The following is a 57,671-nucleotide window of genomic DNA, read 5'->3' on the forward strand; positions in this document are numbered from 1 at the left end:
TCCAATACGGTAAGGGTGGTATCCCAACAGCGGCTCCATAGAGACTGGCGTCTCTACTTCTTTGCCTCCCACCTATCCTGTACATACAGCATCGAATCCCAGTATCAAGCTGGAGTAAAGCTCCATGGGGTCTTTCCGTCCTGGCGCAGGTAACCAGCATCTTCACTGGTACTTCAATTTCACCGGGTGCATTGTTGAGACAGCGCTCAAATCATTACGCCTTTCGTGCGGGTCGGAACTTACCCGACAAGGAATTTCGCTACCTTAGGACCGTTATAGTTACGGCCGCCGTTTACTGGGGCTCAAATTCAAGGCTTCACGTTAGTTGACCTTTCTTGTTAACCTTCCAGCACCGGTCAGGGGTGACACCATATACTTCACCTTCCGGTTTTGCATAGACCTGTGTTTTTGCTAAACAGTTGCTTGAGCCTATTCTCTGCGGCCCCATCTCTGGGGCACCCCTTCTCCCGAAGTTACGGGGTCATTTTGCCGAGTTCCTTAACAATGCTTCTCCCGCCGGCCTTAGGATTCTCTCCTCATCCACCTGTGTCGGTTTACGGTACGGGTACAGGACGAACAATAGCAGCTTTTCTTGGCACATGGCCCGCATGCTTCGCTACTTCATTTCGCTCCGCATCACGCCTTTGGATCGATAAGGGATTTGCCTCCTTATCTCCTACTTCGCTTGCACCGGCTTTTCCTTTTCCGGCCCATGCTTTCCACATGCGTCCCTACAGTTCTGTCATCCTGCAGTACAGGAATTTCCACCTGTTATCCATCGACTACGCATTTCTGCCTCGCCTTAGGCCCCGACTTACCCAGGGCAGATCAGCTTTACCCTGGAATCCTTGGATATTCGGCCAAGAGGATTCTCACCTCTTTCTCGCTACTCATTCCGGCATTCTCTCTTCCTGAAACTCCACGGCTCCTCACGGTACCGCTTCTTCGCTTCAGCAATGCTCCTCTACCAAGCATGCCTTACGCATGCTTCCTAAGCTTCGGTGGTGTGTTTCAGCCCCGGACATTTTCGGCGCAGGACCTCTCGACTAGTGAGCTATTACGCACTCTTTGAATGGATGGCTGCTTCTGAGCCAACATCCTAGTTGTCTTTGAAATCCCACATCCTTTTCCACTTAACACACACTTTGGGACCTTAGCTGTAGGTCTGGGCTCTTTCCCTTTTGACTGCCCAACTTATCTCGTGCAGTCTGACTCCCGTATAACATCTGTACGGCATTCGGAGTTTGATAACCTTCGGTAAGCTTTGACGCCCCCTAGGGTATTCAGTGCTCTACCTCCGCCAGATTCATACGAGGCTAGCCCTAAAGCTATTTCGAGGAGAACCAGCTATCTCCGGGTTCGATTGGAATTTCTCCCCTATCCACACCTCATCCCCACCCTTTTCAACGGATGTGGGTTCGGTCCTCCATTGCCTTTTACGGCAACTTCAACCTGGACATGGATAGATCACCCGGTTTCGGGTCTGCACATACTGACTATGGCGTCAACTAAGTTGACGTTTGGCGCCCTGTTAAGACTCGGTTTCCCTTCGGCTCCACACCTTAAGTGCTTAACCTTGCCAGTATCCGCAACTCGCCGGACCGTTCTACAAAAAGTACGCGGTCCCACCTTAACGTGGTCCCACAGCTTGTAAACACAGGGTTTCAGGTTCTCTTTCACTCCCCTCCCGGGGTCCTTTTCACCTTTCCTTCACAGTACTATACACTATCGGTCACTGAGGAGTATTTAGCCTTACGGGGTGGTCCCCGCTCATTCCCACAAGGTTTCTCGTGTCTCGTGGTACTCTGGATCCTGCGCTGTCGCTTCCGGGTTCGCTTACGGGGCTTTCACCCTCTCTGGCTGGTCTTTCCAGGACCATTCTGCTCCCTTCTTCGAATCAGACTATGCAGTCCGAACCCCGGAGTGCACGCACTCCGGTTTGGGCTCTTTCCGGTTCGCTCGCCGCTACTTCGGAAATCACGGTTGTTTTCTTCTCCTCCGGCTACTTAGATGTTTCAGTTCACCGGGTTCCCTTCCTTACGCTATGTATTTACGTAAGGATACATAAGGTCTTCTTATGTGGGTTTCCCCATTCAGATATCTGCGGATCGTAGGATATTTGCTCCTCCCCGCAGCTTTTCGCAGCTTATCACGTCTTTCTTCGGCTCTCAGTGCCAAGGCATCCTCCCTGTGCTCTTTCTTGCTTAACCTTAATGATAAGAGTGTTCTTTACTCTTTGAGAGTGTTCTTTACTCTTTGAGAGTGTTCTTTACTCTTTGAGAGTGTTCTTTACTCTTTTATCACCGGACATCTAGCGTGATGTCCTCGGCTGGTCCGCTGTCCTCATACACCGGTCCGTAGACCGATCTATCATTTCAGCTCTTCTGACGGAGAGTGTTCTTTACTCTTTCATCAGAAGGTAAATCTATTTGAGTTTAAAACTCATTTGTTCGGCCATCATGACTTGCATCACGATGGACCTCGGATGTCTTTGATACTTGATTGTTTTTTGGTATTCGGTTTTCAAGGTACGGTCTTGCAGGTCTTTGGCACTTCCTTTTATCTTTTCAGACAGACTTTAGTGCTGCGTCCTGTCCCGGAACTCCTATCATAAATAGTCCTTCCGGTAATGGAGACAGAGAGATTCGAACTCTCGACCCCCTGCTTGCAAGGCAGGTGCTCTCCCAACTGAGCTATGCCCCCGTTTCCGGTTCTTGGGTAATCCCCTATGAGTATCATGAGAAAGACTTTCCTATCATGCACTCATGATTTATCTTTATTTTTTCTTTTCTTCACTGGGCTTAAGTGGACTCGAACCACCGACCTCACGCTTATCAGGCGTGCGCTCTAACCGGCTGAGCTATAAGCCCTTTTTTTTAGATCTGGCAGCCACCTGCTCTCCCATGCCGTCTCCAGCATAGTACCATCGGCCGCTTAAGTCTTAACCTTCGTGTTCGGGATGAGAACGGGTGTCTCCCCTAAGCGCATCGCCACCAGATATGTTTCTGAGTATTCTCTACTCATTCGCTTCGATTCTTAGTGCTTTCCCACTCTTCCTCAACAGCTAAACAGTAATGCAACCCCTACTTCTTCTTCCTTAGAAAGGAGGTGATCCAGCCGCACCTTCCGATACGGCTACCTTGTTACGACTTCACCCCAGTTATCAGACCTGCCTTCGGCTGCTCCTCCCCTTACGGGTTAGGTCACAGACTTCGGGCATTTCCGACTCCCATGGTGTGACGGGCGGTGTGTACAAGACCCGGGAACGTATTCACCGCGACATTCTGATTCGCGATTACTAGCGATTCCAGCTTCATGTAGTCGAGTTGCAGACTACAATCCGAACTGAGACGTGTTTTTTGGGATTTGCTCCAGGTCACCCCTTCGCTTCCCTCTGTTCACGCCATTGTAGCACGTGTGTAGCCCAAATCATAAGGGGCATGATGATTTGACGTCATCCCCACCTTCCTCCGGGTTATCCCCGGCAGTCTCTCTAGAGTTCCCATCTTACTGCTGGCTACTAAAGATAAGGGTTGCGCTCGTTGCGGGACTTAACCCAACATCTCACGACACGAGCTGACGACAACCATGCACCACCTGTCTCCAATGCCCCGAAGGGAACATACATTACATATGCTGTCATTGGGATGTCAAGACTTGGTAAGGTTCTTCGCGTTGCTTCGAATTAAACCACATGCTCCACCGCTTGTGCGGGTCCCCGTCAATTCCTTTGAGTTTCATTCTTGCGAACGTACTCCCCAGGTGGATTACTTATTGCGTTTGCTGCGGCACCGAAGGCTTATAAGTTCCCGACACCTAGTAATCATCGTTTACGGCGTGGACTACCAGGGTATCTAATCCTGTTTGCTCCCCACGCTTTCGAGCCTCAACGTCAGTTACAGTCCAGTAAGACGCCTTCGCCACTGGTGTTCCTCCTAATATCTACGCATTTCACCGCTACACTAGGAATTCCTCTTACCTCTCCTGCACTCTAGCCAGGCAGTTTCCAAAGCAGTCCCGGGGTTGAGCCCCGGGCTTTCACTCCAGACTTGCCCTGCCGTCTACGCTCCCTTTACACCCAGTAAATCCGGATAACGCTTGCCCCCTACGTATTACCGCGGCTGCTGGCACGTAGTTAGCCGGGGCTTCTTAGTCAGGTACCGTCATTTTCTTCCCTGCTGATAGAGCTTTACGTACCGAAATACTTCTTCACTCACGCGGCGTCGCTGCATCAGTGTCTTGCCCATTGTGCAATATTCCCCACTGCTGCCTCCCGTAGGAGTTTGGGCCGTGTCTCAGTCCCAATGTGGCCGGTCACCCTCTCAGGCCGGCTACTGATCGTCGCCTTGGTGGGCCTCTACCCCACCAACTAGCTAATCAGACGCGGGTCCATCCTGTACCACCGGAGTTTTTCACACTGCTTCATGCGAAGCTGTGCGCTTATGCGGTATTAGCACCTATTTCTAAGTGTTATCCCCCGGTACAGGGCAGGTTGCCCACGCGTTACTCACCCGTCCGCCACTAAGTTATATATCTTCCATCCGAAAACTTCCGTTATATAACTCCGTTCGACTTGCATGTGTTAGGCACGCCGCCAGCGTTCATCCTGAGCCAGGATCAAACTCTCATGTTGAGATTCGTCGATGCATGCCATTTCTGGTAGGCCATGTCTGATGCTCGCATCAGCACTCGGTATGCCATGAAATGATTTGAGGAGTAAATTCAATGAAGTAAGCTTCGCTTACGAATTGGCATTTGCTCCCATGCATGTCACATGTTTGCCCGGTCCAAAATCAACTTTGGCTTTAAATCCTTGCTAATTTTTTCCCGTAATCTCACATCTGCTCCTTGCGGTGCTTTTGTGCGATTCTTTTACTGTTTTTTAGGTTGTTCTTCTGAATTTTCTCTTTGGGCCCTTTCTGCAAAAGCAGAGGCCCGTTTTAGAATTTTCAGGGTTGCATTACTGTTTACTTGTCAAGGTTCTGTGTTTCTTATGCAATTTGGAAAATTGCTTCCCGCTTACTGCGGTACGGAGAAGGAGGGATTTGAACCCTCGCGCCGCTATTAACGACCTGCACCCTTTCCAGGGGTGTCCCTTCAGCCAACTTGGGTACTTCTCCAAATCAAAACTGTTGTCCTTCATGATGTTATGCTGTTCATTACAACAGGTTCAGCGGAGAAGGTATCTCCAGCGGAGAGGGTGGGATTCGAACCCACGCGCCCTTGCGGACAAACGGTTTTCAAGACCGCCTCGTTATGACCACTTCGATACCTCTCCATGTTCGTGCGCCACTCAGCAGCGCAAAATTGATTCTAGCAAAAAAGTGGTAAGGTGTCAACATTTTTTTACAACTTTTTTTAATTTCTTTTCTAATCACTTTTTCTTTTAGACGCAAAGCCTGTAATTAGCGGGAATTATCGTCTTTTCCCAAAAAAGTTACTGCAATTTTCAAATCTTCCGGTGTTGTGATTTTTATATTTTCATAGCGCCCCTCTACTAGCTTCACCTTCTTATCCGTAAAGGTTTCTACCACCATCGCATCATCGGTAATCTTTATTCCCCTGCTCACTAACGCCTCTTCTTCCTCAATTAGAGACATATACGCTCTCTTGATTAAGGAAAATGAAAATACTTGAGGTGTCTGTATCATCCATACCAGATCTCTATCCGGTGTCAGAGATGCGAAGCCATCCTCATTCGCAAGCTTAACCGTATCCTTTGAAGGCATTCCCACCACGCATGCACCATGCTGTATAACACATTCATACGCCCGTTGTAAAATCTGCGCTGTTACAAAAGGTCTCGCCCCATCATGGATAAAGATATAATCACATTCTCCTGCCGCCATAATACCGGCAAAAACAGAATGATACCGCTCCTTCCCGCCTGCTACTATGCTATGTACTTTGTCAAACCCGTATTTTTCTACAATTTTGTTTCTACAGTATTCCACATCACTCTCTGACGTCACCAATACGATTTCATCTATAAAGCTATCCTGGAATACCTGCAAGGAATAATAAAGTACCGGCTTATCCTCCAGGAAAAGATATTGTTTCGGCACATCGCTGTTCATCCGTTTGCCCTTCCCTGCAGCGAGCACAATCGCCGTACATTTCATTTTCATTTCCGCACGCCTTTCTAAATCCGTTATGTAATAGTTCGGTTTCCTCACTATTACTAAAGCAAGGATTGCTTTGGGAAAATCCATTAAAATCACCTTCGGTGATGGGATTTTCACTTATCTTTCCACGTGTTTTTACGGTCAGCGCAGTAAATGCGCAGACCTGCTAAATAGTTACATCTTTACCATTCAGCAGCTCTAAATCCGTTCTCCCAACTTCAAATTCGGTACCGCATTCAAGTCAAAACCATGCCGTACACCTTTTTTATATTCATAATAGCCTGCTACACCTATCATTGCTGCATTGTCGGTACAGAATATGGGGGATGGAGAATAAAATGAAATCCCTCTTTTTTGACATTCCTCTTCCAAAACTCTACGCAAGGAACCATTGGAGGCCACCCCTCCGGCTATTGCGAATCGGTCGAAGCCATATTGTTTTACAGCATCGAGAGAATGATCTACCAACACATCTACTACTGCTTTCTGGAAGGAAGCTGCTACATCAGCCGTATTAACTTTTTCTCCTTTCATTTCGCAGGAATTTAAATAATTCAATACTGCAGACTTCAAACCGCTGAAGCTGAAGTCATATTCGGAACCTTCCACTTTAGCCCGCGGAAAGCGTATCGCATCCGGATTACCTTCTTTAGAAACTTTATCGATTTTGGGACCACCCGGATAACCCAGTCCAATAGCGCGCGCTACTTTATCGAAAGCTTCACCCGCCGCATCATCTCTCGTACGCCCGATAATTTCATATTCACCATAATCTTTCACCACAACCAGATGAGAATGTCCACCCGATACGACCAGACAGATAAATGGAGGCTCTAGCCCTTTATTTTCTATAAAGTTAGCACAAATATGCCCTTCAATATGATGCACCCCTATCAGAGGTATACCGGTAGCGAAGCTAATCGCTTTTGCCGCGGATACTCCTACAAGAAGTGCCCCAACCAAACCCGGGCCATAAGTAACAGCTATGGCATCGATATCATTTAACCGGACTCCCGCCTCACTAAGCGCCTGCTCAATTACTTGATTGATCTTCTCAATATGCTTTCTGGAAGCAATTTCAGGTACCACTCCGCCATATACGGTATGGAGTGATATCTGAGAGTAGATAACGTTAGATAGAACTTCTCTTCCGTTTTTGACAACGGAAGCCGCCGTCTCATCACAAGAACTTTCAATTGCAAGTACGAGTATATCCTCATTGCTTTTATTATAATTACCCATTATCAAACTGTCCTTTGTCTATTCGTTCACCAAGGTCCATCCATATATTTTCCAGTGGCCTTGCGCATCTTTTCTAAGCAAAAACTTTTCACTGCTGTTAAGCATAGTTGTCCCCTGTCTCATACTGTATACACAATATAGGCTCGCCCACTCATAATCGTCCTTCGTATAATACTCTACATCCGTACTTGCAGAAGTGGAATAACTGGAAATAACAAGTTGGCTTTCCTTCATATTGTAGATATCATCTTTTAAGTTATCCAGATAATTATCGCCCTGATTGGCAATTAGTTCTTCATCGTATAACTTCTGAATTTGATTAGCCAGCGCCTCAATATCCTCTTGTGAATTATCTTCATTATAAAAACATTGCGTAATCTCACTGTAATACTTAACTACTTCCTTAGGAGAAGGAGGATACTTCTGATCGAAATTATACTGCAGTATCTGCTGCGTCTTTGTAACCTTTCCTACCTCTTCTTCCTTTGCTTCTTTCCCTTTATTGGATACATAATAATAAAAGCCTACCAAAAGAGCAGCTAAAATCACTCCAATAATTACTAATTTAGCTGTACTTCCCGATTCTTTCCCTTTTCCTGCCTGTGCCATATACTGCCCCCCCTTATCTACGCTTCCTCATAACTGATCACCTTCGGCTAATCTATTACTCTTCCTCAAACATCAGCTCTATCGTCTTTCCATCTTTGCCCGCTACGGACCTGGGGAAAATCTTCCTTACCGCGTCCATATAATCCTCCGCACGTATAAGAGACGGACTAAAATGTGTCAGCCACATTTGACTTACTTTCGCCTTTTTCGCAAGCTCCGCCGCCTCATAAAAAGTCATATGCTTATATTCCTTCGCTTTTTGCTTTTTATCCGACTCTCCATACATCCCTTCACAGATGAAAAGATCTGCCTCTTGCGCATTCCGGACAATACTTTCCGTAGGTCTTGTATCTGTACAATAGGTGACTTTCAGCCCTTTTCTCTTCGAACCAAGCACCATTTCAGGAGTGTAGGTATTTCCCTCAATCTCCACAGTCTCCCCCTTTTGCAAACGCCCCCAATATTTCCTATCGATTGCAAGCGCCTGTGCCTTCTCGAGCTGAAATTTCCCTGCACGTTCCACCACTATGTTATATCCATAGCATACCACATTATGATTAACGCGAAAAGCTTCCAGTCGAAATCCGTCGAAATCGATACGTTCTTCCTGATCGGTAAGTTCCATGAACTCAATCTCAAAAGGCAGCTCCGGTGCAATCACCCTAAGTGCCGATACCACCCTTGTTAAACCTTTCGGTCCCACTAAAAGAAGCGGCTCTGTCCGTTCTGCATTTCCCATAGTGAGAAGCATGCCGGGCAGTCCGCTAATATGATCCGCATGGTAGTGGGTAAAGCAGATAACATCGATAGGCTTTGGGCTCCAACCCTTTTCCTTCATCGCTATCTGCGTTCCCTCTCCACAGTCAATTAATATACTCTTTCCATTGTACCGTACCATCAAAGAAGTTAGCCACCTGTACGGAAGCGGCATCATCCCCCCTGTTCCTAATAAACAAACATCTAACATGAATACTCCATTCCCGATGACCTTGTCCGAAAACGGAGCTCTTTGGCAGCCTTCTACAGATACTCGGTAAGTTCTGTATCTTCTACCGGTATTTCGAACTTGGCAATCATCTCATCATAGCATTTTTCACACAGATCAAAGCGGTGGCTTTGTCCGTCTTTATTACTGAAATATCCAAAAGAGGTATTTACTTCCAAGCAACCTTCTTTTAAAATTCCATTTTCAACCAATAATTCTTTTTTACAGCAATTACAATGAACGGATACAAGCTCCGCCTTCTTTTTATCCAGATATTTACGCATAGTCTCATCCTCCCAAAGATGTACTAAAGGTATCGTGTTATATCTGTCATTATACACAAATTTACTGAGCAAAAATAGTGGTAATTGTTTCGCATGCTTCCTATCTTTTCCACATAATTAAAGCATCTTCTGTTGGATTTTCATAAAAATTTTTTCGAAATCCATCTTTTTGAAATCCAAATGTCTCATATAAACGGATAGCAGCTTCGTTTCCTGCCCGAACCTCCAAAGTAAAAGCTTCGATTCCCTGCTTCTTTCCTTCTCTTAATACTTCTGCAAGGAGAAGCTTCGCTACTCCTCTGCGACGAAACGACCTATCTACTGCCACATTAGTAACTTCCCCTTCACCCGCAATATTTCTAAGCCCGCAGATACCTATGATTTTACCTTCCTCCTCCGCTATATAATAAAAAGCATAGGAAAGCTGTAAAGTCTCTTGGAAATCCTTCTTCGTCCATGGCATTGAAAAATTATCTTTTTCTATTTCAGCCGCTCTGTCAACATCAGCCTGCATCATTCGTCTTATGGTTATCATGCGCTTCCTTTTCCTTCTTTTCTCGCTCTGCCTGGGAAAGTCGAAGATAGATTGGCGCGTGTTCTTTCGCCTCCACGTAATTTCCTTCCTTATAATACCTGATACCGAGAGCTGCCAAAGATGCCGCTCGTTGTCTATTCATGTGTGCAGGCGCAAAATGATAAGGAACTTTCATCTCTTCTGCAAGTTTTCCTGCAAATACTGAAACTCCATCTCCTAAGAATAGGACTTCATTTCCCAAGTCATTCAGCTTCCTGGCAATTTCTTCAATATCTACTGCGCATTGCGGCTCCACTATATTTAACAGATAACCGTCATTTTCTAATTCTTCACTTCTTACAAATTCATAAATACCCGTATAGACTTGCCCCCTTCTGGCATCCATAATGGGGCAAACATACCCTTTCGCTCCATATGCATTGTAAGCCAATCCCTCTAAGGTAGGAATCTCAATAAGAGGTATATTAAGAGCAAGACCTAATCCCTTGGCCGTCGCCGAGCCTATTCGAAGCCCGGTGAAAGATCCCGGCCCCGCTGCCAAAGCAATTGCATCTACGGTGCTCATATCAAGATCCACCATCTTCCTTATTTCTTCCAACATGGGCAAAAGAGTCTGCGAATGCGTCTTTTTATATTGAATATCATATCCTGCAATCAGATTGTCATCCTCCACAATTGCTACGGAGGCTACAAGCCCTGAACTGTCTAACGCTATTATTTTCATACTTCTCTCTCTATCTCTTCTATTGTAATTCTTCGATAATCCATCCCCTTGCCTAAATCCTTCGCTATTGTTATCTCCCTATAGTGCACAGGCAAGATTTCCTCAATAAGGTTAGCCCATTCAATAAAGCATACCCCATTTCCATAGATACAATCTTCGTAGCCAATTTCCTCCATCTCCTCCACATCACCGATGCGATATACATCGAAGTGATAAAAAGGAAGCCTCCCCTCTTCATAAACCTGGAGAATCGTAAATGTCGGGCTATTGATTGGCTCTATGATTCCAAGTCCTTTTGCCACGCCCTGGGTAAAAACAGTCTTACCGACCCCCAAGTCCCCGATTAAGGTGTACACATCGCCGGGCTCAGCTTCTTTACCTATTTTTTCTCCCAGTTCAAATGTTTCCTTCGCACTAAAAGAATCTACTGTCATCACGTTTGTCCTCTCATCTAATAACGAATCTTCACCTTAGCCGGCGGCATATGAGTAGAAATCACCTCAATTACCTTAGGCAACATCTCTCCCAAGTCTTTTCTCGGAAAAATAGATGCATTCACCGGGGAAGTATATACAATAATGCTTCTGCTTGTGGAAACTGCCTTATGCATATGCTCCCAACCTTGTGTCTGTGCTTCCTCTCCCTGGGAAACCTCTATGCCCTCATCCGTCATCTTATAGTGAAGCGGTTTCTTAAAAGCAGGATTGCTGAGTATCTGTTGCCTGGATCTCAGGAAAAGAGTCCACGGAAGATAAAAGAGGATAATGACCCCTGCTATAAGAAAAATAATTCCTCCTCCGGCAAAAAACCATACCACCATTAGGGCTCCCACAATCGTACCAATCAAGCCGGACATGCTGTAATAGGTATGACGCAGCATATAATCATATAAAATTCCCGAAGTAATTTCCACATCAAATTCAAGTTCCACAACTTTTTTCCTTTCCTGAAGGGCTTTTATTCCGCGCGCGTAGCTGCGCATCAATCGGTTCTTTAATAGGAGTACTTTCCTATTAAAGAATAAAGGCACCTGCAATGGCAGGTGCCTTACCATTTATTCTTTTATTATACCGAAAATCGCTTAAAGTGCAAGCTTTATATCATGCGTTACTCGTGCCGCAACGCCTCGATAGGACTTAGCTTCGCCGCTTTCTTCGCAGGATAAATACCGAAGAAAATACCTACTGCCGAGGAGAATATCGTCGCTCCGATTATGGTGGAAATCTGTGTTCTCGCAGTAATCCCTGCTATCGCACATACCAGATTCGCTCCCAGTATTCCAAATATAATACCGATGATACCGCCTAACAGTGTGATAATTGCCGCTTCTGAGAGGAACTGCAGCAGAATAGAGCCCGTTCGCGCTCCCAATGCCTTTCTGATACCGATTTCCCTCGTACGCTCCGTTACCGATACGAGCATAATATTCATAACACCGATACCGCCTACCAAAAGTGAGATAGCCGCTACGAAAGAAACAAACAAGGTAACTATACCTAAGATACTGTCAAACTGCGCACTCATATCCGCAAAGCTCTGTACTTGAATCTGACCATCCCCCCGCACACCATACTTATTCTCTAAAAGACTCACCGCTTCCTTCGCTACCGTTGCTGAATACTCCGCAGACTCTGCCATGATATAGACACCGTCAAAGTCTTCTACCCAAAAACCGTAATGATAACCCAGAACATTAAGCGGAGTCTCTATCTGAAGATATTCCTCTCCCATCATCATATTGACCAAAGCAGAGGCATTATCCTGCCTGATTCCGACAATTGTAAGTTCCTGTGTGATACCATATAGTGTCACTTCAAAGTCCATTCCTATCACATCCGTCGTTCCAAAAAGAGAAACCGCACTACTCTCCGAGATAACACACACCTTATTGCCGCTCTCTGCATCTCCCGCAGAAAAGTACTTTCCTTTTATGATGGGATCGGATACCGCATGAACCATTCCTTCATTACCACCTGAAACTTGGGCATCGAAATTCCCCTTAGGACCGTATCCCGTTCCCCACGCATTATAGCTTGGAGTCACCGCTTTCACATGTTTCACCTCGCTCATGATCAGATCGAAGTCATCCTGTACGAACGTGACTGTCGTATCTTTTCTTGAACTATCCACATAAATATAGACCTGCCCGCCTCCCAGGCCATCCAACTCATCATTGATCTGTCCGCGCACACCATTTCCGATAGCCATAACCATAATAACTGAAGATATTCCTATGATAATGCCGAGCATCGTAAGGAAGGAGCGGCCTTTATTACTCTTAATACTCATAAGAGCAATCTTAACATATTCCCATATCTGTGTCATTTCCGCTCTCCTTTTATTGTTCCGGTATTGCTGTTACTGCCATTCCTTCCGTCATTCCGGGAGTCGTCTCTGTTACGATCTCGTCACCTTCTGCAAGCCCCTCTGTAATCTCTACATTCATGCCGGAGGAAATCCCTGTCTGTACCGCCTTTCTTATTACAAGTCCATTCTCAATCACATATACAAATTCACCCTCCACATCGGTATTCACCGCATTGCCCGGAGCCAGCAGAACCTGCTGCGCCTTTGCAGTATGAATCGCAATCTTCGCTTCCACACCGAGGAAAATACTTTCATCAGGATTTAATATTTTAATATCCGCATTGACAACTGCTGCACCGCTTTGGTTCTTCGTTGCCATCTTATCAATTTTGCTCACTTCACCATCATACTTATTGCCCGCTATCGTAACGACCGCTTTCTGTCCTATGGACAGCTTCTCCAAATCATACTTCGTAACCGGTATCGTTACTTTTACATCTTCCGTACTTTCCAGCTTAAATAACGTAGAACCGACTACCGGAGTTTCTCCCTCTACCACATTCATTTCTGTTACGACACCGCTGAACTCAGCCAATACTCCGCCTTCCACTTCTATAATGGAATCCAGCGTTCTCTGCATACTGATATTTTGCATTTCTGCGTTTGCTTCCACTTCATCTTTTCCGCCTGCAGTCAGCTTCGTATTTTCTGAGGAGGATTTCTGAGATTTCATTTCAGCTTTATATTCCTTACAGTTATTAAGCATCTCCGTATATTTGGAAATTTCATCCTGCCATGCGCGGATTTCTGCATTGTTAGTCTGTTCATATCGATTAAGTTCTGCTAATTTCTGCAGATTTTCATATTCATCCGAATCCATCTTATCGGACCAATCGATAATAGATATCTGAAGCAAGGATCCTTCATAGGCCAAAGCGGCTTTCTTATCATCCACTTTACGCTGCAACTCTTTAATATAATTATCGATATCGGTAATCTGTTGCTCCAACACTTCAAGATTCACTCTTGCTTCACCCAAATCTCCAAGACTTTCATTGTTCTTCTGCATATAATTATTTAAATTTCCGTCATTGGCCTTGAGTTTCAATTCTGCTGTTTTCTTTTCATCCGCGAGAGCAGCCTCTTCATATGTAATCACTGCTTCCCCCTTGGATACCGTTTCGCCGGCTGTCACACCGACCTTCCCAATCTTTACACTAACTGGTGCGAAATAGGTCTTCACTTCTCCGGCCGTCACTGTACCACTGGTACTTAACGTTTGCTCGATATCACCTCTCGTAACTTGTGCGGTATATACGATAGGCTTTGCATTCGCCGCTGAAATGCTCGATATAAGAATAAAAAGGATAATTACTCCTGCAACACCGCCCAAAATACTCCTTCTGATTATCTTCTTCTTTTTGGCCGGCTCCATTTTTGTCTTATTTTGCTTCTTTTCTGCCTTTTCCAATCTCTTTTGTTCCTTTTTCAATTCCTTTGCTTCCTTTTTGCTCAGCTCCTTGTTTTCCTGCGAACTCATCAATCCCTTATTTTCTTCCAAACTCATCATCTCTTCCTCTCTACCGATTTTCATTTATCTTTCCATATATTCTTACGGTCAGCACAGTAAATGCGCAGACCTGCTGAACAGTTACATTTGTTCTTATTGATCTGTCTCACTTACTGCTTCGTTCGCTGAATCGTGAACGATCACTCCATCCATAATCTTAATTACCCGTTTAGCCTGTGAAGCAATGCTATTATCATGAGTAATTAGGATAACTGTACGCCCTTCCTTGTGAAGTTCTTTCAGAATCGACATAATCTCCTTGCTGGATGCAGAGTCCAGATTACCAGTCGGTTCATCGGCAAGAATTACAGGCGGCGCCTGGGCGATAGCTCTCGCTATAGCAACCCTTTGCTGCTGTCCGCCGGACATTTCGGAAGGTTTATGAGTCTTACGATTCTCAAGTCCTACCTTGCCCAAAGCCGTTTCCGATAGCCTGATTCGTTCTTTCTTCGAAATACCTCTGTAAATCAATGGCAATTCCACATTCTCAATGGCCGTCAAGTTCTGTATAAGATTAAATCCCTGAAAGATAAATCCGATTTCCTTATTTCTAATATCGGAAAGTTCATCGTCACTTAGATGCGACACATCCTGATCATGGAGAAAATAAGTGCCGCTCGTCGGAATATCAAGGCACCCTAACATATTCATCAATGTGGATTTACCGGAGCCCGACTGTCCGATAATGGCCACGAATTCATTCTCATTAATGGTCAGATTCACATGATCCAGTGCCCTTACCTCATTTTCTCCGGGGTTATATATCTTACACATATCCCGGATATCAACTAATGCACTCATTTATTACCCTCCTAAAAATGCATTTTGTATTACTGTATTACTCCTCTAATACAGTAATGTATTTCCTACTATTTGTCAATAATAATTCGTTATTTCTTTCACACTTATTATAAATGATATTTTCAACAATTCTATACCGATAATATTAAGATTCTATAAATATTCATAAAAAAATCCCTGCCGTCTCACTTATTATAACGCAATGGCAGGGGATTTTTCTTCAAAATCTGTATGGATTGTGTATAAAACTTTCACAATTCATTTATTTTATAACTATTCATTATTTTAATTTTCTGTACTTACTGCCTTTCTTATGTCTCTTTTTTTATGTCCTTCTTTTAAAATAGGGCTTAGCTTCTTATAAACTAACACCGTCACCGAAGATACAACTCCACCTTTCAAGATGTTGAGGGGAGCCACTGCGAATATAACGAGAGTCGTCACACTATTAATAGCAGGATTGATGGCGGTTCCCATTCCTACAATAGTATCCAGTGGCATTCCATATAGCTGAGCGAATTTCGGAAGCAGATAGATCGCATTAAAAGCCGTACCGAATACAGTCATACAAAGCGTTCCTGTTACTGAACCAATCAATGCCATCTTTTTGGATTTCTTGCTCATATAGATAATAGAAGCAGGAAGAAGGAAGCTACACCCGATAATGAAATTAGCCAATTCTCCTACAAAGGCAGTCGTCGTTCCTCTTAACAGAAGTTCCAGGAGAATTTTACAAAATTCTATCGTCACGCCTGCTATCGGTCCAAAGGCGAATGCTCCTATCAGAGCAGGAATCTCACTAAGATCCAACTTATAAAAGCCTGGAGCAAAAAAGACAGGGATTTCCAACAACATCAGAATAACTGCAATTGCAGAGAACATACCTATCATCGCTACCTTACGAGTAGAAAAAATACGCTCTTTCTCTTCTTTTTTCTTCATTGCTCGTTTCTCAAAGATGTAGGCCACCGCAAACATAACAGCTACAATACCGAGAAATTCTGCTACAAAAATCAGGTTTTCAGTTACAGCTTGCATTAATTCATTCATTTTCTTCCTCCTAAAATTGGTACGCTTTCGTAACTATTCAGCAGGTCTGCGCACCGAGTTTTACGGAAAATTCTTCCAGCCATTTATTCCACATTGAGAATAAGCGCCAAAAAACCCCGAACCATAACGATTCGGGGTAATAATCTGTAATATACACCGCCCTGCTGCCATCCTCTCTAAGGACTTGCTGCCGACATGCTTCTTACATTTCTTCTCTCATCCAGACTTTACTGTCGGTTTTGGAATTGCACCAAATCAACCGCTTTACATAATGCAAAACGGGTCGCGGACTTTTACCGCCGGTAGGGAATGACGAATTGCTCCGTTTCACCCAACCCCGAAGAATTTTCTCTTTTTACTTGTTCCTTTATCATAATATGACTATCATATATTTTTGTCAAGAACTTCCTTCTCTATTCTTGTAAATTCAGTTCCCTCACTGTTACGTATGAAAATCCATTTCTACTTCTCTTTTTTGATTTTCATTGTGAGGGAAATTCTTTTCTTCGGTACTTCCACCGCAAGTACCTGTACATCCACAATATCGCCTACGCTCACTGCTTCTAAGGGATGCTTGATGAATCGGTCGGTAATCTGGGATATATGCACGAGTCCGTCCTGATGTACTCCGATATCTACAAAAGCTCCGAAGTCGATAACATTTCTCACGGTTCCCTTTAGGACCATACCGGGCTTTAAGTCCTTCATTTCCAGAACATCATCTCTTAAGATAGGAGCGGGCATATTATCGCGAGGATCTCTGGCCGGCTTTTCCAATTCTTTCAAAATATCAGTCAGCGTAATTTCTCCAATGCCTAGTTCCTGTGCTAATTTATTTTTATCCTTCACTTTTCTTTCTAAAGAACTAACGGCCGTACCACTTTCTTGCGCCGCTAAGCCGACTACCTTTTCAGACTCTTTCAACACTGTAGAAGTACCCATAGCCGCTGCCAGCGCTTTGCCCATCGCAGTATCCGTATTACGAATCACTACCTTCTTCTGCTTAGGCTGCCTTTCCTGCTTTACTTCCTTTTTTACTTTTCCCTTTTCAGATGCTGCTTTCTTTTGGGCTTCCTTTATATCACCCATTGTAAGTCCCAGCTTGTCCAACAGCTTTAATGCTGCTTCATAGGATTCCGGATGAACGCTCGTTGCATCTAAAGGATTTTCACCATCTGGAATACGCATGAAACCGGCACATTGTTCGAAGGCCTTCGGCCCCAGCTTAGCCACCTTTAAAAGCTGCTTTCTATTGGTAAAGCGTCCGTTGTTTTCACGATAATCTACGATATTCTTCGCAATTACTTTCGTAATTCCCGATATATATTCCAGTAAGGATGCGGAGGCTGTATTCAAATCAACACCTACGCGGTTCACGCAGTCCTCTACCACACCGCTTAAGGCACCGCTCAGTTTCTTCTGATTCATATCATGCTGATACTGCCCTACTCCGATAGACTTGGGGTCAATTTTTACCAATTCTGCCAACGGATCTTGTAATCTTCTCGCAATAGAGGCCGCACTTCTTTGTCCCACATCGAAGTTGGGGAATTCTTCTGTAGCGAGCTTGCTCGCGGAATAAACAGAAGCACCTGCTTCATTTACGATAATATATTGCACAGGCACATCCAATTCCTTAATCAGCTCCACGATAATCTGCTCCGACTCTCTGGAAGCAGTGCCGTTTCCTACCGAAATTAAAGATACCCCGTAAGTTTTGATGATTTTCTTAAGCTCCCTCTTCGCTTCCTCCACCTTATTCTGAGGCGCTGTAGGGTATATGACCTTCGTTGCCAATACTTTTCCCGTCTCATCCACTACTGCCAGTTTACATCCGGTACGGAATGCAGGGTCCCAGCCAAGAACTACCTTTCCTGCAATAGGAGGCTGCATAAGAAGCTGTTCTAAGTTCTTGCCAAATACAGAAATTGCTCCATCTTCAGCCTTTTCCGTCAATTCATTGCGTATCTCTCTTTCAATTGCCGGTGCAATCAGCCGGCGGTAGCTGTCTTCGATTACATCTCTTAGCACCGGTTCCGTCACCTCATTATCGGAGGTAATCGTCTTTTTCGCCAGAAACTGCAAGATGCGCTCCTCGGGCGCAACCACTTTTACAGTGAGTATTTTCTCACTTTCCCCGCGATTTAAAGCGAGCACACGATGACCCGCTACCTTTTTCAAGGGTTCTTCATAATCGTAATACATTTCAAATACGCTTTCAGCCTTCTCGTCCTTGGCTATGCTCGTAATCTTACCTTCTTCCATTGTAATATCACGAATATAAATACGATAGTCCGCTTCATCGGAAATGCTTTCCGCAATAATATCCTTGGCTCCCTGTATTGCCTCAGGAACAGAGTTTACTTCCTTTTCTTCGCTTACGTATTTCGCAGCTTCCTCTTCTAAAGAAGTTTCGCCTTCCTGCTTCCATATCCACAATGCCAGTCCCTCCAGGCCTTTTTCCTTAGCGATGCTCGCTCTCGTCTTCCTCTTCGGACGGTAAGGACGGTACAAATCTTCCACTACAACAAGGGTCTGCGCTGCAAGAATCTTCTCCCTTAATTCCTCCGTCAACTTGCCCTGTTCTTCTATGCTTCCGATCACTTGTTCTTTCTTCTCTTCCAGATTACGGAGATAAATAAGTCTCTCATGCAAATCACGCAGCACTTCATCATTCAAGGATCCTGTTACCTCTTTACGGTATCTGGATATAAAAGGAATGGTGTTTCCCTCATCAATTAATTTGACAGCAGCTTCCACCTGCCATTTTTCTACGTTAAGCTCTTCTTTCAATTTTATAATAATATCCATATCCTGCTCCGTTCTGTAATATATAGTAACTAATCCCTATTATAGATGATAAGGTGAGGTATTTTCAAGATTGTATTATCATTTATTAAGTGATACAATAAATACATATATATTTTGAAGATTTTGTGTACATTCTGTTGCTGGACGCAGCAAAGCTGTGAACAGTAACATTTTATATGAAAGGCATGGTTATTCATATGGACTTTGGCAATAACAATAATTCTTACAATCACAACCCTCAGGGGTATTCCTATAGACCGCCGGTAAAGACACCCGGAAGCAGTCTGGCTAATGCTTCCATGATGCTCGGCATGATTGCCATTATCACCGCAATTATGATGACAATATATTTTCCTTTTATCTTTGGAAGCCTGGCTATTTTATTCGCTCTGTTATCAAAAGGACAGGCTGCCAAGCTAGTGAAATATGCTAAGGCCGGGCTTATCTGCGGCATTGTCGGCATAGTGATCACTTTGGGTATTATTACCAGTTCCGTTCTTCTCATCCTTTCGAATCCGCAGATTCTGACCGATACTGCTAAAAGGTATGACAAGATATATGAACAAGCCTATGGCATTCCCTCGGAGGAGATTTTCGGTGATTCCTTAGAAGATATCGTTGAAAATTTTATTGAAGGTATTACTAATTAATATTTAGAGCGGAATTATGTAAAGGAGGAGATTACGTTATGACGGGTATTCAATTTGCGGGAGCTTCCTCCGGCATCTATGGAATAAGTCAATACAGCATCGACAACACGACCGGCATCACTTTGAATTCCGGCGCGTCGAATATCAAATCTCCCGGCCGCGAATCTTCCCCGGCCGAGTGTGAGACTTGCAGCAATAGAAAATATAAGGATGGTTCCGACGAAATGGTATCCTTTAAAGCTGCCACCCATATTTCACCTAATTCAGCTTCTGCTGCCGTACGCTCTCATGAGCAAGAGCATGTATCCAATGCTTATAAAGATGCGTCGCTCAATAATGGTAAGGTGCTTTCGGCCACCGTATCCATACATACCGATGTCTGTCCTGAATGCGGGCGCAGCTATGTGTCGGGCGGAACTACCGCCACGCAGATCAAATATTACAATGAAGACAATCCATATCAGCAGGATTTAAAAAAAGCCGATGCCATGAAATACCAGGGAATGAACGTGAACCTTGCGGTATAGTACTAACTATTTATTAGGTCCGGGCATTTAATGCGCTGACCGAACTGCTACTTATAAGACTTAGAATTGGAGACTGAACCTATGAACCACTACAAATCTTCTGCCGAGCTGAAAGCTATGGCAAAAGAGCAGCTATTCGGAAAATATTCCACTGCGGTAGGCGCCTTTTTAGCCACGACTGCTATTACCCTCTTTATGGCATCCATTCCAGCCTTTATGATTCCTCAAGGTTCCATTATTTATCGGATTATTTATTATATGGTTTCTTTTATTATCAGCCTATTCACCGGAATCTTTTCATCGGGGCTCGCTTTCTTCTATTTGAAGATTGCCTGCGGACAGCCGGTTTCCGTCTCTGATATCTTCTTCGGTTTCCGCCTGCATCCTGATAAGGCGTTGCTCATCCAGCTCGTGCTCACCGCTGCATCTTACTTATGCACCGTACCTGCACTTATATTCCAGTGGCTATACTTCAATGGTGGGAATGTATTCTATATGCTCTTTATGTCCATTTCCTTCGTTATAGGAACGGCAATTTTGATTTTTGTAAGCCTTTTATTTTCCCAGGCTTTTTATTTACTTCAGGACTTTCCCGAATACCAGACGAAAGAACTTCTGAAAATGAGCCGGCATATGATGAAAGGGCATAAAGGCCGCCTGTTTTACATAGAACTTAGCTTTATTCCATTGTTCTTATTAGGCATTCTCTCTTGCTGTATCGCTTTTTTATGGATTATTCCATATATGAATGCCACTATGGCAAACTTCTATATGGATTTGGTAAAAAACCAATCCCCTTCGCAAAGAAATTAGTATATGATACAAGAATGTGCGCCCGCCGGGCGCATAATTTAGAAAGGGACAGGTAAGTAACCTGCCCCCTGTGACTTACTAAACATTAGGAGAGAGTGTAAAATAAAGGACTGTCTGTTTATGACCACAAGGACAGGTGCATCCTAAAAAGACCGTAGCCTCTTCATTGAAGCAAGAATTTGTGATGGGGACAACTATAAAATTAATGAACCACAAAAAATTATTCAATTGCTCTTCTAATTGGCTGTTAGAACAATAAGTGAAAACTTCAGCAAACCAAAGTTTACCTGATGTTGACCGATTCGTCCAAGATATATTATATTGTTCAGCCAGTATTTTTAATGATTCTTCTTCTGTTTTTTCTTCGAACTGTCTTTTAATTTTTTCCTTACTTAGCATAAAATCACCTCCTTTCAATAATATAATATGTGAACTATTTTTTTTGCTCCTATAAAACCACAATTTTCGACAACTTTCTCAAGTGAAAAAACAGTGGATAAATGAGGAATATATTAATAAAACGGTTCACGAATATAACATCGCGAACCGTTTTGTCTACAATCTAAAAGGTTGCCTTCATGGGCAACCTTTTTATTTATGCATTTATATATTTATTTTGTTCTGTTAGTAGTAATCCATTTCAAGTAGGCATTAATAAATACATCCAACCCACCATCCAAGACTGCATCCGCATTGCCGGATTCCGCTTCCGTCCGATGATCCTTCACCATCGTGTACGGCTGCAGTACGTAAGAACGAATCTGATTGCCCCAGCCGATTTCCTTCACCTCTCCACGGATGCCGGAAAGCTTCTGTTCATTTTCTTCCTGCTTAAGCATATATAGCTTAGCTTTCAGCATCTGCATCGCCTTGTCCTTATTCTGGAACTGAGAACGCTCATTCTGACACTGCACCACAATACCGGTAGGAAGATGCGTAATACGAATGGCTGAAGAGGTCTTGTTAATGTGCTGACCGCCCGCACCACTGCTTCGATAGGTATCGATACGTAAATCATCATCGTTAATCTCAATATCCATATCATCTTCGATATCAGGCATAACATCCAAAGACACAAAAGAAGTCTGCCGTTTTCCCTGCGCATTAAAAGGTGAAATACGAACGAGACGATGTACGCCTTTCTCCGACTTCAAGTAACCATAAGCGTTCTCACCATTGACCTGAAATGTCACAGATTTGATTCCCGCTTCATCTCCGTCCAAGTAGTCGAGTACATCGATGCTAAAGCCCTTACGTTCCGCCCATCTCGTGTACATGCGGTAAAGCATACCGCACCAATCACAACTCTCCGTACCGCCCGCTCCCGCGTTCAGCTTAAGGATCGCATTATTCTTATCATATTCTCCGGAAAGAAGGGTACTGATACGAATCGCCTCAAAGGTGTCGATAAAAGCATCCAACTCCGTTCGAATCTCCGCTGCCATCTCAGGATCCGCTTCTTCATAACCCATCTCGATTAACGTCTCGATATCTTCGTATTGGCTTCTCAGTCCGTTTATCGTATCTACGACATCTTTCAGACTTTTCAGTTCCTTCATTTTCTTATTGGAAACATCAGGTTCATCCCAGAAAGCGGGAGCCTCCATTTCTCTTTCTAATTCTTCGATTCTCCTTTGCTTATGATCTAAGTCAAAGTGAATCCCTCACTTCCGCAAGCGGACTTTCATATGTCTGCAATTCTGTTTTCATAGAATCTAATTCTACCACTTAACGTTCACCACACTTTCTTTTTTTCCTGCACTAACTATTTACGACCATGGCACTGCTTATATTTCTTACCGCTTCCGCAAGGGCAGGGATCATTGGGGTATACCTTCGCCACCTCACGCTTAACAGGTCCTTTTGGCAAGCTGTCATCCTTATTTGTTCCTGTTACCTTCGCTACCTGTTCTCTCTCGACCTTCTGCTCAATTCTTACATGGAACAGGAGGCGGACGGTTTCTTCCTTAATATTCTGCGCCATTTCATCGAACATTTCATAACCGCTTAATTTGTATTCCACAAGCGGATCTCTCTGTCCATAAGCTTGAAGTCCTACGCCCTGACGAAGTTGATCCATATCATCGATATGATCCATCCACTTTCTATCAATAACTTTAAGAAGAATTACACGCTCGATTTCACGAATCGCCTCCGGATTGGGGAATTCCGCTTCTTTACTTTCGTATAATTTCACCGCTTCTTCCTTTAGCTGCTGCTTTAGGCTGTTCTTCTTCGGTTTCAACACACGTCCCGTATTAATAGGACGAAGAGGTATAATAGGAAGTAACAATGTATTCAATTCTGTAAAGTTCCAATCATCGATATCGGAATCATCACTGATACTCGTATCTACCGCATTTTCCGCAATATCAGTTATCATCTTAAAGATAGCATCTCTCATGCTCTGTCCGCTGAGTACCTGTCGGCGCTCTTCATAGATAATCTCGCGCTGCTCGTTCATCACCTGATCATATTCTAATAGGTTCTTCCGAATTCCATAGTTATTGTTCTCTATCTTCTTCTGTGCGGATTCAATCGCCTTTGTCAAAGATTTATGCTCGATTTCCTGATTCTCCGGAATACCCAATGTATTGAACATGCTGATCAACCGCTCAGAGCCGAACAGACGCATCAACTCATCTTCCAGGGAAATATAGAACTTGGATTCACCCGGATCTCCCTGACGGCCGGAACGTCCACGTAACTGATTGTCGATACGTCTCGACTCATGGCGCTCAGTACCGATAATCTTAAGTCCTCCTGCCGCTTTCGCTTCATCGTCCAGCTTAATATCCGTACCACGCCCTGCCATATTCGTGGCAATCGTTACTGCACCATGCATTCCGGCATCCGCAACGATCTCTGCTTCCAGTTCGTGGAACTTCGCATTCAATACTTTATGGGAAATGCCGCGCTTTGTCAGCATCTTACTAAGTTCCTCCGATGCTTCAATCGTAATTGTACCAACTAAGACAGGCTGTCCCTTTTCATGAGCTGCCGCTACCGCCTCTACAATGGCATGGAGCTTTTCTTTTCTCGTCTTATATACAGCATCCTGCAAGTCTTTTCTGACAACAGGCCTATTCGTAGGAATCTCAATAACGTCCATCCCATAAATATCGCGGAATTCCTTCTCCTCAGTCAATGCCGTACCTGTCATGCCTGCCTTCTTCTCGAATTTATTGAAGAAGTTCTGGAAAGTAATAGTTGCAAGCGTCTTACTCTCTCTCTTCACCTTCACATGCTCTTTGGCTTCAATCGCCTGATGCAGTCCATCGGAATAACGGCGTCCCGGCATAATACGTCCGGTGAATTCATCGACGATCAATACCTGATCATCCTTTACCACATAGTCTTGATCGCGGAACATAAGATTATGCGCACGAAGAGCCAAATTGATATTGTGCTGAATCTCCAGATTATCCGGGTCAGCCAAGTTCTCAATCTGGAAGAAGCGTTCTACTTTAGCAACGCCTTCTGCGGTTAAGTTCACCACTTTATCTTTCTCATTCACGATGAAATCGCCTGTTTCTTCCCGCTCTATTCCCATGATGGCATCCATCTTGGTAAGCTCAGCCATATCCTCGCCTCGCTTTAACTGCCTGGCAAGAACATCACAAGCCTCATACAGCTTCGTGGATTTACCGCTCTGTCCTGAAATGATAAGAGGAGTTCTCGCCTCATCTACAAGTACAGAGTCCACCTCATCGATAATCGCATAATGCAAATCGCGAAGTACGAGCTGTTCTTTATAAATAACCATATTATCTCTTAAATAATCAAAGCCGAGTTCATTATTAGTCACATACGTAATATCGCAGTTATATGCCTCTCTGCGTTCTTCCGGCTTCATATCGTTCAGTACAACACCCACCTTCAGTCCAAGGAATTCGTGCACTTGTCCCATCCACTCAGCATCTCGCTTCGCCAAGTAATCGTTAACCGTTACTACGTGCACACCTTTTCCTGCCAGAGCCTCCAAATAAGCAGGCAAAGTAGAAACGAGCGTCTTACCTTCTCCTGTTTTCATCTCGGCAATACGTCCCTGATGCAGAATAATACCGCCGATAAGCTGTACGCGGTAATGTTCCATGTTAAGCACTCTTTTTGCAGCTTCTCTAATGGTAGCAAAAGCCTCCGGCAGAAGGTCATCTAACGTCTCTCCATCCTGTAAACGTTTTTTGTACTCTTTTGTCTTGTCCCTCAACTGCTCATCGGACAGCTCCTTCATGGAGGGTCTTAGATTCTCGATAACATCCGCAATGCCTTCTACTCTTCTTAATTCCCTCTCACTGTGAGTTCCAAAAACCTTATTAACAATATTCATAGTCAAACTCCCATATCATCCGGCACTCAAAACAGGGCACCTTAATATTATGATGTTAGGGTCCCAAAGTCATATTGTTTCATGCAAGCATGAAACGCATGACCTTTTGACCCTAGTATCATCTTATACAAAAAAATCCACTGTTTATTGTAACAGATTTATAGCTTATATTCAACTACTGCATCTGTTAATACTTTATAAATTTGCATCTGTTAATACTTTATAAATTTTATTAATATTCTTAACTATTTTTCTTATATATGAGTATTATGACTTTTATTTCTTATCCAGACATTTGCGCAAGAAGCGAGTCAAGGTAAAGGTCTTATCTAAGCCATATTCCCAATACATCATTCCATACATATTCTTATCCTGTACATATTCCGCTTTATATTCCAGAGCACGTTCATCTTCATAGGAAACAAAATCAGAACCGTTATACAAATAGGCTGCCTTCGCTTTATCATCCCACAATTTCTCGAATTTCTTCTTTCCGGTCTCAAGAAGATGACATATCTCGCTGTAGGAATAAATATCTCCACTGCCACTTACCGGACTTCCTGCCTTCGCTTCTTTCACTCCGATCCATCCACGGCTGTAAAAAGCGGCACCCATCACCATCTTTTCATAAGGTACCCCTGCCTCAGCGAAGAATTCAACCGCCTCATGACTGCATACTCCTCCTGACTCGGGCGCGTATAAGCCGGCATGATGACCGCTCACCACATCCCATCCTCCATAAAGGTCATAGGTCATAAGCTGAACGTAGTCGAGAAGCTCGCTCACTTCTTTCATATGAGTATTTTCCACATAGGACTTAAGCGCTCCTGCTGCAATCGAAAGAGTCCGATAACCTTCCATTCGGTTCAAGTGATCACGAAGTTCCTGTAAAAGCAGGGTGAAATTCTCCTTATCTTCCGGGATGGCACGAATTCCGGCTTTATCGGAGCAAGGATATTCCCAGTCAATATCGATCCCATCGAAGCCGTATTCTTCCGCCAGTTTAACTGCTGATGCTGCGAACAGCTCTCTTCCTTCCTTCGTTTCTGCTGCCTGTGAGAAGCCATCCGCTTCCCAGCCCCCAATGGACAGCATCACCTTAATATCCGGGTTCATCTGCCTCATTCTCGCAATATCCTGCTTACCGGTCTTTTCCTTCCAGTAAGCTTCCCCGTTCTTAATCAGACCAAAGGCAATATTGACACCGTCCAGCGCCTCTATATCCTCTTTTTTCATCTTCCCCAACGTATCTGTAAAGCAATAACCGATTAATTTTCTCTCTCTCATTTCAATTACCTTCCCTTTCTTTCAGTTACCCCACATTTTATCGGAAATAGCACCGAAGTCAATGTATAATCTTGTCACTTTTTGCATTCTTGTTCCCATCTACATGCCTTAACACACATACAAATTCTATTTCCACTCCTTGACCTTATCCATCAGAAGTGTTATTATTTTAACAATCGGTTTTGAATAAATAACTAACGATCATATGAGGTGTGAACAAATGAGTAGAACATTTAATGAATTAATCTCCAGATTAAACGACATTCCTATGAAAAAAGTATCCGTCGCTGTGGCGCAGGATTCTGCCGTTTTAGAGGCGGTAAGAACGGCTAAGGACAGAAAGATCGCAGACGCTATCTTAGTTGGTGATGAAACAAAGATTAAGGAAGTGGCCGCAAACGCAGGCATTGATATTAACGATTTTACTCTCGTGCATGTAGCGGATGATATGGAGGCTGCCCTTACTGCCGTTAAGCTCGTACATGACGGCGAAGCGGATATGTACATGAAAGGCCTGATCGATACGAAGAACTTCTTAAAAAGCGTTCTTGACAAAGAAGTCGGACTCAGAACGGGCAAACCATTATCTCACGTATGTGTTTTCGACGTGGAGGGAATCGATCATCTCTTATTCCTGACTGACGTTGCTTTCATTCCTTATCCGACTCTGGAAGATAAGGCAAATATTATTAACAATACATTGGAAATTACAACAGCTTGCGGTATCGAATGTCCGAAGGTGGCCCCTCTTGCTGCTGTAGAAGTAGTAAATCCTAAAATGCCCGCAACCGTAGAGGCTGCTGAATTAACCCAAATGAATAAGGATGGTAAAATCACCGGTTGTATCGTGGATGGTCCTCTTTCTCTGGATCTTGCCATCGATGCAGAGGCTGCAAAACATAAAGGAGCTACCGATCGTCTTATCCAAGGCGATGCGGATATCCTTCTTTTCCCCGATATCCATGCGGGTAACCTGGTATATAAGGCTATGGTTCATACCGCTAACTTGAAAAACGGCAATATCCTGACAGGAACAAAGGCACCTGTTATCCTGACCTCTCGTTCCGACTCCATGGAAGTAAAAGTAAATTCCCTTGCTCTTGGCGCAATTGTTGCAGATTCTCTAAAATAAACGAAAAGGAGACTTGGTTATGTCAATCAAAAGTTTAATTATCAATCCCGGCTCAACCTCCACTAAAATTGGTGTATTTGAAGACGAAACCTTACTGTTCGAAGAAACACTCAGACATTCCACAGAAGAAATTTCCAAATATGCTTCCATCGTAGACCAAAAAGACTTCCGTAAGCAGATTATTCTCGACTTAATGAATGAGAAAAATTTCGACATGAAGTCCTTAAATGTTGTCGTAGGACGCGGTGGTATGTTAAAGCCGATTCCCAGTGGTACCTATGCAGTTACCGACGATCTTCTGCATGATCTGATAATCGGAAAACAAGGACAGCATGCGTCCAATCTCGGCGGTATTCTTGCAAGAGAGATTGCTGATACCATCGATGTTCCCTCTTATATTGTAGACCCTGTAGTCGTAGATGAAATGATGCCTATCGCCAGATATTCAGGCGTTCCCGAACTTCCACGTACCAGCGTGTTCCATGCGTTGAATCAGAAGGCAGTAGCGAAGCGCTATGCCAAGGAAACCGGTAAACCTTATGATTCCTTGAATCTTATCGTTGTACATATGGGAGGAGGTGTTTCCGTAGGTGCCCATGAGAAGGGAAAGGTTGTGGATATTTTCAACGCTCTCGATGGAGATGGTGCTTTCTCACCGGAAAGAGCCGGTGCGGTCCCCTCCGGTGCCCTCATTAAAATGTGCTTCTCCGGCAAATACACGGAAAGTGAAATCTACAAGAAAATCGTAGGCGGCGGTGGTTTCAACGCCTATATGGGTACGAACGATATGAGGGATGTGGAAGCTCTTGTCGCAAAAGGCGATAAAGAAGCATCTTTGATTCGCGAAGCTTTCCTCTTACAGGTTGCTAAGGATATCGGTTCTATGGCCTGCGTTCTAAACGGCAAGGTGGATCAAATCATCATTACCGGCGGTATCGCTTATAACAAGGGTGTTACCGATCGACTTACTGAGAGAGCCGGCTTCATCGCTCCTATTACCATTTATCCCGGTGAAGATGAGCTGCTTGCGCTTGTTCAAGGTGCTATGCGCGTAATGTCAGGCGAAGAAAAAGTAATGGAATACTAATAGAAAGAAACGTTCGCAATGCGAACGTTTTTTATTATATAAATATAAGAATTTACTGTTTTTCCCTGGTAGTATTTCCCCCGATTCCTAAAATCGGAAATAGATAAACGGATTAAATGACTCGCTTACAATGGTCATAATAGAAACGAGTGCTAAAAGCAAAAGCAATATCCCCTCCGCCGCCATATAAAGTGCCGGTTTTCTTTTTTGAAAACCATTAATCCATTTCGGTCTCGGTAACATTGCAAGCATCAGTCCGGCTGTTACTATCAATAAATTTCCCTGTATTTGAAGCTGCGATGCTGTTATTCCTCCGCTTCCGAATGTAATGCCGATAAACTTCAAAAGATGCAAGGCAATTTCTTTCATACTGTTACTTTCAAAAAGGAAAATTCCCCACCCGAACATATATGCCAAAAACGTTAAAAAACGCTTTGCAACATACGGAAGTTTTTCCAAATATTTTCCGTAAAAAAACTTTTCTCCGGTCAAAAGAATAAAATAATAAACTCCCCAAAATGCATAATTCCAGTAAGCACCGTGCCAAAGTCCGGTCAAAAACCATACCACAAACAAGTTGAAAATATGGCGCCCCTTTGCCACTCTGCTTCCGCCGAGCGGAATATAAACATAATCCCGGAAAAAAGAAGAAAGCGAAATATGCCATCTACGCCAAAATTCGGTTATGGAAGTGCTATGATACGGTTTATCGAAATTCTCTAAAAAATGAAAGCCAAAAATACGTCCTATTCCGATTGCCATATCGGAATATCCCGAAAAGTCAAATAATATCTGTACTCCAAAAGAAAAGACCCATATCCAGGAAAGTCCCATACCAATCTCATGAGAAACCAGACCGCCAATAGCATCCGCCGCCATTCCTGCTTGGTTTGCCACAAGCATTTTCTTTGCAAGTCCTATGATAAAACGTCTCATTCCTTCAAAACATCCATTCCAATCGGAAGTTCTGTTTTCTATCTGCTCTTCAATATCGATGTAACGCACAATCGGTCCGGCAATCAGCTGCGGAAAGAAAAAAATGTAAAGCGTGAGATACGCAAGGTTCTTCTGACGTTTTACCTTTTCCCTGTACAAATCTACAATATAAGTAATGACCTGAAAGGTATAAAATGAAATTCCTGCCGGTAATGCCAAACCTAAAAGCGGAATATGGATTCCCGGAATGCGGTTCGCATTGTCAAGGAAGAAGTCCGCATATTTAAAAACAGCAAGCGGAAGCAAATTTACAGCAATGGATAAAAACACTGCCCATTTTTTCCGTTGTTCCACCGATTTAGATAATATCCAGGTCAGTCCTACGCACAATAAAATTAAAAGTACATTTATCGGTTCACCCCATGCATAAAAAAAGACGGATGCCGCAAGCAATATTCCGTTCCTTGCCCCTTTCCATCTTTTCGGACAAAGAAAATACAGGAAAAGAACGGCGGGAAGAAAGAAAAGAACAAATGTTACTGTTGAAAATGTCATTTCACTTCCTCCTCTTTATTTAAAAAATAACCGCTCCATGCGTCTTGCTGTCCCATAAACAATACGGTATCAATCTCATTTTCCTGACATATTTTTTCTAAATCCACTTGCTTCAAAATACGAAAATTGACAAACACCGTTGTTTTAAAATGGGAAGAAAGCGGTTCCCTGATGACTCTTGCAAAAGAATCCCCGATGATTAGAAGATTATGCTCTCCGCTGTCATAGCGCAGCGTAATTACATCACTTTCAAAGCCGAAATAGTTTAAATATTGATCGAAGCCGATTTCTCTGTTTACGGCACCGTTATCATACGATTTTTTCAGCCCGATATCCTGTTCTTTATTTCCAAACCAGGTCCTGTGCTGCGGAAGTATGTATTCATTTACCGTAAAAATATCCATATCCTCATTTTCGACATTTCTTCCGCATTCACGCGCCCTGCTTCCAATCCACAAAAGATTTCCGTAATCCTGCTCTTTTAAGATACTTTTTGCCATTCCCATATCGTAATCTTTACTCATCATATGTAAAATATCCGCATACCCAACAGCAGCTCCTATATGGTTCCAATGATGGTCCGTACGGTACATTCTGCTTTGATACTCGGAAAAATCCCTGAACTTCATCCGGTCAAAGCGTATGGTATCCTGCAAGGAACCTTTTAAAAGCTCATACCATGGATAGCTTTTAAGTCCCTCCACTTCATCAAACCAGTTCAGATCCTCTGCTCTCGTACAATAATACACATATACCTGCATATCTGGATGTGCATTCGCAAAGTCATTTATTTCACCCGCTTTTTTCCGGTAAGCAGCTTCTGTTTCTTCCTCGTAGGAATAGGGAAGATTCATCAGCCACTCAGACTCATACATGCGGTATACCTTTCCGAAGGGCTCCAGTTCCTCTCGCAATCCTTTTCCGCGCAAAAAAGAGGAAATACGTTTTCCCGCTCCTTTTACTTTTGCATTCCAATCCGCATTCCATGCAACTGATCTGTCATATAGAATAAACTGATCTTTTGCTGCCTGCTCAAATGAATCCTGAAAGTCTCCTTCTAAATAAGCGGAAAAAGAGAATGCAGGAAAAGAGGTCAATTCCTCCGCACCACTCATCGTTCTTTGCTCCGCAAGAAAATAGGCGGTACCAAATCCCAACAATATTATCATTCCGCTTATACAAAAAATTTGATAAATTCTTTTTTTCATTTTCCATACCATTCAAACATGGATTCCTGTCCCATGAAAATAATGCTCCCTATTTGTTCTTCCTCTATCAGCTGCTGGATGTCCATAGAACGGTACTGGAAATCATCCAAAAAAACGGTACGGTTAAAATGAGATGCCAGTAATTTCCTCGAAGGCCGTCCCTGAGAGTCGGAAATCAACAGCAGATTAGGTTTATCCGGTTGATAAAAATCAAACTCGACTACTTCCGCCTGACCTCCATAATATGAAAATTGATGGTCGAAATCCACATCCCGCACAATTTTTCCGTTCGCATACTCTTCTTCTAATCCAATTTTCGCTTTTTTGCCGCCTACATAAGAATCGTATTCGCCCAAATCAAACTGATATGTACGGAATACATCCAACTGTTCTTCCGTAAAGTCAAGGATCGCTCCTCCTTTTAATCTGGTGAATAAAAGATTGTCATAGTCATTTTCCGCTTCCGGTACGAAAAGAGGGGTAAGCTCCATATCCGCTTCCAGCATTTGATAGATGTCTGTATAAACTTCATAAGACCCCCTGTTATTCACATGGAAATCGGTCTTATACCCCGTTTCCATATAATGTTTTACATCCTTAATCACAAATTGTCCGGTGCGAATTTCCGTGTCCTCCCCTAACTGTTTTTCAAAATAATCGGCATAGGAAAACACCTTAATCTTATCCTGGGCATACCAGTCCATATCGGTAGCACGGTTAATAAAATAAGTATAAATCGGGATTTGCGGGTTTGCCGCCTTCAAAACATTCCACTTTTTTGCTGTCTGTTTCACGGCATTCTTACTGTTCCCATTTTCTCTATTGGGCTCTGAAATAAGATAATCGGAATCTCCCAGAACATATTTTATATTTTCCCCATAAGTGACCTTAGTCAGCTTGATATCCGTCACCCCTGCATAATCCGATTTCCCATCCGCTTCCGTTTGTGTTTCACCTGCTGGATTTCCTTGTGTTCCGCCTACCGCTTCCTTCCAGGAATTGGTCTTACTGTCCACTTTTTCTTCGGAATAGTCCTTCTTTTTCTTTTCATTCTCTACAAGCGGTGCATATGCTTCTAATACTTGTTCCTCCTCCGCTCTTTGTATTGTTTCAACGCTGAAGGGTTCCTCAGCACCGCAGCCACCCGCCAAAAGCAAAACAAAAACTGCCCCCGCCGCTATTTTCATATTGGTTCTGAATTGTTTCATGATTTCCTCTATTCTAGCTTCTGCTTTCTCTGCTGATAACTGAGTTATATTAGCAAAGCCCTGATTCCGTAATGTATACAGACTGCATTTCCTCCTGATATTTGCAATCCGCATCCAAAAGAATACGGAACGAAGAAAGCTCCGCCATAAGATTTCCGTCTTCCGTTAAAACCGTCGGCGCTTCCAACTTTACTTCTTTGTCGTTTACCAGCGCTTTGTCGCTTCCTTCGGTAAGAATAATTGTTTTTTCCATTTTTTCATCGACGATAGTGAGTGTATTCCCTTCCTGCGTACAGACAAGGTCACGGCTGAAATATTCACAGATTTCAGCCATCGGAACCATTACTTTTTCTTCCGATTGGTAGGCGGATACCATAAGTTCCAAATAATTGCCGTTTAAATATACGGCAATTTCTGTTTCCTTTCCTTCTGCTTCTTCCTGTCCGTTATTTTCCGTGCTTATCGACTCCTGTGTCTTGCTCTGTGTTTCTACTTGAGGAGGTTCTATTACCTCTTTTTCTTCCTTTTTGCAAGCGGTCAATAAAAGCGTCAATAGGAGTATGGCGATGTATGTTATTCGTTGTGTTCGTTTTAGAGGAAGGGGTAGTATTCTTCGGTTGACTCTTTCTTGGCTCATTCCTTCTCACTTCCTTTCTTTCTTCCTTGATTTCACTTTTGGTTTCCACTATAGTTTTGTCTTGAATTCCATTCCGGTCTTCAATATTAGGATTATTCGCTTCTGTTTCAGGCTCTTCTTCCCAAATCTCCGGTTGATATTCGCCAAGCCAAAGCTTTTTCTTGGCCTTATTTAAAAAAGTCAATGGCGTCATCATACTGCCGTCATAGGCCACCACAGTTCCTGAGATTTCCAAAGAAAAGCTTTTCTGCTTTGTCAGCTCGCTCAGCCCTGCCGATGCAACGCCTTCCTTGACATGTGCGATAACAATTTCAGCTGCCTCCGGCCTGCTAAAAAGCAGTGTCCCCCATATATACGGCTCGGTATCCACTATATATACTAAATCTTCTTTTCTTAAACTGTTTTTTATGGCATCGGAAATCTGCCCGATGGCCTTTTTCATATCTGTCGTTCCCAGCAGGCGGTTCAAATCTTCCTGATAGGTCAGCCTCCACAGTACCAGTTCCAATTCCATTTGATAACGGCGTGATATATTCATATAAACCGAAGCATCTCTTTCAAAACCGAGCAGATTATTCATTTGTGTCAATTCATCTATGGTAACGTATTTTTCTATTTGGCGTACCAGTTCTTTATTTTCTTCATCTAGTAAATGATGTTGTCTGACGTAAGAAGAAATTGCCACAATCGTCGCTACCGGCCAGAAAATCCAAAAATAGACATTGGCAGGAATTGCATTTCCCTTGTTAATGGTTTCAAACACCGTCAGCGCAATCAACAAAAACACAAAAATAATATCCAGAATCAATCCGATCTTAATGGATGTAAAATAGGTAACCAAAAGCAATATGGTTACAATACATAGAATAATCATATTTGCCGCCAGATTCACATGGTCAAGGGAAATAAATAATACCGCAATAAAAAATAAAATTAAAACTGCTTGAAAAGAAAGATCGGAAAGAATAGAATGTCTCCTATTATTCATCTTATTCATCCCTCCTATGCTTTATCCAAATCATAATTAACGAAAGAGTCATCAGCAATAAAACAGAACCTCCTATAATGAGCAGGGCAGCTATGCTACTCTGTCTTGTCATTTCAAATAAGAGAGAATATTGCTTTCCGTTATCCGGTCCAAAACGATGACAAGCGATAAGTTCCCCGTCCGTAACATATCCGTCTCCGAATATCTGCCAGTTTTTCTCAACACTTCCCAAATAATCGGCTGCTTTTGCCATTCCCTCTTTTGTTACCCCACTCACTGCCAAAAGTGCATATTTATTAGCGCTGTACGGAGAATATAATAGCTGTGCCGTTCCTAAGGATGCACCGTAATTAGCTTCTATCTTCATCTTTTCGTTGGAACGGAGCGTCGTTCCTTCGGGACTGAACTGAAAATATAGTTGATTGTTAATCTGCTGTACAATGGGATTGTCCGAAAGGCATCCGATACTGATTATATTAGATGCTGATAAATCTCCCATATTATCAGCTCTGCAAACTCTGATAGTTCCGGAATTATCCGTTTGATAACGTCCGAGGGTCAAAAGAATCTTCCGCATCGCATCCAACTCTTCTTTGCCTTCCTCCACCGGAAGAATAATAACGACCTGATTGAGCCTTCCCTCATAAATGAACGGACCGGGATAATAGTCGAACAGCAGCCACGGCACTTCCTCCGTCTTCAAACTTACCGTACTTTCATTGGTCACATAAGCCCAGGGCATTTCCTGCCTTCTAATATCACACATCAGATCCTTCATTTCCAAATCAAAGGTAACACGCAGAGCAAAGTTTCCCGTAACCTGAAGGTCATCCGGTATGCTCACTTTCAAGACATCACCATTAGCACTGCTTTTCTCCAGCTTTTTACTTCCAATCGGAATATCGTCTATATAAACCGTAACCAGGGAACGGTCGAAATCCAAATTTTGAGCATATCGGAAATGGATTTCCGTCTCACTGCCCGCTGCAATACTTTTATTGGCATTCATCGGCACCGTAAAGAATGCCGTCTGAATAAAAGGTCCGCTTACATAACTGCCTGTCTGTGTCAACAGGTAATGAACTTCAGGGAGCTGGAGGACATTGACATCTTCTTCTGCCGCCACTTTTCTCCAAACGGCCTTTGTCTGCTCCATATTGGACTTATTCCCAAACAAACGGCATGCATTCTGCATGGACGTTGTATCTTTTCCGGTCACTACTAAAAGATCGGTTCCTCCTTGCGTTTCTACAAATGCAATAATGGAACCCTTTTCTGCCGCTGCTTTTTGTTCTTCGCTGAGTAAAGACTTAATATTGCCGGGAAGTCTTCCGTATTCGCATACATATGCCCCATATCGGTAAGCCGACATATCTTTTAATTCTTCTATCTCTACCAATGCCATTTTTTCATAATCCAAAATTGCATTAAGAGAAATTCCGGATAAAAGATACGCTGCCGATGTCAATTCATTCTCCGTAGGGCCTTGCGGCAAAAATACCGCACTCTTTTCATTCTCCAACCCCTCTATGGATGTCATCTGCCGGTAAACATCCGCTACATTCCTGCACACAACAGTCGGCTTATAGGAAACGGAAACATGAGAATCCTCTCTGACCACCATCCAGCTTGCAGTAGAAATATCATCCTCGCACGGGTCATTTTCATTCGTACGGATATAGGATTCCATACGGATACTGTTCGCGCCTTCTGTAAGCAATCTTTTTGGAAGTGTTATGGTAAGCTCCTGTGTTTCGCCTGCTGTCAGCGGAATCTTCTGGGAGTAAATAGGCTCACTGTTTAAAGATACCGTAAAATCCGATACCTCTTGCCTTACCAAAGTCGTCGCCGTATAAATAATGGTTGCTTTGGCATCCTCAACTTCCCAGTCTCCCACCTGAAAATATTCTTCACAGGAGGCAAATAACCCCTTCAAATCATGGTCAGCAGAAAAGTTTTCTTCATGAAGTTGCATTTGTTCCTCTGCACTCACATTACCTGTTATGAGCAAACTCATAGCTGCAATAAGGGCAAAGGAGCAGATTATTTTTTTACTTATCATTTTTTCTATTCTCCTGCATTTTCTATACATCGTACTGAAGTTTATTCTTCGCCTTTTCAAGTGCCAAAAGAGGAGTATCTTCGTCTTCTTCAATAAAATGAACTCCGACTCTGACATCCAGCCTCGGGGCATTTTTCCCCAATATTTCCGAAAAATCCATTTCCTGCATTTTTTCTTTAATGCGGGTTTTTAAAAGTTCTTCGCTATTTTCATTTGTCAAAAGAAGTATTCCCCATTCATAAGGATCTTTAGATAAAATATAAACAACGTCCTCTCTACGGAACGTATTCGCCATCACTTTCGAAAGTTCCGCTACGGTCTGTTCCATTCCCTTTTTCCCGATGATCCTTTTTAAATCATCCGCATAACGGAATTGCCAGACAATAAGCATAAAGCCTATCTTGTAACGCGCTGCTATTCTTTGGTAAACGGGAAATTCCATCTCATATGCCTGAATATTTTTTAATTCTGTCATATCGTCCACAATACTGAAATGCTGTGCCCATTTTCTCAATTTAATATTTTCTTCTTCAATCTGGAGCATATTTCGGAATATGGTATTAGATATCACCGTTAAAAGAGGAGTGACTATCACCCAAAAATAAAAATCGGACTGAATCGGTATTCCATAAGAAAACTGTCTATATAAATACCATGAAAATCCTGCAAAAATAACAACAGTATTTAAAATCAGTCCGAAGGTAACCGCCGTAAAATGTGATATGATTAAAATGGCAAAAACAATACATAATGCTGCAACATTAAAAGAAACATTTTCCGAAAAGACAATAAATGCCACACAGACAAAAAGCATTACAAGTAGTATCATATATGCGATATCTGCTCCTAGCGATAATCTTTTATTTTTCATTTATTTCTTCCTCCATACTTGATCAACAGCATCGCTGCCGCCAGCAATATCAGCACTAATACCGAGCATACGATAATCAGCGGAACATTTTCGTCCATTACGGCAGGCGACTCTACCTTCGGCGGCTCTACTCTCACTTCCGGCTGTCTGATGTAAGTATATTTTATAGACTCACCATCCGTATATAATAGATCTCCTTTCATTTCCCACATCCTTACGTATTGCCCTAAGAATTCCAGCGTCTTTTTCATACTTTCATTTGTCTGTCCGGTTATCGTCAGTACGGCATGCAGTTGATTTCCATAGGGGGAAATTCCAAGTATTGCACAGCCTCTTTGACCGGTCAGGTTCAATTCTTTGGTATTCATGTGATTTCTTCCCGCGGCGCCGATAGAAATAATGTTGGTGTCGGCTAATGCCTCAAGGTTCGGATTGCTTATCACTTCTAATTTTCCGGCATTGCTTTTCTGCCATCTGCCAAGTGTGAGCAGTAGTCCCGCCATAACATCCAAGTCATCCTTTTCCCATTCCTCAGGCAGAAGAATCTTCATATCCGAGAATTCTCCGTCCCGAATAAATGGAAATGGATAATATTCAAAAAATACTTCTGTGTTTTCTGTTGTCGTCCATTTTAACATACTCGTATCGGAAATGTATGCCCACGGAATTTCCTCCGCGGTCAGTTCACACCATTCTCCTTTCGGATAAAGTGCGAATCTTGTTTCCACTGTATAGCTTCCTGAAATACCGATATCTTTCGGTATGGCAAACAGCTCCGTTGTTCCATCCGCCCCTTCCTCGGTCAATACCCTGCTTCCGATCGGAGTTCCGTTAATATATACTGTTAAAAGCGATTTGTCAAAATCCAGATTGGAAGAATAACGATAGTCCAGGCTTAACTGTGCGGACTCCGACGGTATCCGGTTGGTCGGACACTCAATTATGAAGCTTATACTTTGCTCAAAATTCCCCTTAACCTGCGCTCCGAATGGAGTGAGCGCTATATATTCGTTCCATTGGTAGGAATCGGTCCGATAATCCTTCTCTTCACTAATCTGCTCCGTTTTTTGGGTAAGCGTTGGAATAATATCCGGATTAGAAAGCATATCTCCGGCTTTCTGTAATGCCGTATCATTGTTTCCTGTTACAAGAAGGACTTTCGTTCCTTCATATTCCAATAAACAGATCAAGGCATTGTTTTTCGCATAATTTTTCTGTCGTTCAGAAAGCAGTTCCAATAAGAAATTCTCAAGCCTATCAAAACGTTCTATATAAATAACATAGGGCACCTGTCTTACATCCATTTCTCTATGCATCAGTCCCGCACGAATTCTTTCATAATCCTCTGCCGCATTCTGTGAAAAACCCGATAATATTTTAGCCATAGAAGTCAATACCGCATCATTTGTCCCTTCTTTCGTAAGTATCATCGAATGCTCACCTTTCAGCGCTTCCACGGAAACAAACTTTTCATAAAACTCCGCAATACTGGAAATCTCACCAACTGACCGATATTTAATCGTCACCCCGGAATCGGAAAGGATATTCATCCAGGTGGAAACAGAAGAATCATCCACACAGGCATCTGTTGTCTGCCCGCGCAAATACGCTTCTACCGTAATAGAGTGTGTTCCCTCGGCCGTCAGCATGTCTTCCGGAAGTGTTATCATATAACTTATTATCTCCCGGCTCTTTTCGGGAACAGAAAAGGTTTCAACCGGCTGCCCATCAATCAAAATAGTTAAATAAGATACTTCCCTGTTGACTAACTGTGATATCATCATGCGCAGTTCTAATTGTGCCTCTTCCACTTCCCATTTACCAATATGGAAATACATCGTGCTGCTGTCGAACAAACCGCTTAACTTAGTATCTGTCCCCCATGTGGTCTTAGAGACACTTTCCTCTGCTGCTAATACTTCCTGTTTATCGTTCAATAATATAAAAAACAAACATGCAAACAGCAGTATTATCTTATTTCGTTTTTTCAACTTTTTTTTATTTGCTTCCGCCATAAAATACTAGAACCTTTCTGTTTTGTACCATGTTGTTTCTTTTTTCTTTATTTTATCTTCCATAAATTTATAAAAACCATACGCTGCCACTGCCATCCACATCTTGGAATAAGTAAAATACATCAACGCAATCATAAGGAGATTAGATACACTCATCTCACCTTTTTCCGTGGACAAGGTAACGAATGTTCCAATTATAAACAGAATAATTGCCATGCTCCACAGTAAACCGCTAAATCCTGCCAAATTCAAATGGACCCAGCCTATTAATGTAAAAATCAAAACAGTATCTGAAATAATCAGCGCTGTCAGCAAGACAAAATAAATGGATAAAAAATAACAAATGTCAAAGCGGACTTTTTTACCTTCCTTCTTGAATATCAAAGGAACATATTTCACCAATACATAAATATTCCCTTTTACCCATCTGGTCCTTTGTTTAAACCAAACCGGTATCGTCTGCGGTTCCTGTTCCCATGTAACGGCCGCCGGAATAAATTTAATCCGGTATCCCATCATATAAATACGAAAACTAATTTCCGTATCCTCCGCTACGGCTTTTACATCCCAACCTCCGATCGCCTCCACGATGCTTCTTCTTATAATGAAGTTGGTTCCCGGTATGGTGCAAAGCCGGAAGAGTCTCCATCTTCCGGCCTGTGCCATCCACTGAAACGACAATGTCTCAATATTGATAAATCGGGTTAAAAGACTTGCGTCCCTGTTTCTGGTACGAAACTTTCCGATTACCGCTCCCAAATTATCGTCCAATACCAGTTCCTCCACTAGCAACCGCAAGGCATCCCGTTCCGGAGTATTGTCCGCATCATAAATAGCAATAAATTCACCCACACAACGCTGATAACCGATATTTAACGCATTTGATTTTCCTTTTCCCCCTGTCACAGCGTCCGTATTAATGACCGTGAGATTTCTGTCCGGATTTTTCTTTTGTATCCGTTCCAATATATTCGCACTGTCATCGGATGAGTTATCATTGATGATAATAATTTCGTATCTGTCCATCGGATAACGGAAACGCAAAAGAGCTTCTACCGTCTGACCGATCACCTTCGCCTCATTATGCGCCGGTACCATGATGGATACAAAAGGTAGTTTTTCTTTCACAAGAGGTTCTCTTTCTTTTGCTTTCTCGCAGCTTAAATAGTATTGGTATCCTGCGATAATCAATACTATATTTACCATTAAAAGCAGCCATATCGAAACAATCGCTATTAAAACGATGATATTTGCAGTTATCATGTATTTTCTTTCCTCTTTTATTTTATAGTTGTATCTATCTAAAGAACTTACGCCGATACCACTTCCGCCCAATCATTAAAAATATGCCCAATACCAATACGCTGGCTCCGACTACCACCAGCAGGAAGCGGTCGCTGGCATTAAAAAATAACTCAAACGCAACTTCTTCTTTTTCGCGATAGACAAAGTCTTCCGGAATCTCCTTTTCAAAATACAAATCTCTGACATCACTGTATTCTTTTTGTAAGTCGGTAAACGATAGCCATTTTTGATTTAATTTGTCCAAACACAGATCGAATTCTTCTTCCGTCAAATCCGCTGTAACACCAAACATAGTATCAAAAGGCAACTCTCCGAAATACTTATTTTCGGAAGTAATTTGCTCCAATTCCTTCATGGAAAACTGATATGGTGTATTATCGATTGCTCTGAAATATATTTGTTCCTCCGTAAGTGCATTTTGAAAACGAAGCATCTTATCCGCAATAGGCTCTCGTTCCATCTCATCTTCCAATAATAAAGGCTCATGAATTAATATAGTACCTCCCCGGCTTTGCATATAACGCAAAACTTGTGCAAATCTTAAAAACGCCGGATAATCCAGATTATCATAAATCGGCATGACACTGACAAGAAACGGAATTCCATTATTATTCAGCTTATCCGCCCAGACACAAAGCTTATTTAAATCCGAAAAAAAATATACTTCATCCAGCATAAAATATGTTTTTCCATTTTCTTTTATTCCCATTTGCCTTTTTAGCAAAGAACCTAAAAGTATTTTGGATACTGCATTATTATTATCATAAACAGGAACATAGAAATTTCCGTCCGTTGCCTGTACTGCAAACGGAACTTCAATATCCTCTCCAATGAGAAGAGTCCCACTTTTTTTACCGGTTGTAGCGGTGAGGGCGGAAAATTCATCAAGAAAGGTTTTCTCTCCCTCATATCCATCATAAGAAAAGCGAACCCCTTTCCTCCGGTATCTTGTCAACTCACTTTCCGGAACCTCGGTAAATTCAGCACCCATACAAATTGCCGGAATTCCTGCCGCTAATATATCCTCATATGGTTTTGCCGTTGTAGCAATAACATAATCCGCATCTTTTAAACTATCCTTAGTGTAGCTGCTCTCCGCCAAAACAGTGACCTGCATCCCATACGCTCTTGCGAGCCCCGTTTCCACGCTCAAATCTTCTCCGTTTTTTCCGATAATTAGCATGTTATTTTCATTTTCTTCCGCTGCTCGTACCGGAAGGGAGAAGCTGCTTAGTATGAGCAAAAACAGTGCCGTAACAACTGTTTGCCTTCTTCTTTTTCTTATAAAATTAATAATCCCTTTGAAAAGATTGGCAGTAAAAGAAGCAAAGAGCGGTGCAAAGCAAATATAACTGATCAAATCGAAAGAAACATTGTACATAAAAATGTGCTTTGCCAGATCCGCGTCACCTGCGCCGACAATAGATGTTCCTATTTGTATAACGCCCATGAGCATAGTGCATAGTATAATCTGAAGTTTTTTCTTGTCACGAAAGCTGATTCCACATGCGACAAGGAACCATATCAAAACAAATCCTATTGTATTCGGAACAAGCTGCTTTTTCAAATCACTATATAACGTAAAAAACTGTGTCTGCTCTCCGGGAGACCTTCCCGCTTCCCTCTCATAATTCCCCTGTACCGCAGGACGTATCATATAACCGTTGGTTACCGCTTTATCCAGCATCATAATTAGCTCATTAGGATGTGTGACATAATAAATGGAAACGGAAATAAATCCGTATTTACTATAAAAATCATCTATAAACTGCTGGCTTTCCACTTCCACTGCCGGATAACGCTCATAATAAATGGAACTGTCCAAAATAGAATACTGTCTGTCTATACCGAATTCATCCAAAGCTTCCTCTGGATTCTCTGCCGTCATCAAAACTCCCCTCGCCATCGCATGGTATTGATTGATCCATACAAAACTCTCCGGAATGATGAGATACATGACGATTCCGCATATCGCTGCTAAAACGGCACCGCCAGCCACAAATTTTCTTAAGAGCGTTCTCTCTTTCGGAAGGAAAAATACCATGCAGATAAAAAGAATAAATAATGGCAGCCCTTCTGTTGCGTTCTGCTGTTTCGTGAAAATTAATATAATACTGTTAACGAGAACAGAAAGAAATAAAAGTAATGGCGAATATCTTTTTTGTGTCATCAATAACGCGCTTGCAATCAAAATAAGGGTAGAAACATATACCAGACCTTCCGCGTAAAACGAATTAAAATAAGCCGTATATGCCGTATCCGCAAACATGACCACACCTATTACTGCAAGCAGCATTCCCTGAAACAGGCTTTTTCGATAGGAAATATAGTCAATCAGCATAGCAATTCCGATTACTAATTCTACCAGTAAAAAAACAGATAAAAAACGAATGTCAAAAATTCCATTGTCGGAAGAAAACAAATTGTTCAAAAAAACCGCCGTCTGAATATATAGGTTCTGACTGGAAAACATGTTATCTTCATTCTCATTATAATTTTGGTACAGACCGAATTTACTGCTGAAATAATTAAGATACTGATCGTCCTCATAACGGTCTAATTTATAAATCCCCTGACCGCTAATCGTTCTGTAAAAGTCTCCATTGTCTGCCATTCCAATTAAAGGGTGTATCATTAAAACCATTATCATAATAGCCGTGCTCATTATGGCCGCCACCACGGGCGGTGACAGTATGGTCCGTCTTAAAAAGTGTCCGGCTTTTTTCATTCCGTCATCCTCTCATAATATTCATAAGCAAGTAGTGCCATCCCCTGATCAAATGAATAAATTCCGGTTCCGTCACTACCCCCGAATATTCCATAAAATTCATTCTCTGCATCTGCAATACGAAACTGCTCCATTTTATTAATTGCCTTTCCTGCGATATCCTCTCTTCCTTCTTCTAAGGCCGTCATCACAATCAATGCATAAACCGACGTCGATTCATAATATCCATCTTCTGACGGACTTCCATCTATGTCATAAGCGGCATATACACATCCTTTTTCCAATTCATCCGCAATCCAATCCATTGCCGTATCCGGCAGTTCTCCCACTTCCGCCAAATGAAGAAGTGTTGTCATTGCTTCCGCCATATTTAATCTAGTTCCCTCATATTTTTGTTTTGTATAATCATAATAACTGTAATACAGTGGAAATTTTTCACTTATTCTGCCGTTTTGTATCAAATCTAATGTATTTTCATAGACTTCCAAATATCGCTTATCATTTTTCTTCATCTGTTCCAGTGTGGCCATATCCCCGTAACATAAGGTAAAACGATCTGCCTTCTGTTCCATCTTAATATCATAGAAGTCAACAGGTCGCCCTTCTTCAGTATTATACAGAAAAACTGCATCTAAATACTGCTGATAAAATGCCAGGTTCTCCTCCTGCATTATTTCTGCTTTTTGAATAGCCCCGATAATACGCAAATCATCCACAAGTGCATTGACCGCCGTATCCGTCTTCTCCGAAATCACCCATGGCATAAACCCTTCGGGAAACATTTTTGACTTTGTATAAGTCCATAAGTGGTCAAACATTTCTTTATTCCCCGTGAGTGCCGCATACTCCATTAAAATCCCCTGGCTCTCGCTTAAAATATCCTCTCCGGAAGGAATGCTTTCCTCCGACGTCTTATAATTTGTCCTAATACCGCCTTCTTCTGTCATCAGCAACGGAAGTAGCTGTTTTGAATAAGTGAAAGCCTTACCGTCCTTTGCTTCTGAAATCATATTCTGAAGTTGCCTCTCAGTAGGTGTGCTTCCCTGAGACATAGCAATAATCCTTCCCTTATTATCCGTTACCAATAAGGTTGGTACCATATTCAATCCAATTTCCTTATATGCCTTGCGTTCTTTATCAAAAAGCGTTTTGGTTTGTACGTGCTTTTCCTCCAATATATGCAATGCCTTTTCCTTAGTTTCCTTCTCTCCATCCAATCTATCTACTGCAAAAAACCTTGCCCCCATACTTTTCGCCGTTTGAGCCAGTATATCCATTTTTTCTACACTTTCCTGACAGTAAGGGCAATAACTCGCCCAAAACAGAAATACGGAGATACCTTCTCCTTGTTTCAAGGGCGAGATCTCTTTTCCGTCTTCCTCCTCTAAAACAATATCCGGCATTTTCTGGAACAAGTGAACGGCTTGATTTTCGTATACTGCTTTCTTACGCTCCTCTTTGCCGCTTTGTATTTCATTTTCAAACAAGGTGCGAAGCATAAAAAATAACAAAAATAATGCCATTGCTAAAAAGACAATGCTCACAATCCATATTCCGCTCTTTTTTGCCTTTCCTTGTTGATTTTTCATCCCAGTGTTTCCTGCCCCCATTTTCTTAGTGCTTCCACTATATAACAACTTGCTTTTCCGTCTCCATACGGGTTAACTGCCATTGCCATTTGTTCATACGCCGTTTTATTATGCAAAAGTACTTCCGTTTCTCTTACAATATCTTCCGTTTCCACACCTATAATCCTCACAGTTCCCGCTTGTACCGCTTCAGGCCGTTCCGTTTCTGTCCGAAGTACCAATACGGGTACACCGCAGGATGGTGCCTCTTCCTGAAGTCCGCCGGAATCGGTCAATACTAAATAGCTTCTTCTCATTAAATTATGCATGTCTTGCACATCAAAAGGTTCTGTCAAGTAAACTCTTTCCTGGTTTTTTAAAATATTTTCTACCGTTTCCCTGACTGCCGGATTAGGATGTACCGGATAAACAACATTCACATCTTTATTGTTCTTTACAATCTGCTTGACTGCCTCGCAAATCTGTTCCAAGGGCTTTCCGAGATTTTCACGTCTGTGTGCGGTCAATAAAATCCATCTGCCCTTCGTCAAATCCTTTGTTTTTAATAATTCATTCTGAAATTCGTAATTTTCTTTTAATGTTGTATGAAATGCATCCATAACCGTATTGCCGGTTACGGTAATGCCTTCTGTAATACCTTCTTTTAATAAATTACTTTTATTATTTTCGGTGGGGGCAAAATGAAGTTCTGCAATCCTTGTCGTCAAAGTCCGGTTCATTTCTTCCGGGTAAGGAGAGAATTTATCGCCGGAACGAAGTCCTGCTTCCACATGTCCCACCGGAATCTTCTGATAAAATGCGGCAAGAGCTGCCACAAAGGACGTTGTTGTATCCCCATGAACCAATACAATCTCCGGTCGTTCTTTTATGAGGACATCCTCTATTCTCGTCAGGATATCTGCCGTAATCGTTGTCAGTGTCTGTTTCGGGCGCATAATGTCCAAATTATGATTTACCTTTATTTCAAATAATTCTAAAATCGGAATAAGCATTTCCCTGTGCTGTCCGCTTAAGCATACGATGCTTTCCATATCATGCTGTTTTTCAATTTCTTTTACAAGAGGGCACATCTTGATGGCTTCCGGTCTTGTTCCAAATACACTCATTATTTTCATTGCTGTTTTCTCCTAATCTATATTCGAGGATTTCTCGATAATATAGCGCGGTCTTCCTTTGCTTTCTAAATAAATTTTACCGACATACTCGCCTACAATACCTATTGAAAATAAAATCAATCCTCCAATTGCCCATATGGATACCATGAGAGTTGTCCATCCCACAATAGTTTCTCCTATGAAATGGCGGATAATACTGTAAATCAAAATTCCTATACTGACTAAAAAAATAAAAATACCTAAAAATGTTATTAACCGCAAAGGCTTTACACTTAACGAGGTAATCCCTTCCATGGCAAATATAAGCATCTTGCCAAACGGATATTTACTCTCACCTGCAAACCGTTTACTTCTGTCATAGTAAACAAAATCAGACGGATAGCCAATCATCGGTATTATACCTCTTAAAAAAAGATTGACCTCTTTAAATTCGCTAAGCCCTTCAAGTGCCCTCCGGCTCATCAATCGATAATCGGCATGGTTAAATATCAGATCGGAATACATAAATTTCATAAATTTATAATATCCTTCCGCCGTTACCCTCTTAAAAAAAGAATCGCTGTCCCGCTTTCTTCTCACTCCGTAGACAATATCTATTCCTGCCAAAAACCGTTCTATCATCTCATCCATTGCATTAATATCATCTTGCAGATCCGCATCCATAGTAATCACCATATCCGCATGCTCTATCACTTCCATTAAGCCGGCAAGCAATGCATTTTGATGCCCCTTGTTGCGACTCAAACAAATTCCCCCGAATAAGGTGTCTTTTTGGGTCAACTGTTCAATCATATCCCATGTTTTATCTTTAGAGCCGTCATTTACAAAAACCACTTTACTGGCTGTTGAAATCTTATCTCGCTTTATCAAATCCTGCATTTTTATTTTCAGCCTTTCCGTTATCGTCGGAAATACGTCTTCTTCATTGTAACAAGGTATGACCACATATAATATATTCTTCATAAAATCATCCATACCAATGCCTCCAAATCTCTTGATTTTTATTTCGTAATTATCAAATTTTAATTATATGCAGAATTACAAATTTTTTGCGAAATTTTATAAAATTATAACACATTTTCCCAGCACACCACTTGATACTTTCCATAAAAAATATGCTTTTTTTAATCTCTAATCTAAAATTTTCATTATATATTTCTCTTATTTTACAAATGGATTTTTATAATTTAGCCTAACCATTATATCGGTATACCACCCCTTTTAATACCGAATTTTTCCCTCATGGAAATAAGCCTCTCTATTTGTTCCGTCTGAAAGCAGTTCTGCTCCTCTAATATTTTATCGGTGATTAAAAGTATCTTGGCATAGTATTCCATCGATTCCAGTCGGTAGTAAGCATCATAAGCATCTTCTGACCACGTTACAGCACCATGATTTGCTAACAGCACTCCGTTATGTGTATGGCAGTAGGGTGCAATCACCTCCGCTACTTCATCCGTACCGAGTTCCGCATAAGGTGCAATCGGAACATCTCCAAGTGTGATGATCGCTTCCGCGAGTACCGGGGCATTCAGCGGAATTCCTGCAATGGCAAAGCAAGTGCAAATCGGCGGATGAGCATGACAGACCGACCGAAGCTCTTCATTTTCCCGATAAGCACGCAGATGCATCTTAAGTTCAGAAGATGGTTTGTGCGTTCCTTCCAACACATTACCATCCAAATCCACTTTCACAAGCATTTTCTTCTTCATAAAGCCTTTGGAAACACCTGTCGGTGTAGCCCATACCTCATTGTCTCCCGTCCGTATCGATATGTTTCCATCGTTAGCCGCCACAAAGTTTCTCACATACATACGTTGTCCAATATCGATAATTGCTTTTTTTGCCTGCTTCTTCGTCATATATTCCATGATAGTTTTCCCTTTCTTCCCCATCACATCTTATTACCATTTTTACGGTCAGCACAATAAATTATCCATTCATCTTCGCTTTTCTCTCGAATATCTCCTGTAAGGATTGCGTGAAAGGAGCCCTCGCGATACCATACTCGGTAACGATTGCACTGATTAAATCATGGTCAGTCACATCGAAGGCAGGGTTGTATACTTTAATTCCTTCCGGAGCCATCCTTTCCTTATACCACATCTGCGTCACTTCCTCCGCCGGACGCTGCTCTATATGAATCTCTTCTCCCGTAGGCGTATTCATATCGATAGTGGAAGTGGGGGCACAAACATAAAACGGCACGCGATATCTCTTCGCCACTGCCGCCACCACGGAGGTTCCTATTTTATTAGCAGTATCTCCATTGGCCGCTACCCTGTCACAGCCTACGAAAACTGCATCGATCCAACCGTTTCTCATAACTGCTGCAGACATATTATCACAAATAAGAGTTACATCCACCCCCGAAGCACTAAGCTCATAGGCTGTCAATCTGGCTCCCTGCAACAACGGCCTTGTCTCATCTGCAAATACGCGGAACTGATACCCCTTTTCCTGTCCAAGATAAATGGGCGCTGTAGCCGTACCATATTTGCTCGTGGCTAATTGCCCCGCATTACAATGAGTCAGAATCCCATCTCCCGGATTTACCAAGCTAAGCCCATACTCTCCAAGCATCTTACATACCCAGATATCCTCTTCCTTAATGGCGATCGCTTCCACTTTCAATCTCTCTTTAATCTGTGCCACCGGATATTCTTCATTTTCCCTACACACCTTTTCCATGCGTTCCAATGCCCACGATAGATTCACCGCTGTCGGACGGGAGGAATTTAAATATTCTTTCTGCTTCACGAATTCTTCCCGGAAAACATTATAGTCCTGTGTGTCGATTCCCTCTGCCAGCAAGTATATTCCAAAAGCTGCTGCCACTCCAATCGCCGGCGCACCTCTCACCTTAAGCAGATAAATCGCCTCCCATATCTCTTTCGCTGTCCTCAAATAAATAATCTCTGTGCGTCCCGGCAGTAGCGTCTGATCGATAATCGCTATCGCTCTTTGTTCTTCATCCAGAGCCACTGTTTCATATTCCATAATATTCTTTTCTTTCATTATTATTTATCCTCTGCTCTTCTCTTTTTTATCTCTCACGTCTAACTAACGCAGATTTCTGCATATTCTCCTCTGGCTGTCCGAAGCAAATCCTCAGGTACAAGCTCTATCTGTGATCCAATCCTTCCCCCGCTGACAATCATTTTCTCCAATTCCTTCGCTGAGCTATCCACCCTCGTCACATATTGCTTCTTCATCCCTATTGCAGTACAGCCACCTCTGACATATCCGGTCACCTCTAATAACTCCTTCATAGGAAGCATACTCGCCGACTTCTCCCCCACCGCTTTCGCTGCCTTCTTTAAGTCCAGTTCTTTGGCAATCGGAATTACAAACACATAATAGTTCTTGCTGATACCAACTGCAACTAATGTCTTGTATACTCTATTATAAGGCAATTTCAACATATCCGCTATCTGTAATCCATCGGTAAACTCTTCACATTCATAGGATAAGTGCATATATCCTATCTTATTCTTTTCCAAAATTCTCATCGCGTTCGTCTTGACTTCTTTCTGTTTCGCCATCTCTTTTCACGCCTTCCTCATCTTACCGTTCTCATATATTTTGTACCATTCTTTTGTCTCTTTGTAAACCTGAAAGAACAAAAGTGTGCTCGCCCACTCTCGCAATTTAAACTTTTAACAGCACAACTTTTGTTCCGCGCGTAGCTGCGCATCAATCGGTTCTTTAAGGAGTACTTTCCTATTAAGAACAAAAGTGTGCTCCACACACTCTCGCGATCAAAAACTTTGGCTGCACAACTTTTGTTCCGCGCGCGTAGCTGCGCATCAATCGGTTCTTTAATAGGAGTTTTCCTATTAAAGAACAAATGATTGACCAAGTTACCTCTAATTGCTATACTTAAAATAATTAACTTAGTGATGAAAGACTGGAGGTACCGCATTATGTTATTCAGAAAAAAAGGGGACTGTTCAGAAATGCACGGTGTCATTTCCTATGTGGAAAATACCATGAACGGAAAAGAGACTACAGACTGCCCGCAAAGCGATTATCCGATACATAGCACTATTATCAAATATTTTGACCAACTGTTACAAAATGAGCTCCGTATGTCCAATGCTGCTACACAGATATTAGATATTGCCACTTCAATCAGCTCTTTCGATGTGGAAATGTCTTTCATGTCGGAAGAACTGCTTCTTTTTGCCAAAGAATTGGCATCTCTTAGCCAATCCAATCTTGCCATTATGGAAGAAACTACGACGGCCATGAATGAAGTAAACCATGCCATCGATAATACTGCCCATACTTTGGACCGTCTCTCTGAAGAATCCACCTCTCTCGCAGAAAAGAATAATGAAAGCAATCAACTCCTTCACGAGGTAACCGAATTAAAGGATAATGTTATTCAGGATACTAATAATATGAACGAAAAAATAACCCAGCTCGTCACCCTCGCTGACGAAGTGGAGAAAATCGTAGTAAGTGTACAGGGAATTGCTAACCAGACGAATCTGCTCGCTCTCAATGCTGCTATCGAAGCTGCCAGAGCAGGGGAGCATGGAAAAGGATTTGCTGTAGTTGCGGATGAGGTTCGTACTTTAGCAGATGATACGAAGCAGAATCTAAGTGGCATGCAGAAATTCGTAAACGAGATCCACGAGGCCGCGAAAGAAGGAAAGCTCAGTGTGGAAAGAACACTCTCTTCCACATCCCAGATGGACGAAAAGATTGAGCTCGTTTCCACAACCGTAGGAAATAATATCGATATGCTGCATGGAGTCGTTCTCAGCGTTGAAGATATTAATCAATCCATGCAAGGAATCAAACATGCTGCTGCAGATATTAATAAAGCTATGGAAAACTCTAGCAAAAATGCGGAAGTTCTCTCTCTTATGACTCAGGATATTCATAACGATGCAGACGAAAGTGTATCCTTTTCCAAACATATCGCCGCTATTGATGACAGACTTTCCGATGTTACCGCTAAGCTATACGATGGACTTCTGACCGGAAGGCATGCCGTTAGCAATGAGGAATTCCATAATAAGATCGTAAAGGCAAAAACTGCACATCAGAACTGGGTAAATAAATTAGCAGATATGGCTGCTAATATGAAAGTCAGCCCTTTGCAGACCAATTCCAAGAAATGCGAGTTCGGCCATTTCTATTATACGATAAAAGTAAATCATCCTTCGATCATCGATAATTGGAAGAAAATCGCGCCTGTTCATCAAGAATTTCATGGCATGGGCGATAAGGTAATCGCCGCCATTCGTAACCAGGATGAGTTGGAGGCGAAACAACTTCTCTCCCAGGCAGAAACGATCTCCGGACAAGTGATTTCCTTACTGGATGAGATTGACCGGACCGTAAACGATCTGACCAAAAAAGAGATTAAATTATTCGAATAAGAATGAGCATAAATACATAGAAAAAAGCTGCTTCGTAACCATATCGGTCATAAAGCAGCTTTTCTTTTTATTATTTATTTTTAGATATTACAATATGTTTCTCTATATATAAATTATCCCCTTTTATTCCGCTTCCAACACCTCGTTGCTCATACTTGTTACTATTTATTCGCTGCGCGTTCTGCTTTCAGTCTCTCTGTCAATGCAGGAACAATCTTAGTGAGGTCTCCTACGATGCCATAATCGGCTACATCGAAGATAGGAGCTGTTTCATCCTTGTTGATAGCGATGATAACTTCAGATTCTTCCATACCCGCCAAATGCTGGATAGCACCGGAAATACCGATTGCAAAGTATACATTGGGACGAACAGTCTTTCCTGTCTGGCCTACCTGTAAATCCTTCGGCTTCCATCCCGCATCGACTGCGGCACGGGAGCAGCTTACAGTAGCGCCAAGCACGTCTGCAAGTTCTTCCAGCATCTTGAAATTCTCAGAATTGCATACACCACGGCCACCGGAAACGAGAATCTTTGCATCCATAATATCTTCGATTTCAGCAATGGATTTCACTACTTCGAGAATCTCTACATAATTATCATTCGGTGTGAATCCCGGATTAAATTCTTCCACAACTGCTTTCGCATTTTCATCCTTACGGACTTTCTGCATAACGCCCGGACGTACCGTCGCCATCTGCGGACGGAATTGAGGACATGCAATCGTTGCAATTGTATTTCCGCCGAAGGCAGGACGTGTCATAAGAAGCTGATTATGAAGCTGTTCTCTACCCGGAATCGGATTAATTGGATAATCACCGATCTCCAGTCTCGTACAGTCTGCCGTAAGACCGGTATGAACTCTCGCAGATACACGAGGACCCAAATCACGACCGATTGCAGTAGCACCAACCAGGAAAATGTCCGGTTTATATTTCTCAATTACAGAAGCGAGCGCATGGGTATAAGGCTCTGTTCTATATTCTTTCAGTTCAGGATCATCTACAAGGATTACCTTGTCTGCGCCATAAGCTGCGAGTTCATCCGCAAGGTTCTTCACATCGTGACCAACCAAAACGGCAGTAACTTCTGTTTCCAAATCTTTTGCAAGCTCTTTGCCCTTGCCAATCAGTTCCAAAGCGATTCCGCTAAGCTCGTTATCCACCTGCTGTGCAAAGACAAATACTCCTTTATATTCTGCTATATTCATTCTTATTCACCACGCTTTTCCTTTGATTTATTAAATGATATGTTTCTCTTTCAATCTTTCCATAATGTAGTCAACTGATTCTGTCGGGTCAAGGGTAACCTTCGCTCCCACACCCTTTCTTACTCTATCAGAAGCTCTTGCAATCTGTGTCGGAGAGCCTTTCAGTCCCAGGTTAGAATCTTCTACATCTACCAAATCATTTCTTCCGTATACAGTAATCTCTGCGCTGTAAGCGTCAAAGATACCGCCGGGAGTCATATAGCGGGGCTCATTCAATTCAGAGAGTGCTGTAATGAGGCAAGGCATCTTCGCTTTTAACACGTGATATCTGTCATCGAACTGACGCTCAACGATTACGCTGTCACCTTCGATTTTAATATCCTGTGCATAAGAGATAACCGGAATTCCCAAGTGCTCGGAAATCTGAGGTCCAACCTGCGCAGTATCTCCGTCAATAGCCTGACGTCCTGAAATAATTAAATCATATTCCAGATTGCGGATCGCTCCGGCAAGTGTCTGTGAGGTAGCCCATGTATCCGCACCGCCGAGCATTCTGTCCGTTACGAGAATACCCTTATCTGCACCCATAGCCATTGCTTCACGAAGTACTTCTTCCGCTTTCGGAAGACCCATAGTGATTGCAGTTACCTCTGCGCCGTACTGATCTTTTAATCTAAGTGCCGCTTCAAGTCCTGCCTTATCGTCGGGATTCATAATGGTAAGCATCGCGCCTCTGTCAAGTGTGCCGTCGGGATTGAATTTAACGCCACCCTTTGTATCGGGCACTTGTTTAATACAAACAACAATTTTCATTGTATTTTCACTCCTTATATTTTCATTTTCTCGTGTTATTATTTCAGTAATGCACCAGAGATTACCATTCTCTGAACTTCGGAGGTTCCTTCGTAGATTTCGGTAATCTTAGCATCGCGCATCATACGCTCTACATCGTACTCTCTCGTGTAGCCATAGCCACCGTGAAGCTGTACAGCCTTAGTCGTCACTTCCATGGCAACTTCTGCTGCGTATAATTTTGCTTTTGCTGCTTCCACCGAGTAATTTTTCTGTGTTGCTTTCGCCATTGCCGCTTTATAAACGAGTAACTGAGCTGCCTCTACTTTCGTATCCATATCAGCAAGCTGGAACTGTGTGTTCTGGAAAGCTGCGATCGATCTGCCGAACTGTTTTCTTTCCTTCACATATTCAACAGTTCTTTCCAAAGCACCTTCTGCAATTCCGAGCGCCTGAGCTGCGATACCGATACGTCCGCCATCCAATGTATGCATAGCGATACCAAATCCCTTACCTTCTGCACCTAACAGATTTTCCTTCGGAATTCTACAGTCAGTGAAAATCAATTCATAAGTAGAGGATCCGCGGATACCCATTTTTTTCTCCTTCGTACCGAAGGTGAAGCCCGGAGTTCCTTTTTCCACGATAAAAGCAGAAATAATCTTCTTGCTTCTGCCTCTCGCATCGGTGGAAACGCTTGTAACTGCAATAATAATATAAATATCTGCTTCTTTACCGTTTGTAATGAAAATTTTGGAGCCGTTAAGTACCCACTCATCACCGTCGAGAACAGCCTTTGTCTGCTGTCCCTGTGCATCTGTACCTGCACCGGGCTCTGTCAAACCGAAAGCACCTAATTTCTCACCTTTTGCAAGGGGCGGTAAGTATTTCTTCTTCTGCTCTTCTGTACCGTATGTCAGAATAGGGTCACAGCAAAGAGAAGTATGTGCAGAAACGATAACACCTGTCGTACCACAAACCTTGGAAAGCTCTTCCACGCACATAGCATAGGTCAAAGGATCGCAACCCTGTCCGCCGTATTCCTTCGGTATCGGAATACCAAGAAATCCTGCTTTTGCCATTTTTTCAACGGTTCCTCTCGGAAATGTTTCTGTTTCATCTACTTCCTGCGCTAATGGCTTCACTTCTGTTTCAGCGAATTCTCTGAAAAGGGATCTTGCCATCTCATGTTGTTTACTTAACATAAAATCCATGTTCTTATTTCCTCCATAAAGTTTTATTTAGAATAATCGTAAAAGCCTTTTCCTGTCTTCATTCCGAGCTGTCCGCCGCGAACCATTTTCTTAAGAAGAGGGTGAGGACGGTATTTGGAATCGCCTGTTTCGCTCTGAAGAACTTCCATAATCGCGAGTACGATATCAAGACCTACCAAATCGCCGAGAGCCAAAGGTCCCATCGGGTGATTTGCTCCTAATTTCATAGCGCTGTCAATTCCTTCTACGCTGGCAACGCCTTCTGCATAGATGCCGATAGCTTCGTTAATCATAGGAATGAGAATTCTGTTAACAACAAATCCTGCTGCTTCGTTCACCTGTACAGGAGTCTTGCCGATTTCTTCAGAAATCGCTTTAATTCTGTCAACTACTTCTTCCGGTGTATTAAGACCTGCAATTACTTCTACAAGCTTCATAACAGGAGCCGGGTTGAAGAAGTGCATACCGATTACCGGTCTGTCAAGTCCTGCACCGATCTCTGTAATAGAAAGGGAAGAGGTATTGGTAGCGAAGATACAGTCTGCCTTGCAGATATCCTGTAATTCTTTGAAAGTCTGCTTCTTAACATCCATAACTTCAAGAGCTGCTTCCACTACTAAATCACAGTCTGTGCAAATAGTTTTTACACCGGTTGTAATTTTAGCAAGAATCGCATCTGCTGCCGCTTGTTCCATTTTGCCCTTCGCAATTCTCTTCTCAAAACCTTTTGCAATTCTTTTCTTGCCGTTTGCAGCAAATTCTTCATTGATATCACAAAGAAATACTTCGTATCCTTCCGCCTGTGCAAAAGCCTGCGCAATGCCTGCGCCCATTGTACCAGCACCAATAATACCTACTTTCATCTTGTTTCCTCCTGAATTTATATTTATTGGTAACAGTTCAGTATCTTCACTGTTACATGTTAATATCTTTACCGGTTTATCTACTATTTGTTCAGGAATTTCTCCACTTTTCTCTTTTCCATAAAAGCAGCCATTCCTTCTTTCTGGTCATAAGATTCGAAACAATCACCAAACAGTTTTTCTTCAATTACGATAGCCTGATCCATATCCACATCAAGACCTTCATTAATTGCCTTTTTGCTGTTGCGAACTGCGATAGGCGCATTCTTTGCAATACCTGCTGCCATTTTCTCCGCTGCCGGAAGAAGCTCTTCTTGTGTGTAAACAGCATTTACAAGGCCGATTCTCAAAGCTTCATCCGCTTTGATATTTCTTCCTGTATAAATCATCTGCTTCGCCATGCCTGCACCGACTAAACGCGCAAGTCTCTGTGTTCCGCCGAATCCGGGAGTAATTCCGAGACCGACCTCAGGTTGTCCGAATACTGCATTATCGGAGCAAATCCTAATATCACAGCTCATGGAAATCTCACAACCGCCGCCTAAAGCAAATCCATTGATTGCTGCAATAACGGGAATAGGGAAAACTTCCAGCTTACGGAATACATCATTACCCTTCTTGCCAAAAGTTTCACCTTCTGCCTTCGTAAGAGCGCTCATTTCTCCGATATCAGCGCCTGCTACAAAAGATTTCTGTCCGGCACCTGTTAAGATAAGACATCTCACTTCGTCTAAATTCACCGCATCGAGGGTTTTGTCAAGTTCTTCAAGCACAGTGCTATTCAGCGCATTTAACGCTTTCTCGCGGCTGATTGTAATAACGCCGACTGCATCTTTTTGTTCGTATAGAATAAATTCCATCTGGGTAACTCCTTTTCCTTATTTTATATTTTATAGTATCTTCGTAATAGTTACCTATCTTCTATTAATTACTCTCTTGTAACCGCAACGGAACATCCCATTCCACCGCCGATGCAAAGTGTAGCAAGACCATTCTTCGCATCTTTCGCTTCCATCTCATGAAGAAGCGTTACTAAAATACGGCATCCGGAAGCTCCTACCGGGTGGCCGAGCGCAATTGCACCGCCGTTTGGATTGAGCTGTTTCTCTACATCGATTCCCAAATCCTTACCTACCGCTATGGACTGTGCCGCAAATGCTTCGTTCGCTTCTATAATATCGAAATCAGAAATCTTCATTCCTGTTTTGTCCATAATCTTCTGTGTGGATGCAACCGGTCCGATTCCCATAACCTCAGGTCTTACTCCTGCAAGTGTTCCTGCTACGAAAGTAGCCATCGGTGTTACACCTAATTCTTTCGCTTTTTCTTCGCTCATTACAACGATTGCTGCTGCACCGTCATTAATGCCGGAAGCGTTACCTGCTGTTACATAACCATCTTTATTAATAGAGCGGAGTTTCGCAAGGCCTTCTATCGTACTACCTGCACGAGGACCTTCATCCACTTTGAATTCTACCATTTCTTTTTTCTTCTTTACCATAACCGGTACAATTTCCTTATCAAAAGCACCTGCCTTCTGAGCAGCTTCTGCCTTGAGCTGGCTATTAAGAGCAAACTCATCGAGTTCTTCCCTTGTAAGTCCCCACTCTTCACAAATATTATCTGCTGTCTGAATCATATGGTAGTTATTGAATGCATCCCAAAGGGCATCATTTACCATAGTATCCACCATGGTTCCGTTGTTCATTCTATATCCGAAACGAGCCTGAGGAAGCGCATAAGGAGCCAGAGACATATTCTCCATACCACCGGCTACTACGATATCAGCATCACCTGCCATAATCATCTGTGCTGCCATATTCACACAATTGAGTCCTGAGCCGCATACTACGTTAACCGTTACTGCAGGAACTTCTATCGGTAAGCCTGCCTTTACAGATGCCTGGCGTGCCACGTTCTGTCCAAGTCCAGCCTGAATAACACATCCCATATATACATGATCAACTGCTTCGGGAGCTACTCCCGCTCTGTTTAATGCTTCTTTAATTACTACTGCACCAAGCTCTGCTGCCGGTGTTGTACTGAGACTTCCGCCCATAGTTCCTATTGCTGTACGGCAAGCGCCTGCCAAAACTACCTTTTTTCCCATTG

At 42.6% G+C, this 57,671-nt stretch carries 46 protein-coding genes, 4 tRNA genes, 3 rRNA genes and 1 riboswitch (1 of these 54 running past the window's edge); of the genes, 6 read left to right on the forward strand and 47 right to left on the reverse strand.

Annotated elements, in window-relative coordinates; genetic code table 11:
* The 21 genes from RBB56_RS05375 to RBB56_RS05475 form a co-directional block, all read right to left on the reverse strand.
* Positions 1 to 2,210, reverse strand: a 23S ribosomal RNA gene (locus RBB56_RS05375) (it extends 710 nt beyond the left edge of the window).
* Between the two features lie 420 nt (positions 2,211 to 2,630).
* Positions 2,631 to 2,703, reverse strand: a tRNA-Ala gene (locus RBB56_RS05380).
* Between the two features lie 93 nt (positions 2,704 to 2,796).
* Positions 2,797 to 2,870, reverse strand: a tRNA-Ile gene (locus tag RBB56_RS05385).
* A gap of 10 nt (positions 2,871 to 2,880) precedes the next feature.
* Positions 2,881 to 2,998, reverse strand: a 5S ribosomal RNA gene (rrf, locus tag RBB56_RS05390).
* 103 nt (positions 2,999 to 3,101) lie between these two features.
* Positions 3,102 to 4,633, reverse strand: a 16S ribosomal RNA gene (locus tag RBB56_RS05395).
* Together the 16S, 23S and 5S rRNA genes with 4 tRNA genes alongside form the textbook arrangement of a ribosomal RNA operon.
* A 397-nt stretch (positions 4,634 to 5,030) precedes the next feature.
* Positions 5,031 to 5,120 (reverse strand) — tRNA-Ser (locus tag RBB56_RS05400).
* A gap of 72 nt (positions 5,121 to 5,192) precedes the next feature.
* Positions 5,193 to 5,278: transfer RNA gene (locus RBB56_RS05405), tRNA-Ser, on the reverse strand.
* Between the two features lie 127 nt (positions 5,279 to 5,405).
* On the reverse strand, positions 5,406 to 6,128 hold the full coding sequence (gene ispD, locus RBB56_RS05410) for a 2-C-methyl-D-erythritol 4-phosphate cytidylyltransferase (protein WP_306722098.1): 723 nt from the start codon (positions 6,126 to 6,128) through the stop codon (positions 5,406 to 5,408).
* A 195-nt stretch (positions 6,129 to 6,323) separates the two neighbouring features.
* On the reverse strand, positions 6,324 to 7,367 hold the full coding sequence (gene tsaD / locus RBB56_RS05415; protein WP_306721355.1) for a tRNA (adenosine(37)-N6)-threonylcarbamoyltransferase complex transferase subunit TsaD: 1,044 nt from the start codon (positions 7,365 to 7,367) through the stop codon (positions 6,324 to 6,326).
* 18 nt (positions 7,368 to 7,385) lie between these two features.
* Positions 7,386 to 7,976 (reverse strand): DUF6715 family protein, encoded by a 591-nt coding sequence (locus RBB56_RS05420; RefSeq protein WP_306721356.1) that lies wholly within the window; start codon positions 7,974 to 7,976, stop codon positions 7,386 to 7,388.
* A 55-nt stretch (positions 7,977 to 8,031) separates the two neighbouring features.
* Positions 8,032 to 8,943: a ribonuclease Z gene (locus RBB56_RS05425; RefSeq protein WP_306721357.1), complete on the reverse strand. Its 912-nt coding sequence runs from the start codon at positions 8,941 to 8,943 to the stop codon at positions 8,032 to 8,034.
* Positions 8,944 to 8,996: 53 nt separating this feature from the next.
* Positions 8,997 to 9,245 carry a hypothetical protein gene (locus RBB56_RS05430; RefSeq protein WP_306721358.1) on the reverse strand — a complete coding sequence of 83 codons (249 nt, stop codon included), beginning with the start codon at positions 9,243 to 9,245 and terminating at the stop codon, positions 8,997 to 8,999.
* 100 nt (positions 9,246 to 9,345) lie between these two features.
* Positions 9,346 to 9,780, reverse strand: a complete 435-nt coding sequence (gene rimI / locus RBB56_RS05435) for a ribosomal protein S18-alanine N-acetyltransferase (RefSeq protein ID WP_306721359.1) — start codon at positions 9,778 to 9,780, stop codon at positions 9,346 to 9,348.
* Positions 9,749 to 10,504, reverse strand: coding sequence for a tRNA (adenosine(37)-N6)-threonylcarbamoyltransferase complex dimerization subunit type 1 TsaB (gene tsaB / locus RBB56_RS05440; RefSeq protein WP_306721361.1), 756 nt, complete (start codon positions 10,502 to 10,504; stop codon positions 9,749 to 9,751). Before tsaB ends, rimI begins: the two co-directional genes overlap by 32 nt.
* Positions 10,501 to 10,938, reverse strand: coding sequence for a tRNA (adenosine(37)-N6)-threonylcarbamoyltransferase complex ATPase subunit type 1 TsaE (gene tsaE, locus RBB56_RS05445; protein ID WP_306721362.1), 438 nt, complete (start codon positions 10,936 to 10,938; stop codon positions 10,501 to 10,503). Before tsaE ends, tsaB begins: the two co-directional genes overlap by 4 nt.
* A 17-nt stretch (positions 10,939 to 10,955) precedes the next feature.
* On the reverse strand, positions 10,956 to 11,435 hold the full coding sequence (locus RBB56_RS05450) for a YcxB family protein (RefSeq protein WP_306721363.1): 480 nt from the start codon (positions 11,433 to 11,435) through the stop codon (positions 10,956 to 10,958).
* A 176-nt stretch (positions 11,436 to 11,611) separates the two neighbouring features.
* Entirely contained in the window at positions 11,612 to 12,829 is a 1,218-nt protein-coding gene (locus tag RBB56_RS05455) for an ABC transporter permease (protein ID WP_306721364.1), read from the reverse strand.
* 13 nt (positions 12,830 to 12,842) lie between these two features.
* Entirely contained in the window at positions 12,843 to 14,405 is a 1,563-nt protein-coding gene (locus RBB56_RS05460; RefSeq protein WP_306721365.1) for an efflux RND transporter periplasmic adaptor subunit, read from the reverse strand.
* A 69-nt stretch (positions 14,406 to 14,474) separates the two neighbouring features.
* Positions 14,475 to 15,182: an ABC transporter ATP-binding protein gene (locus tag RBB56_RS05465; RefSeq protein ID WP_306721366.1), complete on the reverse strand. Its 708-nt coding sequence runs from the start codon at positions 15,180 to 15,182 to the stop codon at positions 14,475 to 14,477.
* Between the two features lie 285 nt (positions 15,183 to 15,467).
* Positions 15,468 to 16,232 carry an ECF transporter S component gene (locus RBB56_RS05470; RefSeq protein WP_306721367.1) on the reverse strand — a complete coding sequence of 255 codons (765 nt, stop codon included), beginning with the start codon at positions 16,230 to 16,232 and terminating at the stop codon, positions 15,468 to 15,470.
* A gap of 204 nt (positions 16,233 to 16,436) precedes the next feature.
* A riboswitch (FMN riboswitch) is annotated at positions 16,437 to 16,581 on the reverse strand.
* A gap of 113 nt (positions 16,582 to 16,694) precedes the next feature.
* A complete protein-coding gene (locus RBB56_RS05475) occupies positions 16,695 to 19,043 on the reverse strand; it encodes a Tex family protein (RefSeq protein WP_306721368.1) in 2,349 nt (782 codons plus the stop codon).
* Positions 19,044 to 19,219: 176 nt separating this feature from the next.
* On the opposite strand from RBB56_RS05475, the gene RBB56_RS05480 reads away from it, so the two are divergent.
* The 3 genes from RBB56_RS05480 (at position 19,220) to RBB56_RS05490 (ending at position 21,033) form a co-directional block, all read left to right on the forward strand.
* Positions 19,220 to 19,693, forward strand: a complete 474-nt coding sequence (locus RBB56_RS05480; RefSeq protein ID WP_306721369.1) for a hypothetical protein — start codon at positions 19,220 to 19,222, stop codon at positions 19,691 to 19,693.
* 38 nt (positions 19,694 to 19,731) lie between these two features.
* Complete coding sequence (locus RBB56_RS05485; RefSeq protein WP_306721370.1) at positions 19,732 to 20,220, forward strand: hypothetical protein; 489 nt, start codon at positions 19,732 to 19,734, stop codon at positions 20,218 to 20,220.
* An 81-nt stretch (positions 20,221 to 20,301) separates the two neighbouring features.
* Positions 20,302 to 21,033: a DUF975 family protein gene (locus RBB56_RS05490; protein ID WP_306721371.1), complete on the forward strand. Its 732-nt coding sequence runs from the start codon at positions 20,302 to 20,304 to the stop codon at positions 21,031 to 21,033.
* A gap of 78 nt (positions 21,034 to 21,111) precedes the next feature.
* Here RBB56_RS05490 and RBB56_RS05495 read toward each other — a convergent pair whose 3' ends face one another.
* The 4 genes from RBB56_RS05495 to RBB56_RS05510 form a co-directional block, all read right to left on the reverse strand.
* Entirely contained in the window at positions 21,112 to 21,432 is a 321-nt protein-coding gene (locus tag RBB56_RS05495) for a hypothetical protein (RefSeq protein WP_306721372.1), read from the reverse strand.
* 212 nt (positions 21,433 to 21,644) lie between these two features.
* Positions 21,645 to 22,761 (reverse strand): peptide chain release factor 2 gene (gene prfB / locus RBB56_RS05500; RefSeq protein WP_442905424.1). Its coding sequence is split into 2 segments (ribosomal slippage): positions 21,645 to 22,685 and positions 22,687 to 22,761, totalling 1,116 coding nucleotides; the frame shifts between segments, so codons are not numbered across the junction.
* 37 nt (positions 22,762 to 22,798) lie between these two features.
* Positions 22,799 to 25,363 carry a preprotein translocase subunit SecA gene (gene secA / locus RBB56_RS05505; RefSeq protein ID WP_306721374.1) on the reverse strand — a complete coding sequence of 855 codons (2,565 nt, stop codon included), beginning with the start codon at positions 25,361 to 25,363 and terminating at the stop codon, positions 22,799 to 22,801.
* A 276-nt stretch (positions 25,364 to 25,639) separates the two neighbouring features.
* Positions 25,640 to 26,650: a glycoside hydrolase family 18 protein gene (locus tag RBB56_RS05510; protein WP_306721375.1), complete on the reverse strand. Its 1,011-nt coding sequence runs from the start codon at positions 26,648 to 26,650 to the stop codon at positions 25,640 to 25,642.
* 220 nt (positions 26,651 to 26,870) lie between these two features.
* Between RBB56_RS05510 and ptb the strand changes: the two genes are divergently transcribed.
* On the forward strand, positions 26,871 to 27,782 hold the full coding sequence (ptb, locus tag RBB56_RS05515) for a phosphate butyryltransferase (protein ID WP_306721376.1): 912 nt from the start codon (positions 26,871 to 26,873) through the stop codon (positions 27,780 to 27,782).
* 19 nt (positions 27,783 to 27,801) lie between these two features.
* Positions 27,802 to 28,869, forward strand: coding sequence for a butyrate kinase (buk, locus tag RBB56_RS05520; protein WP_306721378.1), 1,068 nt, complete (start codon positions 27,802 to 27,804; stop codon positions 28,867 to 28,869).
* An 87-nt stretch (positions 28,870 to 28,956) separates the two neighbouring features.
* Here the strand turns inward: buk and RBB56_RS05525 are convergent, their stop codons facing one another.
* The 16 genes from RBB56_RS05525 to ybaK all read right to left on the reverse strand — a co-directional run bounded on the left by RBB56_RS05525 (position 28,957) and on the right by ybaK (position 49,631).
* On the reverse strand, positions 28,957 to 30,360 hold the full coding sequence (locus tag RBB56_RS05525) for an MBOAT family O-acyltransferase (protein ID WP_306721379.1): 1,404 nt from the start codon (positions 30,358 to 30,360) through the stop codon (positions 28,957 to 28,959).
* Positions 30,357 to 31,529, reverse strand: a complete 1,173-nt coding sequence (locus tag RBB56_RS05530; RefSeq protein WP_306721381.1) for a hypothetical protein — start codon at positions 31,527 to 31,529, stop codon at positions 30,357 to 30,359. Before RBB56_RS05530 ends, RBB56_RS05525 begins: the two co-directional genes overlap by 4 nt.
* Positions 31,530 to 31,564: 35 nt before the next feature.
* Positions 31,565 to 32,776, reverse strand: coding sequence for a hypothetical protein (locus tag RBB56_RS05535; RefSeq protein ID WP_306721382.1), 1,212 nt, complete (start codon positions 32,774 to 32,776; stop codon positions 31,565 to 31,567).
* A 49-nt stretch (positions 32,777 to 32,825) separates the two neighbouring features.
* The gene (locus tag RBB56_RS05540; protein ID WP_306721384.1) at positions 32,826 to 33,317 is read right to left on the reverse strand and encodes a stalk domain-containing protein; all 492 of its coding nucleotides are present in this window, start codon (positions 33,315 to 33,317) and stop codon (positions 32,826 to 32,828) included.
* On the reverse strand, positions 33,223 to 34,401 hold the full coding sequence (locus tag RBB56_RS05545; protein ID WP_306721386.1) for a GGDEF domain-containing protein: 1,179 nt from the start codon (positions 34,399 to 34,401) through the stop codon (positions 33,223 to 33,225). The genes RBB56_RS05540 and RBB56_RS05545 overlap by 95 nt, the downstream gene beginning before the upstream one ends.
* Position 34,402: 1 nt before the next feature.
* On the reverse strand, positions 34,403 to 36,463 hold the full coding sequence (locus RBB56_RS05550) for a cellulose biosynthesis cyclic di-GMP-binding regulatory protein BcsB (protein ID WP_306721387.1): 2,061 nt from the start codon (positions 36,461 to 36,463) through the stop codon (positions 34,403 to 34,405).
* 22 nt (positions 36,464 to 36,485) lie between these two features.
* Positions 36,486 to 37,334, reverse strand: coding sequence for a diguanylate cyclase domain-containing protein (locus RBB56_RS05555; RefSeq protein WP_306721388.1), 849 nt, complete (start codon positions 37,332 to 37,334; stop codon positions 36,486 to 36,488).
* Positions 37,331 to 39,271, reverse strand: coding sequence for a cellulose biosynthesis cyclic di-GMP-binding regulatory protein BcsB (locus tag RBB56_RS05560; RefSeq protein WP_306721390.1), 1,941 nt, complete (start codon positions 39,269 to 39,271; stop codon positions 37,331 to 37,333). Before RBB56_RS05560 ends, RBB56_RS05555 begins: the two co-directional genes overlap by 4 nt.
* Before the next feature lie 84 nt (positions 39,272 to 39,355).
* Positions 39,356 to 40,612, reverse strand: coding sequence for a glycosyltransferase family 2 protein (locus RBB56_RS05565; protein ID WP_306721391.1), 1,257 nt, complete (start codon positions 40,610 to 40,612; stop codon positions 39,356 to 39,358).
* Positions 40,613 to 40,646: 34 nt separating this feature from the next.
* On the reverse strand, positions 40,647 to 43,382 hold the full coding sequence (gene wsfD, locus RBB56_RS05570) for a glycan biosynthesis hexose transferase WsfD (RefSeq protein WP_306721393.1): 2,736 nt from the start codon (positions 43,380 to 43,382) through the stop codon (positions 40,647 to 40,649).
* A complete protein-coding gene (locus RBB56_RS05575) occupies positions 43,379 to 44,971 on the reverse strand; it encodes a TlpA family protein disulfide reductase (protein WP_306721394.1) in 1,593 nt (530 codons plus the stop codon). The genes wsfD and RBB56_RS05575 overlap by 4 nt, the downstream gene beginning before the upstream one ends.
* The gene (wecB, locus tag RBB56_RS05580) at positions 44,968 to 46,086 is read right to left on the reverse strand and encodes a non-hydrolyzing UDP-N-acetylglucosamine 2-epimerase (protein WP_306721395.1); all 1,119 of its coding nucleotides are present in this window, start codon (positions 46,084 to 46,086) and stop codon (positions 44,968 to 44,970) included. The genes RBB56_RS05575 and wecB overlap by 4 nt, the downstream gene beginning before the upstream one ends.
* A 12-nt stretch (positions 46,087 to 46,098) precedes the next feature.
* A complete protein-coding gene (locus RBB56_RS05585) occupies positions 46,099 to 47,061 on the reverse strand; it encodes a glycosyltransferase family 2 protein (protein WP_331526608.1) in 963 nt (320 codons plus the stop codon).
* Between the two features lie 224 nt (positions 47,062 to 47,285).
* Entirely contained in the window at positions 47,286 to 47,948 is a 663-nt protein-coding gene (locus RBB56_RS05590; protein ID WP_306721396.1) for a class II aldolase/adducin family protein, read from the reverse strand.
* A 70-nt stretch (positions 47,949 to 48,018) separates the two neighbouring features.
* Positions 48,019 to 49,104, reverse strand: a complete 1,086-nt coding sequence (gene mtnA, locus RBB56_RS05595; protein WP_306721397.1) for an S-methyl-5-thioribose-1-phosphate isomerase — start codon at positions 49,102 to 49,104, stop codon at positions 48,019 to 48,021.
* A gap of 41 nt (positions 49,105 to 49,145) precedes the next feature.
* Positions 49,146 to 49,631 carry a Cys-tRNA(Pro) deacylase gene (gene ybaK / locus RBB56_RS05600; RefSeq protein WP_306721398.1) on the reverse strand — a complete coding sequence of 162 codons (486 nt, stop codon included), beginning with the start codon at positions 49,629 to 49,631 and terminating at the stop codon, positions 49,146 to 49,148.
* A gap of 381 nt (positions 49,632 to 50,012) precedes the next feature.
* On the opposite strand from ybaK, the gene RBB56_RS05605 reads away from it, so the two are divergent.
* On the forward strand, positions 50,013 to 51,482 hold the full coding sequence (locus RBB56_RS05605) for a methyl-accepting chemotaxis protein (RefSeq protein ID WP_306721399.1): 1,470 nt from the start codon (positions 50,013 to 50,015) through the stop codon (positions 51,480 to 51,482).
* 161 nt (positions 51,483 to 51,643) lie between these two features.
* Here the strand turns inward: RBB56_RS05605 and RBB56_RS05610 are convergent, their stop codons facing one another.
* The 6 genes from RBB56_RS05610 to RBB56_RS05635 form a co-directional block, all read right to left on the reverse strand.
* Complete coding sequence (locus tag RBB56_RS05610; protein ID WP_306721400.1) at positions 51,644 to 52,690, reverse strand: electron transfer flavoprotein subunit alpha/FixB family protein; 1,047 nt, start codon at positions 52,688 to 52,690, stop codon at positions 51,644 to 51,646.
* A 30-nt stretch (positions 52,691 to 52,720) separates the two neighbouring features.
* Positions 52,721 to 53,503, reverse strand: a complete 783-nt coding sequence (locus RBB56_RS05615; RefSeq protein WP_306721401.1) for an electron transfer flavoprotein subunit beta/FixA family protein — start codon at positions 53,501 to 53,503, stop codon at positions 52,721 to 52,723.
* Positions 53,504 to 53,541: 38 nt separating this feature from the next.
* Entirely contained in the window at positions 53,542 to 54,696 is a 1,155-nt protein-coding gene (locus RBB56_RS05620) for an acyl-CoA dehydrogenase (RefSeq protein ID WP_306721402.1), read from the reverse strand.
* A 23-nt stretch (positions 54,697 to 54,719) separates the two neighbouring features.
* Complete coding sequence (locus tag RBB56_RS05625) at positions 54,720 to 55,559, reverse strand: 3-hydroxyacyl-CoA dehydrogenase NAD-binding domain-containing protein (protein ID WP_306721403.1); 840 nt, start codon at positions 55,557 to 55,559, stop codon at positions 54,720 to 54,722.
* 83 nt (positions 55,560 to 55,642) lie between these two features.
* A complete protein-coding gene (locus RBB56_RS05630) occupies positions 55,643 to 56,419 on the reverse strand; it encodes an enoyl-CoA hydratase-related protein (RefSeq protein WP_306721404.1) in 777 nt (258 codons plus the stop codon).
* Positions 56,420 to 56,487: 68 nt separating this feature from the next.
* Positions 56,488 to 57,669, reverse strand: coding sequence for an acetyl-CoA C-acetyltransferase (locus RBB56_RS05635; RefSeq protein ID WP_306721405.1), 1,182 nt, complete (start codon positions 57,667 to 57,669; stop codon positions 56,488 to 56,490).
* Between the last annotated feature and the right edge of the window lie 2 nt (positions 57,670 to 57,671).

This window comes from Kineothrix sp. MB12-C1, from assembly GCF_030863805.1.
In the GTDB taxonomy this organism is placed as follows: Bacteria; Bacillota; Clostridia; order Lachnospirales; family Lachnospiraceae; genus Kineothrix.

Bases quoted from the DNA above. Each gene is read 5' to 3' on its own strand.
- RBB56_RS05605 (WP_306721399.1), top strand. From the start codon at position 50,013: ATGTTATTCAGAAAAAAAGGGGACTGTTCAGAAATGCACGGTGTCATT.
- tsaD (WP_306721355.1), bottom strand. From the start codon at position 7,367: ATGGGTAATTATAATAAAAGCAATGAGGATATACTCGTACTTGCAATT.
- RBB56_RS05615 (WP_306721401.1), bottom strand. From the start codon at position 53,503: ATGAAAATTGTTGTTTGTATTAAACAAGTGCCCGATACAAAGGGTGGC.
- RBB56_RS05575 (WP_306721394.1), bottom strand. From the start codon at position 44,971: ATGAAAAATCAACAAGGAAAGGCAAAAAAGAGCGGAATATGGATTGTG.
- RBB56_RS05470 (WP_306721367.1), bottom strand. From the start codon at position 16,232: ATGAATGAATTAATGCAAGCTGTAACTGAAAACCTGATTTTTGTAGCA.
- wsfD (WP_306721393.1), bottom strand. From the start codon at position 43,382: ATGAAAAAAGCCGGACACTTTTTAAGACGGACCATACTGTCACCGCCC.
- RBB56_RS05525 (WP_306721379.1), bottom strand. From the start codon at position 30,360: ATGACATTTTCAACAGTAACATTTGTTCTTTTCTTTCTTCCCGCCGTT.
- RBB56_RS05490 (WP_306721371.1), top strand. From the start codon at position 20,302: ATGAACCACTACAAATCTTCTGCCGAGCTGAAAGCTATGGCAAAAGAG.
- RBB56_RS05620 (WP_306721402.1), bottom strand. From the start codon at position 54,696: ATGGATTTTATGTTAAGTAAACAACATGAGATGGCAAGATCCCTTTTC.
- RBB56_RS05465 (WP_306721366.1), bottom strand. From the start codon at position 15,182: ATGAGTGCATTAGTTGATATCCGGGATATGTGTAAGATATATAACCCC.
- RBB56_RS05635 (WP_306721405.1), bottom strand. From the start codon at position 57,669: ATGGGAAAAAAGGTAGTTTTGGCAGGCGCTTGCCGTACAGCAATAGGA.
- mtnA (WP_306721397.1), bottom strand. From the start codon at position 49,104: ATGAAAGAAAAGAATATTATGGAATATGAAACAGTGGCTCTGGATGAA.
- RBB56_RS05475 (WP_306721368.1), bottom strand. From the start codon at position 19,043: ATGGATATTATTATAAAATTGAAAGAAGAGCTTAACGTAGAAAAATGG.
- ybaK (WP_306721398.1), bottom strand. From the start codon at position 49,631: ATGGCGAAACAGAAAGAAGTCAAGACGAACGCGATGAGAATTTTGGAA.
- RBB56_RS05495 (WP_306721372.1), bottom strand. From the start codon at position 21,432: ATGCTAAGTAAGGAAAAAATTAAAAGACAGTTCGAAGAAAAAACAGAA.
- RBB56_RS05585 (WP_331526608.1), bottom strand. From the start codon at position 47,061: ATGGATGATTTTATGAAGAATATATTATATGTGGTCATACCTTGTTAC.
- RBB56_RS05480 (WP_306721369.1), top strand. From the start codon at position 19,220: ATGAAAGGCATGGTTATTCATATGGACTTTGGCAATAACAATAATTCT.
- RBB56_RS05425 (WP_306721357.1), bottom strand. From the start codon at position 8,943: ATGTTAGATGTTTGTTTATTAGGAACAGGGGGGATGATGCCGCTTCCG.
- RBB56_RS05420 (WP_306721356.1), bottom strand. From the start codon at position 7,976: ATGGCACAGGCAGGAAAAGGGAAAGAATCGGGAAGTACAGCTAAATTA.
- RBB56_RS05460 (WP_306721365.1), bottom strand. From the start codon at position 14,405: ATGAAAATCGGTAGAGAGGAAGAGATGATGAGTTTGGAAGAAAATAAG.
- ptb (WP_306721376.1), top strand. From the start codon at position 26,871: ATGAGTAGAACATTTAATGAATTAATCTCCAGATTAAACGACATTCCT.
- tsaE (WP_306721362.1), bottom strand. From the start codon at position 10,938: ATGACAGTAGATTCTTTTAGTGCGAAGGAAACATTTGAACTGGGAGAA.
- tsaB (WP_306721361.1), bottom strand. From the start codon at position 10,504: ATGAAAATAATAGCGTTAGACAGTTCAGGGCTTGTAGCCTCCGTAGCA.
- RBB56_RS05555 (WP_306721388.1), bottom strand. From the start codon at position 37,334: ATGAAAAATAAAAGATTATCGCTAGGAGCAGATATCGCATATATGATA.
- RBB56_RS05565 (WP_306721391.1), bottom strand. From the start codon at position 40,612: ATGATAACTGCAAATATCATCGTTTTAATAGCGATTGTTTCGATATGG.
- RBB56_RS05625 (WP_306721403.1), bottom strand. From the start codon at position 55,559: ATGAAAGTAGGTATTATTGGTGCTGGTACAATGGGCGCAGGCATTGCG.
- RBB56_RS05550 (WP_306721387.1), bottom strand. From the start codon at position 36,463: ATGATAAGTAAAAAAATAATCTGCTCCTTTGCCCTTATTGCAGCTATG.
- rimI (WP_306721359.1), bottom strand. From the start codon at position 9,780: ATGATAACCATAAGACGAATGATGCAGGCTGATGTTGACAGAGCGGCT.
- RBB56_RS05530 (WP_306721381.1), bottom strand. From the start codon at position 31,529: ATGATAATATTGTTGGGATTTGGTACCGCCTATTTTCTTGCGGAGCAA.
- secA (WP_306721374.1), bottom strand. From the start codon at position 25,363: ATGAATATTGTTAATAAGGTTTTTGGAACTCACAGTGAGAGGGAATTA.
- RBB56_RS05455 (WP_306721364.1), bottom strand. From the start codon at position 12,829: ATGACACAGATATGGGAATATGTTAAGATTGCTCTTATGAGTATTAAG.
- RBB56_RS05630 (WP_306721404.1), bottom strand. From the start codon at position 56,419: ATGGAATTTATTCTATACGAACAAAAAGATGCAGTCGGCGTTATTACA.
- RBB56_RS05510 (WP_306721375.1), bottom strand. From the start codon at position 26,650: ATGAGAGAGAGAAAATTAATCGGTTATTGCTTTACAGATACGTTGGGG.
- RBB56_RS05485 (WP_306721370.1), top strand. From the start codon at position 19,732: ATGACGGGTATTCAATTTGCGGGAGCTTCCTCCGGCATCTATGGAATA.
- RBB56_RS05430 (WP_306721358.1), bottom strand. From the start codon at position 9,245: ATGCGTAAATATCTGGATAAAAAGAAGGCGGAGCTTGTATCCGTTCAT.
- buk (WP_306721378.1), top strand. From the start codon at position 27,802: ATGTCAATCAAAAGTTTAATTATCAATCCCGGCTCAACCTCCACTAAA.
- RBB56_RS05590 (WP_306721396.1), bottom strand. From the start codon at position 47,948: ATGACGAAGAAGCAGGCAAAAAAAGCAATTATCGATATTGGACAACGT.
- RBB56_RS05610 (WP_306721400.1), bottom strand. From the start codon at position 52,690: ATGAATATAGCAGAATATAAAGGAGTATTTGTCTTTGCACAGCAGGTG.
- RBB56_RS05535 (WP_306721382.1), bottom strand. From the start codon at position 32,776: ATGAAACAATTCAGAACCAATATGAAAATAGCGGCGGGGGCAGTTTTT.
- RBB56_RS05545 (WP_306721386.1), bottom strand. From the start codon at position 34,401: ATGAATAATAGGAGACATTCTATTCTTTCCGATCTTTCTTTTCAAGCA.
- wecB (WP_306721395.1), bottom strand. From the start codon at position 46,086: ATGAAAATAATGAGTGTATTTGGAACAAGACCGGAAGCCATCAAGATG.
- ispD (WP_306722098.1), bottom strand. From the start codon at position 6,128: ATGAAAATGAAATGTACGGCGATTGTGCTCGCTGCAGGGAAGGGCAAA.